Genomic DNA, 56,910 nt, shown 5'->3' with positions numbered 1-56,910 from the left:
TGGACGCGCGGCCTCCGGCGGCGGCTCACCGGCGACAGCTATCATCCGGAAGAGCATTACATGCGCGGCCCCGGGCCAAAAACGCGAGCCAAACACTCGGACCGCAAAAGTAGATCATGACGAACGGACCGCCGCGCGGCGCCAATTCCGCACCGTCGCAACGGCCGCTTGCCGACACGCGCGCGCCCGACGAAGGCGATGGCGTCGACACTTCGCCTGATGTCTCCGACAGCATCGCCAAGACCACTTGCTATATGTGCGCCTGCCGCTGCGGCATCGACGTCCACATCAAGGACGGCAAGGTCCGCTACATCAATGGTAACAAGGACCATCCGGTCAATCGCGGCGTGCTGTGCGGCAAGGGCAGCGCCGGCATCATGCAGCACTACAGTCCGGCCCGGTTGAAGAAACCATTGCTGCGTACAGGTCCGCGCGGCTCGGGAGAATTCCGTGAAATCGAGTGGGAGGAAGCGTTCTCGATCGCGACGGAACGGCTTTCGAAAATCCGCCGGACCGATCCGAAGAAACTCGCCTTCTTCACCGGGCGCGACCAGTCGCAATCCTTGACCGGCTGGTGGGCGAGCCATTTCGGCACGCCGAATTTCGCCGCCCATGGCGGGTTCTGCTCGGTCAATATGGCGGCCGGCGGGCTCTATACGATCGGCGGCTCGTTCTGGGAGTTCGGCGAACCCGACTGGGACAACACCAGATACTTCATGCTGTTCGGCGTTGCCGAAGACCATGATTCCAATCCGATCAAGATCGGCCTCGGCAAGCTCAAAGCGCGCGGTGCCAAGGTGGTCTCGATCAATCCGTGCCGCACCGGCTACAACGCCATCGCCGATGACTGGATCGGCATCCGGCCCGGCACCGATGGCCTGTTCGTGTTTGCCCTCATCCACGAGCTGCTGCGGGCCGGCCGCGTCGATCTCGATTATTTGCTGCGTTACACCAACGCCCATGTCCTCGTCATCCAGGATCCAGGCGCGCCCGATGACGGGCTGTTCGCGCGCGACAGCGACGGCGATCCGCTGGCTTGGGACAGGGTAGCGAAGACGCCCGTCAACGCCACAGATGCCGATGCAAAGCCGGCGCTGACCGGCAACTTCACGATCGACGGCCGCCGCTGCGTGCCGGTCTTCCAGCTCATCGCCGACCGCTATCTGCACGAGAGCTATTCTCCCGATGCGGTTGCCGAACGCTGCGGCGTTTCAGGCGACACCATTCGTCGGATCGCCGCCGAACTGGCGCATGTCGCCTTCGAGCAAGCAATCGAACTGCCGGTGGCGTGGACCGACTGGGCCGGCCGCCGGCACGAGACGATCAAGGGCCGGCCGGTGTCGATGCATGCGATGCGCGGCATCTCGGCCCATTCGAACGGGTTTCATACCTGCCGCGCCATCCACCTGCTCCAAGTGCTTCTCGGCACGGTGGACGTTCCGGGCGGGTTTCGCTTCAAGCCGCCCTATCCCCGGTCGGCGCCGCCGGGGCCGAAGCCGGCGGGCAAGGACGTCAGGCCGATGACGCCGCTTGAAGGCATGCCGCTCGGCTTCGTCTGCGGACCGGACGATCTGCTGGTCGACGACGCAGGCACGCCTGTTCGTATCGACAAGGCCTATTCTTGGGATGCACCGCTTGCCGCGCACGGCCTTATGCACACGGTCATCCGCAACGCCTGGGCCGGCGACCCCTACAAGATCGACACGCTGATGATGTACATGTCCAACATGGCCTGGAACTCGTCGATGAACACCGTCGAGACGATGGCGATGCTGACCGACAGCGACGAGGCCGGAAACTACAAGATCCCCTTCATCATCTATTCCGACGCCTATTATTCCGAGACCGTGCCGTTCGCCGATCTCGTGCTTCCCGACACCACGTATCTCGAAAGGCATGACTGCATCAGCCTGCTCGACCGGCCAATCAGCCATGCCGACGGGCCGGGTGACGCCATCCGCCATCCCGTCGTCGAGCCAGACCGCGACGTCCGCCCGTTCCAGACGGTGCTGATCGAGCTCGGCGCGCGGCTTGGCCTGCCCGGCTTCGTCGATGACGACGGCTCGGCCAAATACCGCGATTACGCCGATTACATCGTCAATCACCAGCGCACGCCGGGCATCGGCCCGCTCGCCGGCTGGCGCGGCAAGGACGGAACCTTGACCGGCAAGGGCGAGGCCAATCCCGACCAGCTGCAGCGCTACATCGACAATGGCGGCTTCTGGCACCATGATTTTGCGGACGACCAGCGCTACTACAAGATGGCCAACCGCTCCTATCTCGACTTCGCCGAGAACATGGGCTTCATCCCGAAAGCCGAGCCGATCGTCTTCCAGCTCTATTCGGAGCCGATCCAGCGGTTTCGCCTCGCCGCGCGCGGCCATGGGCGGGTGCTGCCGCCGGAGACGGAGCGCAGCCGCATCGAGACCTATATGGACCCGCTGCCGTTCTGGTACGCGCCCTTCGAGGAAGCGGCTGTCGACACGCAGATCTATCCGCTGCATGCGCTGACGCAGCGGCCAATGCACATGTATCATTCCTGGGGCTCGCAGAACGCCTGGCTCAGGCAGATCACCAGCCAGAACCGGCTGTTCGTGCACAACCGGACCGCCGCCGGCCTCGGCCTTGTCGACGACGACTGGGTTTGGATCGAGAGCATCAACGGCAAGGTCAAGGGACAGATCAAGCTGGTCGACGGCGTCAACGCGGATACGGTCTGGACCTGGAACGCGATCGGCAAGCGGCGCGGCAGCTGGGGGCTGAAGGACGACGCCGCTGAATCCAATCGTGGCTTCCTGCTCAACCATATCATCGGCGACCAGACTTCTGCCGATGCCAATGGCAGGCGCTATTCGAATTCCGATCCAGTGACCGGCCAGGCGGCCTGGTTCGACCTGCGCGTCCGCATCGTCAAATGCGCGGCCGAGGAAGCCGGCTTCACCGAGCCGCAGTTCGAGCGGTTCCGGCAACCGCCGCATTTCGAACCCTCGCCCGACAAGCTAAGTTTCGGCGCCGAGTTTCGCCGGGAAAGAGAAGCTTCCAGATCATGACCTGCCTTCCCGCCCAAACCGACAAGAAGCTCGGCCTCGTCATCGATCTCGACACCTGTGTCGGCTGTCAGGCCTGCGTCACCGCCTGCAAGGAATGGAACACCGGCGGCCACATGGCGCCGCTGACCGACATCGATCCTTATGGCGGCGACGCCGACGGGGTCTGGTTCAACCGCGTGCACAGCTACGAGCACATGACCGAGATGGGTGGGCGAACGGTCAATTTCCCACGCTCCTGCCTGCATTGCGAGACACCGGCCTGCGTCACCGTCTGCCCGACCGGAGCCTCCTACAAGCGGGCCTCGGACGGCATCGTGCTGGTCGACGAGGACAAGTGCATCGGCTGCAAATTATGCAGCTGGGCCTGCCCTTATGGCGCGCGCGAATTCGACACCGATGTCGGCGTCATGAAGAAATGCACGCTGTGTGTCGACCGCATCTACAACGACAATCTGGCTGAAGAAGACCGAGTGCCGGCCTGCGTAGCCGCCTGCCCAACCAGCGCGCGGCATTTCGGCGATCTCGGCGACCCGGCGTCGGCGATCTCGCTATTGGTGGCCGAACGTGGCGGCGTCGATCTGATGCCCGAACTCGGCTATCACCCGACCAACAAATATTTGCCGCCGCGCGCCCATACCACACGCGCCGCATCGGTGCCGGCACGGGCGCTCGAACCGGTGCGGGCCGAAGGCGGTTTCCTTGGCTGGGTCGACCGCATGCTTTCGCACTGACCAGCAACCGACCTCATGCATCCAGCTTTCTCCGTCGTCTTTTTCACCACCGCCACGGGCGCCGGCTACGGCCTGCTCGCGCTGCTTGGCGCGCTGGCCGGACTGGGGTTCGTCCCGCCCAATTTCTGGCTCGGTTTGGTCAGTATGGGGCTGGCGCTCGGCCTGATCTCGGCCGGCCTGCTGTCATCGGCCGGCCATCTCGGCCGGCCCGAACGCGCCTGGCGCGCCTTCTCGCAATGGCGCAGCTCATGGCTGTCGCGCGAAGGCGTCGCGTCGGTTGCGACCTTCGTACCGGCGGGGTTTTTCGCCATCGGGTGGGTGTTCCTCGGCCGTACGAACGGCTGGGTGGCTGTCGCTGGGCTGCTGGCTGCCATCGGCGCGGTCGTCACCGTCTGCACCACGGGCATGATCTATGCGTCGCTCAAGCCGATCGCTCAATGGCACAGCCGCTTCACCCTGCCTGGTTATTTGATCTTTTCGGCGATGAGCGGCAGCGTGCTGCTCAACGCGCTGCTGCAGGGTTTCGCCATCGGCTCGATCATCGTGCTGGCAGGTTGCGTGCTGCTGACCGTGCTCGGCTGGGGCTGGAAGCTGGCAACCTGGCGATACAATGACAGGCTGGAAATCCCGACCAATGCCAACACCGCGACCGGCCTTGTCGGCGGCACGGTGCGGTCGCTGGAATGGCCGCACACCGAGGAGAATTACCTGCTCAAGGAGATGGGCTTTCGCATCGCACGCAAGCACAAGGCGCGGCTGCGTCAGATCACACAAGTGCTGGCCTTCGCGCTGCCCGCCTTACTGCTGATTGCCGCGTTCGCCTTGCCATGGCCCTATGCGGCGGTGCTGTCGGCGCTCGCCGCAATCGCTCAATTCGCCGGCATGCTGGTCGAACGCTGGCTGTTTTTCGCCGAGGCGAAGCACACCGTCACCTTGTACTACGGCCGGTAGCGGTCTCAGCCGGGCCTCAGCATTGAGCGGGAAATCGCGAAGATGCGCTCCGTGCCGAGCATATAGGCCATCAGCGTTTCGCGGCGGAACAGCCCGGCATAGGCGCGGTCGAGCACATTGAGCGAGCCGGTATAGGCGCCGAAGGCCGGCATGATCATGCGGCCGCCATCGCCGGCAAAGCAGCGCCGCCGCACCGAGCGGCCGCGCTGCACGATGCGGGCGCACGGATGCAGATGGCCGGCGATCTCGCCTTCCACTCTCACTGCCGAAGGTTCATGCCGGAACAGCAGAGAGCCTATGGCCAGCTCGCGCACCGTCTCGCCGGGCAAGTCGGCCGGCGCGTCCGGGTCATGGTTGCCGGCAACCCAGAACCAGTCGCGGCCGGCCATCAGTCCTTCCAGCCGCTCGCGAAAGCTTGAGTGCATGCGCGACGCGCCGCCGCCATCATGAAAGCTGTCGCCGAGGCTGATGACGATCGCCGGCTGGTAGTCTGATATCACCGCCTGCAGCCGCAACAACGTCGCACCGGTATCATAAGGCGGGATCAACGTACCGCGCCGTGCTAGCGACGATCCCTTTTCCAGATGCAGATCCGACACCGCCAGCAATTTCAGCTCGGGAAAGTAGAGCACGCCGCGCCGATCGCAGATCGCGCGCTCGCCGGCGATGCCGATAAAATCGGCATCCGCCAGGGGTGCAGGCATGGCCAGCGCGCGCGTCATTTCGTCCCCATGGCTTCCTCGACCAGCGTTGCCGCATCCATCAGCAGTGTATCATCGGCCTCGCCATGCACCGGCATCTTGCCGATCTCGAGCATGATCGGCACGGCGAGCGGCGAGATCTGTTCGAGGTTCTTATGCACGATTCGTCCCTGGATGCGCGAGAGCATCTCGGCAAGTCTGCTGACATCCAGCAGACCGGTGGCCGCATCGGCACGCGTCGCCTGCAGCAGGATGTGGTCCGGCTCATGGCTGCGCAGAACGTCGTAAATGAGGTCGGTCGACACAGTGACCTGGCGGCCGCTTTTCTCCTGGCCCGGATGGCGTTTTTCGATCAGCCCCGAGATCAGCGCGCAGTTGCGGAAGGTGCGTTTCAAGAGCCAGCTGCCGGCCAGCCAGGCTTCGAGATCGTCGCCCAGCATGTCTTGGTCGAAAAGTTCACTGAGCGAAGGCTTCTTCGCCCGGAACATCCTGCCCATATCGGCCAGCGACCATATGGCAAGTGCATAGTCGGTGGCGACGAAGCCGAGCGGCCTGGCGCCCGCCCTGTCGAGACGGCGGGTGAGCAGCATGCCGAGCGTCTGGTGCGCCAGCCTGCCCTCGAACGGATAGGCCACCAGGTAGTGCCGGTTGCCGCGCGGAAAGGTCTCGATCAGCAGGTCATCGCGTTTCGGCAGTACCGATTTGTCGGCCTGGAAACGTAGCCAGTCGGCCACCTGTTCCGGCAGCTTCTTCCAGCGCTGCGGGTCATCCAGCATGATGCGGACCTGCTCAGCGAGGTAGGTCGAAAGCGGGAATTTGCCGCCGCCATAATATGGCACCTTGGCGTCGCTGCCGGGTGCATTCGATACGAAGCACTCATTCTCGCGGATGCCCTCGAAGCGCAGTACTTTGCCGGCAAACATGAACGTGTCGCCATGCGTCAGCGTTTCAAGGAACGCCTCCTCGATCTTGCCGAGGACGCGACCGCCGCGCGAGGCAGAGCCCTTGCTGCCGGCCTTGATATAACGCACGTTGAGCGCCGGCACCTCGATGATGGTGCCGACATTCAACCGATACTGCTGAGCAACCCGAGGATTGGACACGCGCCACAGCCCGTCCTTGTTCAGGCGGATACGGGCGTAGCGCTCATAGTTCTTCAGCGCATAGCCGCCGGTGGCGACGAAATCGATGACGCGGTCGAATGTCGGCCGATCGAGTTCGGCATAGGGCGCGGCTGCTCTTACCTCCTCAAAAAGCGCATTGGCATGGAATGGCGCACCGCAGGCGCAACCAAGCACATGCTGCGCCAGCACGTCGAGCCCGCCGTTGACCAGCGGCGGCGTGTCCTGGGCGCCGAGATAATTGGCGTCGAGCGCCGCCCGGCATTCCAGCACCTCAAAGCGGTTGGCCGGAATCAGGATCGCCTTGGACGGCTCATCCATGCGGTGATTGGCGCGGCCGATGCGCTGCGCCAGCCGGCTCGCACCCTTCGGTGCGCCGACATGGACGACCAGGTCGACATCGCCCCAGTCGATGCCGAGGTCGAGCGTCGAAGTGGCGACGATGGCGCGCAAGGCATTCTCGCCCATGGCTTTTTCGACGCGCCGGCGCTGGGCGACATCGAGCGAGCCGTGATGCAGGGCGATCGGTAATGTGTCTTCATTGACCCGCCACAACTCCTGGAACAGCAGCTCGGCCTGGCTGCGTGTGTTGACAAACAGCAGGGTCGTCTTGTGTCGCTTGATCTCGCTATAGATCTCCGGCGTTGCGTAGCGGGCCGAATGTCCGGCCCACGGCACACGCTCCTCCGAGTCGAGAATGGAGATCTCGGGCTTGGCGCCGCCCGTCACGACGATCAACTCAGCCATGCCGCCGGGTGGGTTCTGGCTGACCAGCCAGCGCCGCAATTCATCGGGCTCGGCCACCGTCGCGGACAGGCCGATCGTCTGCAAGCCCGGAACAAAGGATCGCAGCCGGGCCAGACCGAGCGACAGGAGATGCCCGCGTTTTGACGTCACCAGCGAATGCAGTTCGTCGAGCACGACATAATGCAGGTCCTCGAAGAAGCGCCTGGCGTCGGGCGCCGCGATCAGCAACGCCAGTTGCTCGGGCGTGGTCAGGAGAATGTCGGGTGGCGCCAGCTTCTGCCGCTGGCGCTTGTGGGCGGGCGTGTCGCCGGTGCGTGTCTCGATCGTGATAGGCAGACCGATTTCTTCGACCGGCTTGCCGAGATTGCGCTCGATGTCGACGGCCAGCGCCTTCAGCGGCGAGATGTAGAGCGTGTGGATGCCGCGACGCGCCTGCCCCGGTTTCTTCCTTGGCCGACCTGCCAACTCGGTCAGCGACGGCAGGAACCCTGCCAGCGTCTTGCCGGCGCCGGTCGGTGCGATCAGCAGCACCGACTGCCCGGCTTGGGCAGTCGCCAGCAATTCGATCTGATGGGCACGCGGCGACCAGCCCTTTTGCGAAAACCATCTGAGGAATGGCTCGGGCAAGTGCACGGCGGCATTCTGTTCGGCAAGGCGCGGCTGCTCTGTCACGCGCCAGAGGTAGCGCGGCGGCGCGCAATCGCCAAGGAGAATCGGAACAAAAGGTGATCGAGCGCCTCTCCACCTTCTCCCCGTGTGGGAGAAGGTGGATTGCCGCGAAGCGGCAAGACGGATGAGGGGTGTTCCAGCTTGGCGCCAACTTACCCCTCACCCGGATTGCCAACCGATTTGTGAAGGACAAATCGGGGCAATCCGACCTCTCCCACAGGGGGAGAGGTAAGGGATGCCCCTAAGGCCGCCGAAACCCCGTCGGGCCGCCATAGAGATAGCCGATGCGGGCGACGGCTTCTCTGAACCCTTCACGCGAGACCAGCATGGTGTGGCCGTTGGCATGGATCATCGTTTCTGGGTCGGTCATAACAGCGACATGGCCTTTCCAAAACACCAGGTCGCCGCGCCGCAACCCGGCAGAATCCCAGGCCGGGTCGAGCGGCTCACCGATGGTCGCCGCCTGCATGTCGGTGTCGCGCAGCACTTGCCTGCCGGCCATGTGCATCGCCAGTTGCACGAGGCCGGAACAATCGATGCCGAAGCCGGAGGCGCCGCCCCACAGATAGGGTGTGCCGAGAAAGGTTTCCGCGACCGCGACATAGTCGGCAGCTGGTTTGTTCAAGGGCCGCAAATGGCCCGATATGACCGCCTCGCCGGATGGCAGCAGCGCATAGTGCGTACCGCGTGTTTCAGCCGCGCCCGTCACCGTTACCGCCGATCCCATCGAGAGCTGTCCGTTCGACGGAAACCGCAAATCCGGTCCGGGATAAAGGAAGGTGCGCGGCACCGAGACGACATGGGTGGGCGTATGGCCTCGCGCCCCCAGCACGGTGTCGGCGACATAGCCGACATAGCCATCGCGCTCGGCCTGGATCCAGGCCCAGCCCTCAACGTCCTCGAAGACGAGGACGTCGTCGCCGAACAGAAGCTGCGTGTCGACTCCGGCATCCGGGCGCGGCGCCTTGCGGATATCGGCCACTGAAGCTGATATACGCGCTGGCCGTCCGGCGACGAAGCGATCGGCGGCGACCTCGCCTTTCAGCCTGACATCAGCGAGATCGGAACGGAAGACGTGGAGGCGGGCATCCCTGGCGGTCAAATCGGCAACTCGTTCAAATCGGCAACTCGGTCAGATGGGCAATTCCTGGGCTCTGGCGATGATAACATCGCCGAAGCGCTCGACAAAGAGAGCACCTTCGACAGTGCGCTTGACCAGCACGTTGCGCTTGTCGAGCTCGTCGCGATGGCGCGAAACCAGCTTCAGCGCGCCCATTGTGTCGAGCGCGCGGGTAATCACCGGCTTAGTGACATTGAGCCGGGCAGCGAGCCCGCGCACCGTGTGCGGCGGCGGGTCGAGATAGATGGTGAACAGGATCGCCGTCTGGCGCATGGTAAGGTCCGGCGTATCGTCGCGCACCTGGGACAGCATCACCTGCTGCCACAGTCGCAAGGCCTGGCTCGGGCGCATGGAAATCGACATCTAGCCAGCATGCCGGCAAATTGTTTCGGTTCCGTTTCAGTTTCGAAAATTTCCGGTTGGACAGCAACCCTCAGGCGTAGCGTTTCGAGATGACCCTTTCCAGCGCGCGGATGCCTTGCGCCTCGCCGCCAGCGAGCCCGTACGGCCGATTGGACGGGTTCCAGGCGAAGATGTCGAAATGCGCCCAGCCGGCGCTCTTCTCGACGAAGCGCTTCAGGAACAGCGCCGCCGTGATCGAGCCGGCGAACCCGTCAGACGTGACGTTGTTGATGTCGGCGATCTTCGAGGACAGCTTTGCGTCATAAGGCCGCCACAGCGGCATGCGCCATAGCGGATCCTCGACCGCGGCGGAAGCCGCCGCCAGTTCGGACGCCAGCGCTTCATCGCCAGTGTAGAAGGGCGGAAGGTCGGGACCGAGCGCGACGCGAGCAGCCCCCGTCAGGGTCGCCATGTCGATCAGCAGTTGCGGCTCGTCGTCGTCGGCCAGCGCCAAGGCATCCGCCAGCACCAGCCGTCCCTCGGCATCGGTGTTGCCGACCTCGACGGTGATGCCCTTGCGGCTCGCCAGCACGTCGCCGGGCCGGAAGGCGTTGCCGGCGATCGAATTCTCGACCGCCGGGATCAGCACACGCAGCCGGATCTTCAGGCCAGCGGCCATGATCATGGAGGCAAGGCCCAATACGTTGGCGGCGCCACCCATGTCCTTCTTCATCAAGAGCATGCCCGAGGAGGGCTTGATGTCGAGACCGCCCGTGTCGAAGCAGACGCCCTTGCCGACCAGCGTCACCTTCGGGGCGTTCTTCGGCCCCCAAATCATGTCGATCAGGCGCGGCGCGCCGACCGATGCGCGGCCGACCGCATGGATCATCGGGAAATTCTTCTTGAGCAGATCGTCGCCCTTGGTCACCGACACTTCGGCCTTGTGCTTTTTGGCCAAGGTCCGGACAGCCGCCTCCAAATCGTCCGGCCCCATATCGCTGGTCGGCGTATTGACCAGATCGCGCGTCAGGAAAACGCCATCGGCGATACGACGAACATAAGCCGCTTCAGCGCCGGACGGCAGCGAAAAACGCAGCGCCTTGCCGGGCTTCTTGCCGTAGCGGGTGAAGACATAACCACTGAGAACCAGCGCTATTGCCGCAAGGTCCGGCTCGGCCAATGTGGAGACGAAATGCCAGTCGCCCTCCGGCAAGGCTCGCGCCAACGCGCCGAGGGCAAGCGCGCTTTCACCATCGCCGAGGCCGAACAGGGCTCCGGCCAGCGCGCCGTTTTCGCTGGGCACGGCCAGTGTCCTGCCTGCCTCACCGGAAAAGCCGTTGGCCCTGGCCCAGGCGATCGTGGATGGCGGAAGACCTGCCGCATCCAGCCTATCCTTCTCCACCAGATGGACCGGCAGCGCGGTCTTCAGTTTTCTCTCGACGAGTTCGACAGGCATTCGATGGTCTCCGGCGTTCGAGTCGGCGCTTCTTAACTGTCCGTTAGGGTTAACAGAATATTTCTGCGGGAGGGAAGATGGCCACGTAATGGCCACGTCTATGAATGGAGGCCTGGTGCAGATGCCGACCAACCGCAAGATGAACGCCACGGGAAAGCGGCTGATCACCACGGCGTTTATGATGGCGCTTGCGGCCAGCGTCGCCGGCTGCGGAACCAGCAAGTTGACGACCGGTTCCATCTCGCGCTCCAGCGGCAAACCACTGGAAACCATGTCGGCCAGCGAGTTGCACAATGCGACAGCAGCGCTCGGTCAGTCCTACGCCAAAAACCCCAACGACAAGCGGATCGCGACGAATTACGCGGCGGCGCTGCAAATGGATGGCGACGCCGACCAGTCGCTCGCCGTGATGCGCAAGCTGGCGATCGCCTTGCCGAAAGACCGCGACGTGCTTGCCGCCTATGGCAAGGCGCTCGCCGCCAACGGCCAGTTCGAGCCGGCGCTCGACGCCGTGCGCCGCGCGCAGACGCCGGAATATCCGGACTGGAAACTGGTGTCGGCGGAAGCCGCGATTCTCGACCAGCTTGGCCAGAGAGACGAGGCGCGCCAGGATTATCGCAAGGCGCTGGACCTCAAGCCGAACGAACCTTCGATCCTTTCAAATCTCGGCATGTCCTATGTGCTGGAAGGTGACCTGCGCACGGCCGAAACCTATATGCGCTCGGCCGCCCAGCAGCCGAACGCCGACAGCCGCGTCCGCCAGAACCTGGCGTTGGTCGTCGGCCTGCAGGGTCGTTTCGACGAAGCCGAGAAAATCGCTTCGCAGGAGCTCTCGGCCGAACAGGCGCAAGCGAACGTGGCTTACCTTCGCCAGATGCTCGCCCAGCAGAACGCCTGGAGCCAGCTCAAGGACCAGGACAAGGCGAAGCCTGCCACCAACTGACCGCGCCGGCTTTGCCGGCCAGTCCCTCAACTCGTCGACATGCCGGAAATTCCAAAGCCGCGGTGCATCAGCACCGCGGATTTTGCGTGTATTGTCGCCTTGGCGAGGCTATTGGCCGCTGGATGTCGACGGGGCGCCGAAGATGCCGCGCTGGCTCACCTGGATGCCTGCAGGACCCAGAATGATGGCGAACAGCACCGGCAGGAAGAACAGGATCATCGGCACGGTGAGCTTCGGTGGCAAGGCCGCGGCCTTCTTCTCGGCGGCGTTCATGCGCATGTCGCGGCTTTCACTGGCAAGCACGCGCAGCGCATGCGCCACCGGCGTGCCGTAGCGCTCAGCCTGGACCAGCGCCTGCGACACCGACTTGACCGATTCCAGGCCGGTGCGACTTGCAAGGTTCTCGTAAGCCTGCTTGCGTTCCTGCAAGTAGGAAAGTTCGGCATTGGTCAGGATGAACTCTTCGGCAAGCGCCACCGATTGCGCGCCGATCTCGTCCGCGACCTTGCGAAACGCCGCCTCAACCGACATGCCTGATTCGACGCAGATCAGCATCAGATCGAGCGCGTCCGGCCACGCCATTTGGATCGACTGCTTGCGCTTAGTGGCGCGGTTGTTGACGTAAAGCACCGGCGCGTAAAAACCCGCATAGGCGACGACGACGCAGACAAACAGTTTGATGAGAGGCGGCTGCTCCGGCAATCCTCCGAGCACGAACAGATACATCGCGGCCAGCGCAAAGCCGATAAAGGGCAGGACCAGACGGAAGAAAAGGAAACGCGTCAGCGGATTCTGCCCGCGAAAGCCAGCCACCTTGAGTTTCTGCAACGTGCCTTCATCGGCAAGGGCGCGTCTCAGGTCCAGCCGGTCGACAATATTTCGCATGCCGATCGACTGTTGCTCGCGCAGGCCCTTACGGCGGCGATCGGCCTCGACGGCAAGCCGCGCACGCTGCTTGGCGCGCAATTCGTCGCGCTCCAGCGCTACGGATTTCATGCGCGCCTTGAGCTGGTTTCCACCAAAAGCAGGCAGCAGCGTGAAGACGGTCGCAAACACCGCGATGCCGACCAGCAAGGCAATCAGGAATGCCGGGTCGGTAAGGGTCTTGACGACAGTTTCGGTCATGCGCTCGAAATCCTAAACTTCGAAGTTCATCATCTTGCGCATCACCAGGATGCCGATAGACATCCAGACCGCCGAGCAACCGAGGATCAGATTGCCGGCGCTGGTGGTAAACAGAGGCATGATATAGTTCGGGCTTGTCAGGTAGACGAGAAAGGCGACGACGAAAGGCAACGCGCCGATGATCACGGCGGACGCCTTCGCTTCCATGGACAGCGCCTGGACCTTGGCCTTCATTTTCTTGCGGTCGCGAAGCACGCGCGAAAGATTGCCAAGCGCCTCCGAAAGATTGCCGCCGGCCTGGGACTGGATCTGGATGACGATGCCGAAGAAGCTCGCTTCCGTGCACGGCATTGTTTCGGCCATACGCAGGCTGGCGTCGGGGATCGACAGGCCCATCTGCTGCGAATCGACGATGCGGCGGAACTCGGTCTTGACCGGTTCGGGAGATTCGTTGGCGATCAGGCGGACGGCGTCGTTCAGCGGCAGGCCGGATTTGACCGCACGCACGATGATGTCGAGCGCATTCGGAAATTCGTTGAGGAACGCCTTGACCCGGCGCGCGCGGCAAAACGAGACGAACCAGCGTGGCAGTCCGAGAGTGCCGACCAGCAGCGCACCCGGCAAGACAAGCAGTGGCGCGCCGATGAAATACGCAAGAAACGTCAGGACGGCGCCGCAAACGGCCGAGTAGAGATAGAAGCGCTCGAGCGAGACCTTCATGCCCGCCTGACGGATCTGGGCCTTCAGTGGCGGCTTCTTGACGATGCTCTGGTTGGTTTTCTGCTTCTGCTCAAGATCCTTCAGCGAATCCTGGACCGATTTGCGACGCTTGGCCGCTTCCGCCACGCGATCGCGCGAGGCCTTGACGACGTCACGATCCGTCTCGGCAGTCTTGATCGTTTCAAGCCGCCTGCCGACTTGCTTCTCGGTGCTAATCCGATTGAACAGAAAAGCATAGGCGACCGCGCCGGCGCTGAAGCCGGCGAGCACGATGAATGCCAATACGGTGCCGTCAATTCCGAACATCGATCCTGGCCCCTACGCCTCCGAATGCTTCAGTCAGCGCGTTTCTCCATCGCCTCGAGCGCATTGGCGAGGCGCTGTTCCTCGCCATAGTAGCGGGCGCGCTCCCAGAAATGCGGACGACCGATGCCTGTCGACACGTGCTCGCCCAGCAGCCTGCCGTTCGCATCCTCGCCTTTGATGTTGTAGAGGACGATGTCCTGCGTGATGATGACATCGCCCTCCATTCCGATCACCTCGGTGATGTGGGTGATACGCCGCGATCCGTCGCGCAGGCGAGCGGCCTGGATGATCACGTCCACGGAACCGACCACGATTTCACGCACGGTCTTCTGCGGCAGCGTGTAGCCGCCCATCGCGATCATCGATTCGATACGGTTCAGGCATTCGCGCGGGCTGTTCGAGTGGATCGTGCCCATCGAGCCGTCATGACCGGTGTTCATCGCCTGCAGAAGATCGAACACTTCGGGTCCGCGCACTTCGCCAACGATGATACGCTCGGGACGCATGCGCAGGCAGTTCTTGACCAGGTCGCGCATGGTCACCTCGCCCTCGCCCTCGAGGTTGGGCGGGCGGGTTTCCAGACGCACGACATGCGGCTGCTGCAATTGCAGCTCGGCCGAGTCCTCGCAGGTGATGACGCGTTCCTCGCGGTCGATATAGTTGGTCAGGCAGTTGAGCAGCGTCGTCTTGCCCGAGCCGGTGCCGCCCGAAATGACGATGTTGCAGCGGACGCGGCCGATGATCTTGAGAATCTCGGCGCCATGCGGCGAAATGGCACCGAACTTGACCAGCTGATCGAGCGTCAGCTTGTCCTTCTTGAACTTGCGGATGGTGAGAGCGGTGCCGTCGATGGCGAGCGGCGGCGCGATGACGTTGACGCGGGAACCATCGGGAAGGCGTGCGTCGCAGATCGGGCTCGATTCATCGACGCGGCGGCCAACCTGGCTGACGATGCGCTGACAGATGTTGAGAAGCTGCTGGTTGTCGCGGAAACGAATTCCGGTCTGCTCGACCTTCCCGTTGACCTCGATGTAGACGTCCTTGGAACCATTGACCATGATATCGGCGATGTCGTCGCGGGCGAGCAATGGCTCCAGCGGCCCGTAACCCAGGACGTCATTGCAGATGTCGTCGAGCAGTTCTTCCTGTTCGGCGATCGACATCGCAAAATTCTTGATCGCGATGATGTCGTTGACGATGTCGCGGATTTCTTCGCGCGCGCTTTCGGGATCGAGCTTGGCGAGCTGCGACAGGTCGATCGTGTCGATGAGCGCGGAGAAGACCTGGCTCTTGGTGTCGTAGTAGGCTTCGCTCTTCTCGCGCTGGATCCTTTTTGGCTCCGGTGCCAGTGGCGGCGCCTCGACAGCGCGGCGCGCGAGCGGGGCCGCGGACGTGCCAAGCAACGGCGGCGCGGGTTTGGCAAGAACCGACGTTTCCGCAGGGTTTGCCGCCGCCGGCGCGGCGGGCGCAGGTGCCGGCTGACGGAATTCCGGGGTGAACCGGCTGCCGTCGTCGCTACCTCTTTTACCAAACATGATCGACTACCAATTCCGCTGCGAAAGCATCACTTCTTGCTGCGCGAGAGCTTGCCAAGGAGATTGCCCAGGCCCGCTTTCTTTCTTGCCTTGATTTCGCTGCGCCCGGTCAGCACATGCGCAATCTCGTTGACCATGCCGACGACCTGGTTCTTGGCATCCATTTCACCGAGCATGCGCCCATTATTGGCGGCATTTCCGAACAGCTGCGGCTCGAAAGGAATCACCGACATCGGCGACAGGCCGAGCGAGTCGGCGAAGTCGGATGACGCAATCTCCGGGCGCTTCGGCACGCCTGCCTGATTGATGATCAGCTTGGGCGGCGGATCGTTCGGGCGAAGCCGCTTTAACATGTCGACGAGATTCTTGGTGTTGCGCAGATTGGCCAGCTCCGGCGTCGCTGTGATCACGATCTCGTCGGCCTTGACCAGCGTGTTCTTGGTCCAGCCTGTCCAGATGTGCGGGATATCGAGCACCAGAAGCGGCACACTGCGCTGGGCCGTGTCGATAAGCTGCATGAAGGCGTCGGGATCGAAATCGTAGACCCGGTCGAGCGTTGAAGGTGCTGCAAGCAGCGACAGGTGCTCGGCGCACTGGGCAAGCAGCCGGTCGAGATAGACCTCGTCGACGCGCTCCGGTGAGAAGACCGCCTCGGCAATGCCTTGCGCCGGATCCTGATCGAAATTGATGTTGGCCGTTCCGAAAGCAAGATCGAGGTCGGCGACGACCACTTCAGATTTGAACAGGGACGACATCGCCCAGGCCACATTGTGGGCAATGGTCGAGGAGCCGACGCCGCCCTTGGCGCCGATGAAGGCGATCGAGCGGCCGATCGGCTCGGCCTCCGGATCAACGAAAATCGACGATATCACGCTGACGATGTCGGCCATCGACACCGGCGCGATGACATATTCGGAAATGCCGGAGCGGATGAGCTCGCGGTAAAGGCCAACATCATTGTAGTGGCCGATGACCACGACCTTGGAGGTCGGATCGCAATATTCGGAGAGCTGCGTGAGCTGCTCGAGCAATTGCGTCGGCTCGCTGCGCGATTCCAGCAGGATCAAGTTCGGTGTCGGCGCCGATTGGTAGAATTCGATGGCGGTGGCGATGCCGCCCATATGGGCCTTCAGATGGGCCTTCGCCATGCGGCGATCCTCGCCGGCGCGCTCGACCGGATTGGCAACGCCTTCGGTCTCGCAAAATGCCTGGATCGAAATGCGCGGAATCGGCCGCAACGCCTGCATGGCGGCGATATCCTGCTGCGAGGTTTCGCCGCCGTCTAGCCCTGCGTCGTAGGCAAGATTGCTCATTGTCATTTCTTTCCGTGACCTGCGCGGCTCAAGCTCAATATTCCACTTCGGAATTGCCGAGGAACTCGTCCGAAATGCCTCTCTGGCGGTAGACGTCGATCACCTCGCCGCGATTTTCCGCGTCGATATCGGATTGCTTGCGCGGCCCGATTAGATCGGCTGGGTTGGCCATCTGGGCGGCAAGATTGTTTTGATAAGAGCAGCCGAAATCGGCGTAGTGCTTGTTTTCCGACGTCTCCAGCAGATCTTCGGGCCAGCGCCCACATTTATCGGTCTGGGCCTTCACCGAGACAAAGGCGACGCGGATCGGCGCGGACGCTTCGGCCGAAACCGACTGGTAGGTAGTCACGGCGATCCGGTTGCGGCTGATGCCGCTGGCAATCGCAAGCCTGGCGAAATCGCGACCGGCTGCGGTCGCGGCGATCTCGTTGGCCGAACCGCTCGGGATCGAGATCGTCAGAGCCGGAGCGGCACTCTTGTCGTAGCCGTCCAGGAAACCCAGAAGCGTGGCGCGTTGAGACCCGGTCATGCCGCGGTCGCCGGCGCCGACCGGAAGGTCGATCTTCTGGACCTTCTCAGCGATCACGATCGGATGCGTGGTGCGATAGTCGTCCGGAACGGCACCAACCGTGATGCTGTCCCGCTTGGCGCAGCCCGCCAGCAATGCCGCGACCGCAATCGCCAGGACCGGAATGGCCGGCCGGTAGGTCCGCGAACGGCCGGGCCGCATCGCTGCGATGATCTTCCTTGGCTTCGACGCTGACTGAGACATGTCCGCTTCCCCGATCACTTGTAGATGAAGCCGACAACGCCGTGGTAACGGCCGTTGGGCTTGTCGGTCTGCATGGTGCCGTAGACGCGATTGACACGGCCAAGGAACATGCCGGCGCCATCGCTGGCCGCGTTGAAATTGTCATCCGGCTTGGCAAGCTCGTTGCGCGCCACCGGCTTCACCAGGTAGGGCGTGATGATGATGACGAGCTCGGTTTCGTTGCGGACGAAGTCCCTGCTGCGGAACAGCGTGCCGAGCACCGGTATCTTGGTCAGCCCGGGCAGCCCCGCGACCGCCTGCCGGATATCGTCTCGAACGAGGCCGGCGATCATCATCGAACCGCCGGAAGGCAATTCGACGGTGGTGTCGGCCAGGCGTTTGCGGATCGACAGCAAAGTGGTGCCGGGCAAGTCACCACCCCCTTCGAGCACTGTGGCGCCTTCCGTCGTAGGCTCCGAAACCGACGTCCTCACTTTAAGGCTGATGCGGCCCGCCGAGAGCACGACAGGCTGGAATTCGAGGCCAATTCCATATTCGAGCTTTTCGTTGGTGTAAGTAACCTGGCCCGTTTGATTGTCGCCTGAAACGTTGTTCGTTCGGCTTGTGATGAGATTGAATTCACCGCCGACTTTGAAAGTCGCTTTCTCACCCGAGACTGCGGTCAATGTCGGCTCGGCCAGCGTCTTCATGACACCGCTTTGCTCCATGGCGTTGATGTACGCTTGAAGCGCCGAGGTGCCGATTGAAAGTCCCGAGTTTTGCGACAGTGGCTTTCCCAATCCGTATGCGGGGCTGGTCAGTGCGCTCCAACTGATGCCGTTGCTGCCGCCGTCGCCAATAAGGTTGACGCCGAGCTGCTTCATCACCGAGCGGCTGACTTCGGCCACCGTCACTTTCAGCGTCACCTGGTCGTCGCCGATGATCTGCAGCAGGTTGACGATCTGGCTGACGCGGCGCTCGGAATCCGGATTGTCGATGTCGACACCGGCTTCGGCCGAGCCGCCGGAGGCGGTCTGCGAATATTGTCCCGTGGTCGCTTCACCGCCGGACACGAAGATGGTTGCCAGATCGACCGCGCGCTTGGCATCCAGGGGAGTGTCCACGGTTCCGGTCAGGACGACGTTGTCGTTCAGCAATTCGACCGCAATGGTCGATGACGGGATGAAGCGCCTGATATAGTCTTCCAGCCCGGCGACGTCGCGTTCGACTGCCAGATCCAGGCTGACGATCTGTTCGCCATTGGGGCCGAAGACGAAGATGTTGGTGTCGCCCACCGCCTTTCCGAACAAATAGATGCGCCTGGCGGTGCGGGTCACCGCATCGGCGACCGCCGGATTGGCGACGAGAATATCATAGGCATCGCTCGGCAGGTCGATGACCACCGATTTGTTGAGACCGAGCTTGACGCGCTGGGTGGCGGTCGAAGCCGACACCTCGGCATTCTTGCCTGCCGCATTCGCCTCGACGACACCATGCGCATTCGTTCCGAGGAGAAACAGGCCGATTGCCGCAGCCAGTGTGACCGGCAGTCCAGCGTGTAGCCTCATTGCCTTGCCCCCACTTCGGAAACTTCGCCCGACTTTATCAATCGCACCGTTCCGCGCCGCCCATTGCCGGAAACGAGATAGTCGGCCTCGCCCAGATTCTTCTCCTGGGTATCGCTGATCGACCGCAGCGCCAATGTCAGGCGATCCGCCATCTGCTGGGCGACGGTGATGATTTCCGCCTGCTGGGGTGTCAGCTCCAGCGTGGCGGTCTGGCCGACTCTGGTCCTCTTGCCTTCCTCGTCCTCCTGGATTGTCTGGTCGATTGCCAGGACGCGAATGTTCTTGAGGATGGTTTCGGTCGTAAAGCCGCTGCCGCCATTCGCGGCATCGGCTCTGCGGGTCATGATGACGTCGACGAAATCGTTGGGAAGAATGAAGCCGCCGGCCGAGGTGTCGGCCGATACGGCCGTGGCGACGGCCCGCATGCCGGAGGGCAGGATGGACGACATGAAGCTCTGTCCCTCGCCGATCAGCTTGGAGCGCCGCAAAGGCTCGCCGGCATACATCGCCACACGGGCGACACCGCCTTTCAGCTTCTCAAGCGCTTCGGGCTCCGCGGCACGGGTTATGAAATTCGCGTTGATGCCGTCGGCCGGCCAGGACTGCCAGCTGATATTGTTCTCGAGCGGGCTGCCCATCGGAACGTCGCCGGACAGGACAAGCACGTCCTGAAGCGCGATTGCCGGCGCCGAGGGGCCGGAATCGACGATTTGAGGCGGCGGAGCCGCCACCATGTTTTTTGCAACATAGCCTGCGCCACCCGCCGCGGCCACCGCCACGCCTAGAATGATCAGTCGGGATGCTGGCATTTGTCCGAACCTCTTGGCAAACCACGTAGCCAAGCCGGACCTTGCAGCGGCAATCGTCAAAACAAGGTTAATATAATGCTTACGATCGTGATTAATTTAAGGTTTACATAAATTTGAGGCATCCGGTTCGGCCCGTAAAAAAGGCGGCCAAGCCGCCTGCTCCAACGCCAAAATCGAAATAGTGGAAGCCTAGTCTCACGAGGGAAAGTTGGCGGCGAGAATTAGGCCGCCAGCCTTACGAGTGCCCACGCCATCAACGGCGAATTCGGAAAGGTGAGCAGCCCGCCAATGCCGAGCGCTATGCCATAGGGTACGCCGGTCGTCTCGTCGGCGAAGTGGCGTAAAAACGGATTGTGACTTGTAACGGCTGCAAGCGGCGATTTGCGATAAGCGAGGATGGCGAGCGTCAGGAGGCCCCCGATGAATGCCGAGGCCACGAGATATTCGACGAGATGAATGTTCAGCCCCATCCAGAGGGCCGTGGCGGCCAGCAGCTTGGCGTCTCCGCCTCCCATGCCGCCGAGCGCGAACAGACCGAACGTCACGGCGAGGACAAGGCCGCCGGAGGCGAAATGCAAGCCATAGGTTGCCCAGTCCATGCCCGTCAGCGGTGCGACCAGAGCGAAAACAGCCACGAGCAGCACCGGCACGCGATTGGCGATCGTCATCGACAGCATGTCGGAGATCGCGGCGAAAAGCATGCAGAACGGAAAGACAACGAAGATCAAGGCTTCAATCATCAGCGCAGCGCCCATGGTACCTGGCCCAGCCTAGACGTGTTCGATTAACGATTGATGAGGCCGGGAATTCAAAATCGCCTGACACAACGAATAAGGGCCGCCAAACGAGGCGGCCCTTGATCCGAAAAAGCGACTAACGTCGCTATTATCAGGCGCCGTTCAGCGTCGAGGAGATATCCTTGAACTTCTGGTTGATGCTATTGCCCAGTTGACCGGCGCCGACCATGATAGCGAGTGCGATGAGGGCGGCGATCAGACCATATTCGATGGCGGTCGCGCCGGATTCGTCCTTCACAAAACGTGCAATGAGATTAGACATTCGAGAGCTCCTACTCCAGATGTTACAGCAATTCCGTCAACTTCTCTTGGTGGCTGATCGGATGCTGCCAATCTATGGAGAAGCTCTTTCGATCGGCTTAATAAACAGCCTTACCGATTCCTTTCCCGCTTCGAAGGCATTGCGTGGTTAACCGTAAACTAAGTGACGCTCGCGAACCCGACAAACACCCCAAAGGCCGAGAAAGCCGCAATTTGGCGATTTGAGAAAGGGGCGGCGCGCTCCAGGCGATCATGATTCCGATCCCGACATCACCACGGCTTCCATCCGCTTAACCGTTGGTTCACCAATCTCGTTCATGTTCCGTTGAGCAGTTCGCCGCCGTGGAGCGCTTCAATGACCGGGCCGAGATCGTCCTTTCCGATTGCCGCGCTTCTTGCCACCACGGCCTTCGTCGTGCCGGCCAATGCGGGCGGCGGCATCGAGGTTACGATGAACCAGGCGAAGATCGTCAAATTGTCGCGCGCCGCCGATACGATCGTCGTCGGCAATCCGGCGATCGCCGATGCCTCCGTGCAGGATGCTTCGACGATCGTGCTGACGGGCAAGGGCTTTGGCGTCACCAACCTCGTCGTCCTCGATCAAGAGGGCAGTCCGATCGTCGACGAGCAGATCACTGTCGTGCGACAGGACGCGTCGTCGGTGCGCATCTATCGACGTGCCGAAATACAGACCATGTCCTGCACGCCGTATTGCGAAAGCTCGTACAAGAGCGATGCGGAGAAAGCCTCGGAAGCCGAGATGAGCGCCGGCCAATAAGCAACTGGGCTATTCTCGTCTCACTGAAATGCCGCTTTGGTTATCGGCCGCTTAAAACCTTTCCGTCGAATTTAACGATCATCCAAACCGCGCCTCAATGGGTTTCCGCTAATGTTTCCTCCGACACCCCCATCAGGATCGGCGAAGACGGGACATGAGCAAAGCAGGACGAGCGAGCTTTTCCGCGCGATTCCTTGGTGACCGGCGCGGCAGCACGGCCATCGAATTCGCGATGCTTGCGGTGCCGTTTGCGCTCCTCGTCTTTGCCATCCTGGAGAGTTGCATTTCATTTGCCGGGCAGGAGGTGATGGCCAACATCACCGACGACGTCGCGCGCCAGTTACGGACAGGGCAGCTAAAGAGGGCCGACGTGACCGAGGCCACGCTGAAGGCCATGATCTGCAGCCGGCTGGAGATCATGGTCGCCAAGGACTGCCCCGGATTGCTGGTGGACCTGCGCGAATTCCCAACCTTCGCCGACGCGGCAACCGCGGGCTTCAAGATCACAACAGCTGGCGACATCGAGCTGACCGGCACGAAAATAACGACCTTTACGGTAGACCCGGGCCTAGCTGCATCGAAGAACATGCTGCGGGTTTTTTACAAATGGCCGGTCATGACCGATTTCATGGCTAAATCGATGGCCAATCTGGACGGCGGCAAGACGCTGCATTTCACATCGGTGACCTGGCAGAACGAGCCGTTCGACGACTGAACCGAGCCATTGCGTGAGTGGGGAAAAGGACGAGGGCATGGGGCGTGCGGGGGCACATATGGGAATCACTGGGATCTGCACGAAAGCCATCCGGTTCTGCTGCGATCGCCGCGGTGTCGCGGCCGTTGAGTTTGCCTTCATCGTGCCTGTCCTGCTGATCATGTACTTCATGACCATGGAAGCCTCGCAAGCCATCGAGACCAGCAAGAAGGTCAGCCGCATAGGCAGCATGGTGGCGGATCTGGTCACCCAGCAGGAGATAATCTCCGCCGCCGATCTCGATGCGATCATGAAGATCGGCAACTCCACCCTTCAGCCCTACAACCGCTCGACCCCGAAGATCGTCATCACCGCGATAAAGGTCACCAACGAAACGCCGCCGAAGGTGCAGGTCGTGTGGTCACGCAAGATGGTTGGCGATGCCTTCAGCGCCGACGCCGCCAAGGACTCCGTCACCACGATTCCAAAAGCGCTTGAGATCAAGGACACCTTCCTCATTCGCGTCGAAAGCGATCTTGCATACGAGCCGATCATCACCTGGTCGGCGGACAGCGAAAAGCGACTTGGATTGAGCTCGGCCTTCAACAAGATATCGATGGGGGAAACATATTATCTCAGGCCCCGCAGGAGCCTGACGATTCCTTGCGCCACCTGCTGAAACAACCGCGGGCAGAGCGGCGGACTCTCAAATCGAGCCGCACCGCCGCTCCATTTTTTGAACTCGGATTGACACAGAACCGGTCTTCTTTTTTTGCTCCGATGCTCCGACGCCGGTTGCTATTGCTGTCGATGGTTGCCTGACACCAGGCGCACGATCGCCGCGGCCATCGCGTAGTCATCCGGACTGGCGACGGCGAAGCCGCCGGAATGTTTCCATTCCAGAAGATCGTAGACATCCGGCGACATCGATCTGAGATTGATGAGGAACACGGTGAGCCGCCGTTTGGCTTCGGGGTCGAGATCGCTGCGGACGGCATGGGGACCATATCGCAGCACGCCGGACGTCCACACGACCCGAAGTGCTGCTTTCGAAATCCCTGCCATTTCCAGCCTAGCCACCGTGCCGCCCGGAAGATCCGGCTGACCATCGGCCATCGCCGGCATCCAGCCGAACAGGGCATCGGCCTCACCATCGACCAGCATCGTTTCAGCCGCCGCAGCCGAACTGGCGTGCGTCAGAAATGGTGCGTCCTCGGCAACCTTGACGCCTTCGGCGGCCAGCCCGGCAAGTGGCAAGAGAGAACCGCCGACGCTGTCCGGGGGCGCCATGGCGACCCGATGTGCTTCCATCGCGGCCAGATCCGGGACCTTGCCGTCCCGCGTCAGCAAGACGGAGCGGATGCCGACCGCGCCGTCGGAATCGACAGGCGCCACAAGAGGCTCGACGCATTCGCAACGTTCGGATGCGGTGGCGTAGGCGGTCGCCGAATAGACCGCATATTCGATCTGGGCATTGGCCTGCGCCTCGATCAGCGCCGCGTAGTCGCGGGCAACGACAAACTCCACCCTCATGCCGAGCGCCTTGGTGTAGGCATCCGTCAACAGCTCAAGACCCGGAACGGTGTTGCCGGCGCCGGGCTCGGCAACGATGCCGACACGAAACGTGCCGATGTCGTCCCGCCAATCGGCGCGCGCCGGGTTTGACCAGGATGCGCCCAGCATCGTCATAATGGCTACGGAGGCCTTCAAGGCATGCCTCATGTGAGTCCCCGCTCGCCTTTCATCGATCCATGCCTATGCCGGCATTTCGCGGCATCTCAACTATCGCGCCAAGCCGTCTGGTTCCGAATTGCCAATGGCGCCGCGGAACCCTATGTCTGGGCGGACGGACAGACAATAATAATGAACCCTGCAATGGCGCGCGCCTTCCTTTTCGTTCTCGATTCCTTCGGCATCGGCGGCGCGGCCGACGCCGAGCGCTATGGCGACGCCGGTTCCAACACGTTCGGACACATCGCCAGAGCCTGCGCAGAAGGCCGGGCGGATCGCGAGGGGCTGCGCAAAGGACCGCTTTTCATACCCAATATGCTCTCGCTCGGTCTGGGCCACGCGGCGAAAACCGCGACAGGATTCAGCATCGACATCGGCGGCAAGGCCCAGCTCGCCTCCGCCTTCCATGGCGCGGCGCAGGAGATTTCAAGCGGCAAGGACACGCCGTCGGGCCATTGGGAAATCGCCGCCTTGCCAGTCCGGTTCGACTGGGGCTATTTCCCGAACACGGTTCCCGCCTTTCCAGCCGAGCTGACCGAAGCAATCATCCGCGAAGGAGAGGTGCCGGGCGTTCTCGGAAATTGCCATGCCCCGGGCACGGAGATCATCGAACGGCTCGGTGAGGAGCATATACGCACCGGCAAGCCGATCTGCTACACTTCGGTCGACTCCGTTCTGCAGATCGCCGCGCATGAAGTTCACTTCGGCCTGGAACGGCTCTACGAATTCTGCAAGGTGGTGCGCAGGCTGGTCGATCCGCTGAACATCGGACGGGTGATCGCGCGACCTTTCATTGGGGAAACCGCCGCGAGCTTCGAACGGACGCACAACCGCCGGGACTATTCGGTGCCGCCACCCGAACCAACCCTGCTCGACCGGCTGACGGCGCGGGGCAGCCGGGTCATCGCGGTCGGCAAGATCGGCGATATCTTCGCCCATCGCGGCATTTCGGAAGTGCGCAAGGCCGCCGGCAACATGGCGATGTTCGACAAGGCGCTCGGCGCGATGGATGACGCGGGCGACGGCGATCTCGTCTTCGCCAATTTCGTCGACTTCGACACCGAGTTCGGCCATCGGCGCGACGTTGCCGGCTATGCCGCCGCGCTCGAGGCCTTCGACCGGCGGCTGCCGGAGGCGCTTGCGCGGCTGAGGCACGGCGATCTTCTCATCCTCACGGCCGACCATGGCAACGATCCGACCTGGCACGGCACCGATCATACGCGCGAACGCATTCCGGTGATCGGCACGGGATCAGGTTTTGGCGGTGACATTGGGCTCAGAACGACGTTCGCCGACATCGGTGAAACGGTCGCCGAGCATCTTGGGCTGGCACGCGGCCGCCACGGCACCTCCTTTTATGCAACGATAGGCGGCCATGCCTGAATTGCCTGAGGTCGAAACGGTCCGGCGTGGCCTGCAGGCGGTCCTGGAAGGCGCCCGCATCGCACGCGTCGAGGCACGCCGGCCCGACCTGCGCTTTCCGTTTCCTGAAAAATTCTCGGAGAGGCTGACCGGCAAGACGATTACGGCACTCGGTCGCCGGGCCAAATACCTGACGATGTATCTGGCAGGCGGCCCGGTGCTGATCTGCCATCTCGGCATGTCTGGTTCGTTCCGCATCGAAATGTCCGATGACAGCGAAATGCCCGATAACAGCGAAATGTTGGGCGCGTTTTATCACGAGCGCTCGAAAAACGCGGTGCACGACCATGTCGTCTTCCATGTCGTCTCGCCCAAAGGCGTCCGGTCGCGCGTGACCTTCAACGACCCGCGTCGTTTCGGCTTCATGCTGTTTTCGGAAGGGGCGCCCGACACGCATCCGATGCTGGCGGGGCTGGGCGTCGAGCCGACAGGCAATGCGTTGGACGGCGGGCTTCTCGCCTCGCTGCTGAAAGGCCGGAAGTCGCCGCTGAAGGCGGCACTTCTCGATCAGCGGCTGATCGCCGGGCTCGGCAATATCTATGTGTCGGAAGCCCTGTGGCGCGCCAGCCTGTCGCCGTTGCGCGAGTCGGGCACCATCGCAAAGCCTGGAAAGAAGGCCAGACAGCAGAGCGACGCCTTGGCCGAAGCAATCCGCGCGGTGATCGCCGATGCAATCGCCGCCGGCGGATCGTCGCTGCGCGACTATGTGCAGACCGACGGGTCCCTGGGCTATTTCCAGCATTCCTTCGCGGTCTACGATCGCGAGGGCGAACCCTGCTCAAAGCACGGCTGCGGCGGCCACATAGAGCGCGTCGTGCAAAGCGGGCGTTCCACCTTCTATTGCCGGACCTGTCAGATGTGAGCCAGCCTGGACGCCATGTGTGAGTTGGACGCCAGATGTAGATAGATGACCGAGCGAGGAGATACAGTCATGACCTATGAAACGATTATCGTGGAAACCCGCGGCAAGGTCGGGCTGATCACGCTGAACCGGCCGAAGGCGCTCAATGCGCTGAACTCCCAAATCCTGGCGGAAGTGGTCGCGGCCGTGAACGGCTTCTGCGCGAATGCCGACATCGGCGCGATGGTCATCACCGGTTCCGAAAAGGCCTTCGCGGCAGGTGCGGACATCAAGGAAATGCAGGCGATCTCCTTTGCCGACGCCTATGTGCAGGATTTCTTTGTCGGCTGGGAAGAGTTCACCCGGGCGCGCAAGCCTGTTATCGCGGCAGTGGCCGGCTATGCGCTCGGGGGCGGCTGCGAACTGGCGATGATGTGCGACTTCATCATCGCCGCCGACAACGCCAAGTTCGGCCAGCCCGAGATCACGCTCGGCGTCATGCCGGGAATGGGCGGATCACAGCGCCTAACCCGCTTCGTCGGCAAGTCGAAGGCGATGGACATGTGCCTGACCGGACGGATGATGGATGCCGCGGAGGCCGAGCGTTGCGGCCTGGTGTCGCGCGTCGTGCCTGCCGACGAGCTGATCGAGGAGGCGTTGAAGGCGGCGGCCAAGATAGCCGATTTTTCGCTGCCCTCGGTGATGATGGCGAAAGAGGCCGTCAACCGCGCCTATGAAACGACACTGGCCGAAGGGCTGCGGTTCGAGCGCCGGCTTTTTCACTCCCTGTTTGCGCTCGACGACCAGAAGGAAGGCATGGCCGCCTTTACCGAGAAGCGGAAGCCGAATTTCACGAACCGGTAGATCGTGACGACGGCGGCGGGATGCGAGCGACAACAGTGGCCAAAAAGAAGGCGAAGCAGCGTTGACGCGCCGGAAAAGCTGAACTATAAGCCGCACCAACCGAGGCGGCCCTGTGGCTGCCCGTTTGTTTTTTGCGCCCTGCGGCATCCCGCATGCGCCCACCAGATCAGAAGAGAGGCATCATGGCCAATACCTCCTCGGCCAAAAAGGCAACGCGCAAGATCGCCCGTCGCACGGCGATGAACAAGAACCGCCGCTCGCGCGTGCGGACCTATATCCGCCAGGTCGAGGAGGCGCTCGCCTCGGGCGACAAGGCCGCCGCGCAGGCTGCTTTCAAAGTGGCGGAGCCGGAATTGATGCGCGCCGCGACCAAGGGCGTGGTGCACAAGAACACGGCATCCCGTAAGGTGTCGCGCCTGGCCCAGCGGCTCAAGGTGCTGTCGGCCTGATATACCTTTCCAGAACTGATCTTCTTTAAACCCGGCCGCTCGCGCCGGGTTTTTTCGTTTGCCGGCAAGTACTTAAAAAGAATGCTCGCAAACCACACCTCCGCGCGAACTTCAATGTTCGAAATGCTTTGCCGGCATATACATGCCTGCTGATATTCAAGGCCGCTGAAAGCGTCCGCGACGAAAATATCGGCTGTCAAAAACTACCCTTACTTTTCAATAACTTACGGACGGTCCATCCACAGCTTGTTCACATCGCGTGCGGGGGATGGGGGACAATTGCCTGTCAAGAAAATTATTTCAGAAAATTTCGCGCGGCGTGGCCTTTTTCATATTCGCCGGAAAAGGGTTTGAATCACAATGGCTTTGTCAAAATACGCCCGTGCAACACAGGGTTCGAACCCGTCTGCGGTAACCACATTCCTTAAAAATCCGTTAGTCGTGGCCTTGCCCTATCCACAACGATTTCGTTAATGTCGGTCTATCGAGAGGGACGGGCCTGTTGGCCCTTAACCCAGCCTGAATCGGCCAGCAAAAAAATGGCGGAATTCATGACGTGGATCATTTCCGCGTCGGGTTTGGTTTGTCTTTTCGATACGGTAGGGGATTGGCGTAACTGTATATGGCAGGTCAATGCGCGCCGGCGTTTTCGCCGGACGGCATTGTATTGCCCTGACATGACCAAACGGGCTGGCTCTGAGGAGCCGGCGCCGGTCCCCTGACAACGAGGCGACATCATCTGCCGGCGGCGGCGGTAGTGTCGCAGCGAAGACACGGTCGCCGGAAACATGGATGCAGGAGGCGTATCCCCGGCGAAAAAAGGTACAAAAGGACAAGGAACTCGATCATGCAGAGCGGCATCGAAAGGGAGCTTACGGGCGACCTCCCATTCCCTGGAACCTTAACCGGAGGGGACACTATGTCGGCTTCCAACGACGCGGAACAGAAGTTCGACCGGGTCAAGGCCCAGTTGAAGGCGCGTCTGGGAACCGAAGTCTATTCGAGCTGGTTCGGGCGCATGAAGGTCGCCGAAGCATCCCGGGGCATTGTCCGCATCTCCGTGCCGACTGCCTTCCTGCGCTCATGGATCAACGGCCACTACCTCGACCTCATCGCCGAGCTGTGGAAACACGAGGATCCCGAAATCCTCAAGATCGAGATCGTCGTGCGCACCGCTACCCGCCCGGGGCGCAATGGCGTCGAGCCCGAACTGGCCCCAGCGCGCAAGATGACAAGGCAAGCGCAAACGGCGCTGGCCGCTGGAACAGCGGGCCCCGGCAGGGTGGAGCGGGTGCCGGCACCTCGCTCGGGAATGCCTGCAGAGACCGAGTTCAGGCACAATGTGCTCGGTTCGCCGCTTGACCCGCGCTATACGTTCGGCTCCTTCATCGAGGGACCGTCGAACCGGGTGGCCTTCGCCGCCGCCAAGGCGGTGGCGGAATCGCAGTCGAGCGCGGTGCGCTTCAATCCGCTCTTTCTTCACGCGACGGTGGGGCTGGGCAAGACGCACCTGTTGCAGGCGATCGCAGCGGAATCGCTGAAGCAGAATCCAAAGTCGCGCGTCGTCTATCTCACGGCCGAATATTTCATGTGGCGGTTCGCCACCGCGATCCGCGACAACAATGCGCTGACGCTGAAGGAGCAGCTCCGCGACATCGACCTCCTCATCATCGACGACATGCAGTTCCTGCAAGGCAAGTCGATCCAGCATGAATTCTGCCATCTGATCAACATGCTGCTCGACAGCGCCAAGCAGGTGGTGGTTGCCGCCGACCGGCCGCCGTCGGAACTGGAATCGCTGGAGCCCCGCGTCCGCTCGCGCCTCAACGGCGGCGTCGCGCTCGAAATGTCGGCGCCGGATTTCGCCATGCGCATCGGCATGCTCAAGCTGCGCCTTGCCACCGCAAAGGCTGACGATGCATCGCTCGACATCTCGGAGGAGATCCTCAACCATGTCGCCCGCACGGTGACCGGCAGCGGACGCGAACTCGAAGGCGCGTTCAACCAGCTTCTGTTCCGCCAGTCGTTCGAACCGCAGATCACCATCGACCGCATCGACGAGATCCTCGGCCACATCTATCGTTCGGGCGAGCCGAAGCGGGTGCGCATCGAGGACATCCAGCGCATCGTCGCGCGCCATTACAATGTTTCGAAGACAGAACTTCTGTCCAACCGGCGCACGCGTACGATCGTCAAGCCGCGGCAGGTCGCCATGTACCTGTCGAAGGTGATGACACCGCGCTCCTTGCCGGAGATCGGACGGCGTTTCGGTGGCCGCGACCACACGACGGTGCTGCATGCCGTGCGCAAGATCGAGGATCTTTCAGGCGTCGACAACACGCTGGCGCAGGAACTCGAACTGCTGAGAAGACTGATCAACGATCAAGCCTGACCGGCCCGAAAAACAAAGCGTGTCGCGTGGCTGCGACGCGCTTGAAATCTACGTTTTTATGCATGTCGTTGCCTCAAAACCGCTGCGCACTTTTGGGCGACAAGCATTGGCTTGCGGGCTTCGCCAGCTTTATCCCCAGAAAGCCTGCGTAACCGGCTCGAACCGGTGGCGTGGGCTTGCGCTTGCGGGGTTTTTCCTATCAGTTTATGCAGATTCTGAGCCTGTTCAGACCTTTCGCGGGGCACCGCTTGCCGGAGACCCGCTCATTCATTCAAGCGAGCCTGTTTCGTCATGCGTGTTATCTTGGAACGGTCAAATCTCCTGAAGTCGCTCAATCACGTTCATCGCGTGGTCGAGCGGCGCAACACCATACCGATTCTGTCGAATGTGCTGCTGAGCGCCGAAGGCGCCACCCTCGAGATGAAGGCGACCGACCTCGATCTGGAGGTGACCGAAGCCACGCCTGCCAAGGTCGAGCGCGGCGGGGCGACGACGGTTCCGGCGCATCTGCTCTACGACATCGTGCGCAAGCTCGCCGACGGCGCTGAGGTCATGCTGAAGACCGACGAGGACGGCAACGCCATGACGGTGACCTCGGGCCGCTCGAGCTTCCGTCTCCAATGCCTGCCGCAATCCGATTTCCCGGAGCTTTCGGCCGGATCGTTCTCGCATATCTTCCGGCTCGATTCGGTTGCGCTCAGGGGCCTGATCGAGAAGACCCAATTCGCCATCTCCACCGAAGAGACGCGTTACTACCTGAACGGCATCTATCTGCACACGCATGATGCCGACGGCAAGCTGAAGCTGCGCTCGGTAGCGACCGACGGACATCGACTGGCGCGCGCCGAGATCGACGCGCCGGCAGGGTCCGAGGGCATGCCGGGCATCATCATTCCGCGCAAGACGGTCAGCGAGTTGCAAAAGCTTGTCGATGACCCTGATATCGCCGTGACCACCGAATTGTCCGACACCAAGATCCGCTTCACCATCGGCAGTGTGGTTTTGACATCGAAGCTGATCGACGGCACCTTCCCGGACTATCAGCGGGTCATCCCCACCGGCAACGACAAGAAGCTGATCATCGACCGTCAGAGTTTCGCCGCCGCCGTCGACCGCGTCTCGACCATCTCCTCCGAGCGCGGCCGCGCGGTGAAGCTTTCGATTGGAGAAGGCCAGGTCACGCTTGCGGTCAACAATCCGGATTCAGGCAGCGCCACCGAAGAACTGGCTGCGGATTATTCGTCCGACGCGATCGAAATCGGCTTCAATGCCAAATATCTGCTCGACGTCGCAGCCCAGTTGACCGGCACTGAGGCAAAATTCATGCTGGCGGACGCCGGTTCGCCAACGCTGATCCACGACATGGCCGACGAAACCACGCTCTACGTGCTGATGCCGATGCGGGTGTAGGCCTGAACGAGGCCATCTTGCTGTCATGACCGGAGTTGCGAAGCAGTCTGCGCACGACCAGCAGACTCATATAAGTAAGCTATCGCTTACGAATTTCCGCAACTACGCAACGCTGTCGATCGACATCGACCCCGGCGCCGTGATTTTTTCCGGTGACAATGGCGCCGGCAAAACCAATCTGCTGGAAGCGATTTCCCTGCTGACGCCGGGTCGCGGCCTGCGCCGCGCACCTTATGCCGACGTGGCGCGCGAAGGCGGCGACGGCGGCTTTGCCATCCATGCCCGGCTCGATGGGCCGGACGGCCCGGTCGAGATCGGCACCGGCATTGCAGGGGGCGGCGCCGCCGGCGAGGGCGGCCGGCGGGTGCGGATCAATGGCGCGGCAGCGCGCTCGGCGGAGGACATGCTGGAATGGCTGCGCGTCGTCTGGCTGACACCGGCGATGGATGCGTTGTTCACCGGGCCGGCCGCAGACCGCCGGCGCTTTCTCGACCGTCAGGTGCTGGCGATCGATCCCGGCCACGGCCAGCGCGCGCTCGACTACGAAAAAGCGATGCGCGGCCGCAATCGGCTGCTCGCCGAAGGCTCGCGTGACGGCGCCTGGTTCGACGCGATCGAGACGCAAATGGCCGAAACCGGTGTGGCGATTGCCGCCGCGCGTGCCGAACTGATGCGCCTGCTTGCCGCGATGATCGACAGGCTGCCAAGCGCGGGTCCGTTTCCGCAAGCCGATATCGGCCTGTCGGGCGCGTTGGAAAGCGAAGTCGGAACCACCGCGGCTGTCGATGTCGAGGAGCGGTTCCGCCGCGCCCTTGCCGAAGGCCGCGATCGCGACCGCGCCGCCGGGCGCACGCTAGACGGCCCGCACCGTTCGGATCTCGTGGTGAGGCACCGGCCCAAGGCGATGCCGGCCGAACTCTGTTCGACCGGCGAGCAGAAGGCGCTGCTGGTCGGCATGGTCCTGTCGCATGCCCGGCTGACCGGCGAGATGTCGGGCATGACGCCGATCCTGCTGCTCGATGAGATCGCCGCCCATCTCGACGCAGGCCGGCGCGCCGCGCTGTTCTCGATCCTCGAAGAGCTGAACTGCCAGGCCTTCATGACCGGGACCGATGCGGCGCTGTTTTCCAGTCTCAAGGGACGCGCGCAGTTCCTGACCGTCGATCACGGCACGGTTGGGCCAACCAAAGACGCCTGACAAGATTTCTCGGCAGCTATATTGTCTTGCAATGAACATCACCGCGCTCACCGACGAAGAGCTTGAACGCTACGCCCGCCACATCGTGCTGCCCGAGATCGGTGGCGCCGGCCAGCAGCGTCTGAAGCGTGCGCGGGTCCTGGTCATCGGCGCCGGCGGGTTGGGGGCGCCGGTGCTCGAATATCTTGCCGCCGCCGGCGTCGGCACGCTCGGGATCGTCGACGACGACAGCGTCTCGCTGTCAAACCTGCAAAGACAGGTGATTCACGGCACCGAGACTGTCGGCATGGCGAAAACCGACAGTGCCAAAGCGGCGATCGCCCGCATCAATCCCAACGTCGCCGTGGAACTGCACAATCTCAGGCTGACGGCGGACAACGCCCCTGCTCTCGTCGCCCGCTATGACATCGTCGTCGACGGCTCCGACAATTTCGAAACACGCTATGCGATGGCCGACGCCTGCGCCGCGGAAAAGCGGCCGCTGGTACATGCCGCCGTCGGCCGCTTCGACGGCTCGGTGACCGTGCTGAAACCGTTCGAGACCGGCGCGGACGGCAAGCCATATCCAAGCTATCGCGATCTTTTTCCGGAACCGCCGCCGCCCGGCCTGGTGCCGTCCTGCGCTGTGGCCGGCGTGCTCGGCGTGCTGACCGGCGTCGTCGGCACGCTGCAGGCCATGGAGGCGATCAAGCTGATCGCCGGCATAGGCGAGCCGCTGGTCGGTCGGCTGCTGCTTTACGATGCGTTGACCGCGCGCTTCGATACGATCCGCTACAAGAGAAACTAGATCTTGGGCAGCCTGGTTTCCATCGCGCAGCTTCCCGCCGATTTCGACCGATGGGACGAGGTGCTGGCGCTGATCATGCGCGCCTTCGCCTCGATGGACGGCGTCATCGATCCGCCATCCTCAGCACATCGGCTCACGGTCGAAAATCTCCGGGACAAGGCTCGGCGGGAGATGGGCTTTTCGGCGCTGAAGGACGGCAGGATCGTCGGCTGTATTTTTGTTCTGGAGCGGGCCAACGATTTCTACGTCGGAAAGCTCGCCGTCGAACCGGGCTTTCAAGGACAGGGGATTGGCAGCCAACTGATGCAAGCTGTCGAGGATCTTGCCCGCAACCGCGGCAAGCCGGCGATCGAGCTTCAGACGCGGGTCGAGCTGACCGGAAATCATGCAGCCTTTGCCCGCCTCGGCTTTCGCGAAACCGAACGGACGGCGCACAACGGCTACGACCGTCCGACCTCGATCACGATGCGCAAATGTCTTTCGTGATACCCCACCCGGGGTCAGATGGCGTTGATGGCGACAACGAAGCCTGCCTCGGCAGCCCCTCTTGGCAAGCGCCCTGCCGATGCCGCGGCTGACGCCCGTGACAAGAGCCGCTCTGCGCGGCCCACAGGCATCAATGATGCCCGCAGCGCAGATGCCCGGCCAGATGGTGGATGTGGTCGGCGCCAATCCCGCAGCAGCCGCCGATGATGGAGGCACCCTTCGCGACCCAGCCGTCGGCCCAGCGGCAATAGGATTTCGGATCGAGATCGGCCCGGATATCCGAGATCACCTCGTTGGCCGCGCCGTCCTCGTCCTGGGAGCCGAAGGCGTTGGCATAGACCCCGAGCGGCAGACCGGGGGCGGCAATGCGCGCAGCTTGGAGCGCTGCTCCCATGACCTCGGGCATAGAGCAATTGAAGAGCAGCGCCTCCGCCCCCGTGCGCTGTGCGAGACGGGCAGCGTCGGCTACGCTCTGCCCGGACCGCAGCTGCGGCTCGGGCACGTCCTGCGGCGCGACATCGTCCCGCAGGGTGAAGGACAGCCAGAGCGGCTTGCCGCTGCCGCGCACCGCCGCGGCGGCGGTGTGGGCCTCCTCGAGGCTGCTCTGGGTCTCGGCGAGCCAGCAATCGACGTGGGGCGCGAGGCCCTCAACCAGAACCGAGAGATAGTCCTGCGCCAGGTCGGCCTTGAAAAGTTCCGGCTGATAGGAGCCGAAGACTGGCGGCAACGATCCAGCTACCTTCACGCCGGGCGTGCCGTCGGCCGCCTCGCGCGCCAGCCTTCCGGCCAGCGACGCCAGCTCGGCGCCGCGCGCACGGAACCGCCCCTCGCCGATGTGGAAGGGCACCAGCGCATAGGAATTGGTGGTGATGACCTTCGCGCCCGCGCGAATATAATCCTCGTGCACCCGGCGGACCATCTCGGGCGCTTCCATCAGCGCCAGCGCGGACCATTCCGGCTGGCGGAAGGGCGCGCCGATGCGCTCGAGTTCGCGGCCCATGCCGCCGTCGAGAATGGTGATGTCGTTCATGCCTGCTCCTGTTGCGGCGTCGTCGCGCCGCGTCCTTGAAGTTCGTAGAAGCCTGCGACGTCCAGCTCGATCGACTCGGCGATATGGTCGCGGACGGCCTGTTCGGCCGCTTCGGGGCTTCCCCTCATCAGCGCGTCGAACAGGCGCTGGTGATCGCTGACCAGCGGCTGGCGGCAGGGCCAGTGTGCTTCGGACCAGCGATAGAGCCACTCCATCTTGTCGGCCAGAAGCCCGTGGCGACGGATCAGATGCTGGTGCCCGGTCTGCTCGACGAAACTGGCATGGAAGCCGAGATCGGCTGCCACCCGCACATCCGTGCCGCCGTCATTCGCCGCCGGTAGGGCGGCAAAAGCCGCCTCGACCAGATCGGTACCGAGAGCGGCGCGGCGTTGGGCGAGAATGCGGGCGGCCAAGCCTTCGAACGCCGCCCGCAATGTGTAGATCTCCCAGATCGCCTGGGCATCGAGCACGGCCACGCGCCAGCTCGAATAGGGCGTGCGCGTCACCAGTTCCTGCGCTTCCATCGCGAAGAGCGCGGAACGCACCGTGCCACGGCCGAGACCGATGCGTTCGGTCAAGGTCAGCTCGGTCAGCACCGCGCCCGGCGCAAAATCGCCACGCACGATCGCCTCGCGCAGCCACTCGGTGGCCTGGTCCTGAAGGCTCTTGCGCTGGATTGGCTGACGCATGTCCGGGGTCCTTAGCGATTGCGGTCGAAATGGCCGCTGAGAAAGGCGCGGCAGCGCTCCGATGCAGGATTGCCAAAGACCTGCCCCGGTGTGCCGGCCTCTTCTATCAGGCCCTGATGCAGGAAGACTACCTGCGAGGAGACCTCGCGCGCAAAGCCCATCTCGTGGGTAACGATCAGCATGGTGCGCCCTTCCGCGGCAAGGGCGCGGATCACCTTCAGGACCTCGCCCACCAGTTCCGGGTCGAGCGCCGAGGTGGGCTCGTCGAACAGGATGGCGCGAGGCCGCTGGGCAAGAGCGCGCGCGATCGCGACCCGTTGCTGCTGCCCGCCCGAAAGATGCGCGGGCCACGCATCGCGCTTTTCGGCGAGACCTACCTTTTCCAGGAGCGCCGTGGCCTCCTCCACTGCCTCGGCGCGGGGACGGCTCTGGACGAACAGTGGCGCCTCGATGACGTTCTGCAGCACGGTGCGGTGCGGCCACAGATTGAAGTTCTGGAAGACGAAGCCGAGATGTCCGCGCATCTGCCGCGCCACGGCCAGTTGGGCGCGCGACAGACGTCCGCCCGTCGGGGAGAGGCTGTCCTCGCCCACCGACACCGTTCCGACGTCGGGGATCTCCAGCATGGGGATGCAGCGCAGCAGCGTGCTCTTGCCAGAGCCGCTCGCGCCTATCAACGAGATCACGTCGCCGTCCTTGGCGACAAGGTCGATGCCGCGCAGCACCTCGTTGCTGCCGAAGCTCTTGCGCAGGCCGGCGATGGAAAGCGCGGTCGATGGGAGGCTCATGGCGTCTCTCCGAATTGCCAGGGCGAAAGGCGCCGCTCGGCCCAGGCCGAGAGCCGCGTAACCAGAAGCGACAGGGCGAGATAGATCGCCGCCGCGCAGAGGAATATCTCGACCGCCCGCCAGGTTTCCGAGGCGGCGGCGCGGGCTATGCCGGTGACTTCCATCAGCGTGATGGTCGAGACCAGCGCCGTGGATTTGAGGATCGAGATCACCTCGTTGGAATAGGCGGGCAGCGCCTGACGGACGGCTATGGGCAGCGTGATGCGGCGCATGACCGTCAGCCGCGTCATGCCCGAGACGCGCGCTGCTTCGACCGCGCCCCTTGGCACGGCGCGCAACCCCCCGCGCAGAATCTCGGACGTATAGGCGGCATCGTTCAGGATCAGCGCCAGCAGCCCGCACCAATAGGGCTCGCGCAGGAAGGGCCAGAGGAAGCCGTGGCGGATGAAGCCGAAGCCCGCCAGCCCGTAATAGATCATGAATATCTGGATGAGCAGCGGCGTGCCGCGGAAGGCGAAGACATAGGCCGAGGCCAGTGCGTTGCCGACCCTCGTCGTGCGCATGAGGTTGAGGATCAGCGAAAGGCAGAACCCGCCCGCAAGCGCCAGGATGCCGAGGTTGAGCGTCAGCGGCAATCCCTTGAGGAGCTGCGTGAGCATGCCCGAGAGAAAGGCGAAATCCATCTCAGAGCCCGCCTTGCTCGTGGCCGCGCAGGCTGCGTCTTTCGGCGAGGCGGAAGACATGATCCGACAGCGTGGTGATGATGAGATAGACGATCGCACCAGCGGCGTAGAACAGGAAATGCTCCTGGGTGGTGCCCGCTGCGACCGCGACCTGGCGCATGGTCTCGACCAAGCCCGTCACCGAGACGAGGGCGGATTCCTTGATGACCGACTGCCACTGGTTGCCCATGCCGGGAATTGCGGTGACCAGCGCCTGCGGCGCGATGACCCGCCGAAACAGGATCAGCCGCGTCATGCCGACCACGCGCCCCGCCTCGATCGTGCCCCGGGGCACGGCCTGATAGGCGCCGCGCAGCACCTCGGACTGGTTGGCGGCCGAGATCAGCCCGATCGCCAGCACTCCGGCCAGAAAGCCGCTGATGTCGAACGGCCCCGACAGTCCGAGCGCCGTGCCAATGGCCGTGACGACCTGCCGGCCGCCGAAATAGAACAGGTAGATCACCAGGATATCGGGCACGCCCCGGAAGACCGTGGCGTAGGCCTCGGCCAGCTTGCGCAGCGGCCAGTTGCCCGCCACCCGGGCCCAGGCGATGAGCGTGCCGAAGGCCAACCCGCTCAGGAATGCCGCGACGGAGACATAGAGCGTCATGAGGCCGGCGCGCGCGAGCGCCAGCCCCCATCCGTCGGGCCCGAAGCCGAGAAGTGTCAGATCGGCCTGCACGCTGGCCTCAGAGCGTGGGCGTCACGACCATGCCGAACCATTTCTTCGACAGCTCGACGAGCGTGCCGTCGTCCGACATCGACTTCAACGCTTTGCTGAGAAGCCCGGCCAACTCAGCGTCGCCCTTCTGGACGACGAAGGCAGAGCCGCGACCCATGACGCCGCCCGTGAAGGACGGGCCGGTGGCCTTGGCGGTTTCTGTGTTCTTCTCGAGGAAAGCCGAGATGTTGGTGACCGAGGCGATCCCGGCGTCGAGCCGCCCGTTCAGCAGATCCTGATAGACTTCCGGGCCGGTCTGATAGGTGCGGATCGTCACGCCCTTGTCGGCCAGATACTTGTTCAGGAAGTCTGCCTGGATGGTCGAGACATGGACGCCCACGGTCTTGCCGTCCAGCACCCCGGCGATCGCCGCGATGGCGGCATCGGTGGCCTTCGTATCGTCGAGGTCGACGAAAGCGCCCGTGCCCGACAGTTCGACGCCGCTTTCCTTCAGCACGACGAAGGTCGAGCCGCCGGTGGTGTAGGGGAGCGAGAAATCGACCACTTCGAGGCGTTTTTCGGTGACGGAGACCGAGTCGACCACCGCATTGTACTTGCCGTCGATGAGGCCTTGGATCATGCCGTCCCAGGCCTGCGAGATCACCTCATAGTCGAAGTCGGCGCGCTTGGCGATCTCGGCCAGCATGTCCAGCTCGAAGCCGTAGAGCTCGCCATTCGGTCGGGTCATATTGAAGGGCGGGAAGGCTCCTTCGGTGGCGAAAACATATTTTTTACGTCCCTGGGCAAGAGCTGTGGCGGGGGCAACGGCGAGCCCGGCAATGGCGGCAAGGCCCATGCGCAGGAAGGTGCTGCGGGTGATTTTCATGCTTGGATCATCCTTGGGAGGAGGGTTGAGGGGTCAGGAAAGAAGATCGACCGCCATGCGCGTGAGCGCGATGGCGCTTTGCCCGATGCAGGCTTCATCGGGCTGATAGTCGGAGTTGTGGACGCGGTCGTCACGGCCGGGCTGGCCCGAACCGATGAATATCTGGACCGAAGGCATGAGTTCGGAGAAATAGGAAAAGTCCTCGGCTCCGAAGCTCGTTCCCGGCTCGACCTGGGGCGTCGCGCCGAACTGATGGCCGAGCACGGAAACCGCACGATCAACCAGCGCATCGTCGTTCATCAGGGGCGGCGCGCCGCGCGCATAGTCGATCTCGACGGCGGCATTGAGCGCCTGCGCGGTGCCTTCGCAGATGCGCCGGAACGCGGCCTCGGCGAGATCGCGCGACCGAGGCGAGCGGCAACGCACCGTGCCCTCGAACATGCAGCTGTCGGGAATGATGTTTTGGGTCGCGCCGCCCTCGATATGGCCGATGGTCAGGACGGCGGACTGCGCGGGGTCCATCTCGCGCGATATCACGGTCTGGAGTTGGGTGATGATATGGGCGCTGGCGACGATCGGGTCGATGGCGGCATGGGGTCGCGCGGCATGGCCCGACTTGCCGCGCACCACCACCTTGAACTCGTCGCTCGATGCGGTGCTTGCGCCGCGGTTCAACAGACCCTGCCCCGCCGGCAGTTCCGGACGGTTGTGGAAGGCGATGGCCATGTCAGCACCTTTGGCGGCACCGTCCGCCACCATGGCCGCCGCGCCGCTCTCCTGCGTCTCCTCGGCGGGCTGAAAAATCAGCCGGACCGAGCCGCGCAGACGCGGCGCCAGCGAGACCAGCGCATGCGCGGCGCCGAGAAGCGAGGCGGTGTGAAGATCGTGCCCGCAGGCATGCATCCTGCCTGGAATGGTCGAAGCATAAGGCAGACCGATCTGCTCCCCGATCGGCAAGGCATCCATATCGGCCCGCAGGATCAGGCAGGGACCGGGAAAGGCTCCGGATATCTCGGCCACGACGCCGGTGCGGCCGACGCCGGTGCGCGCCTCGATCCCGAGCGCGCCAAGCTCGGCGGCGACCAGGCCGGCCGTGCGGACCGTGTCGAAGCCGGTTTCTGGATGGGCATGGATGTCGCGACGCAGTTCAATGAGGCGAGCCTCGATGGTGCGGATAAGTCCCTCGATCTCGGGGCCGGGGTCGTTGCGGCGGTCAGGCATCAGCTTTTTACACTCTTGCGATGGAAGCCCTTTGCTTGATGCTACTGTCAACTATTGTCAAGGATCGACAATCGACGAGACCGATCGGGAGTAGAATGATTTTCTAAAGCCACATGGGAGCTGCTCCGGGGCAGCATCCGGGAACCTTGCTTCCCGCGCGACTGCACCGCGTGCAACCGGTGCCGCAAACTTTTGCGTGAGATGGTTGCTCATGCCGAGCCATCCCAGCCGCCTCAAGGCGGGGTCCCTGATCCCCTATCGGGGACCCTAAAGTCTTTGCTGAAGAATTGGACGGCGCCCGGTCACGTCCGCAGCGGCAGTACGCGGTCAGGCGGGCGATGGCCATCGAAGAAGGCGCGGATGTTGATGATCACCTTCTCGCCCATATCGATGCGGCCTTCGAGCGTCGCCGATCCCATATGCGGCAACAGCACGACCTTGCCCTTGGCGGCGAGCTTCAGCAATTTGCTGTTCAGCGCCGGCTCATGCTCGTAGACGTCGAGGCCGGCGCCGGCGATCTTGCCGTCCTGGATCAGCTTGACCAGAGAGTCCTCGTCGATGATATCGCCGCGCGCCGTGTTGACGATGTAAGCGGACGGTTGCAGAAGCGCCAGCCGCCGCGCCGAGAGCAGATGGAAGGTTGCCGGCGTCGACGGACAGTTGACCGAGATGATGTCCATGCGGGCAAGCATCTGGTCGAGGCTTTCCCAGTAGGTTGCCTCCAGCTCATCCTCGACCGCCGGCAGCACGCGATGGCGGTTGTGGTAGTGGATCGACAGCCCAAAAGCCTTGGCCCGCCGGGCGACAGCGGTGCCGATGCGGCCCATGCCGACAATGCCGAGGCGTTTGCCCCAGATCCGCCGGCCGAGCATCCAGGTTGGCGACCAGCCCGCCCACTTCTTGTCGCCGGTCAGCACATTGGCGCCTTCCGTCAGCCGCCGAGGCACCGCCAGCATTAGCGCCATGGTCATGTCGGCCGTATCTTCGGTCAGCACGTTCGGCGTGTTGGTGACGGTAATGCCCTTCTTCGCTGCTGCCGCCACGTCGATCTTGTCGACGCCGTTGCCGAAATTGGCGATCAGCTTGAGGTTGTCGCCAGCCTGAGCGATTAGCGCTGCGTCGATATGATCGGTTATGGTCGGCACCAGCACGTCGGCTTCCTTGACCGCCGCGACCAATTCCGGCTGCGTCATCGGCCTGTCTTCGACATTCAGCCGGGCGTCGAACAGCTCACGCATGCGGGTCTCGACCGGATCGGGCAGCTTGCGCGTGATGACGACGAGGGGCCTTTTTCTGCCTGCCATTGTTTCCTCAAACCCACCCCTCGTTGAGACCTCTTTAACCAAGACAGGCGAAACTGGAGGCCGGTCGCGGTGCCAGTTCTCCATGTAACAAGAGGTTCCGCCGAAGACAAAGAAAAAGGGGCGCCAAGGCCGATGAGCCGGCGCTGAAAGGAACGAAAGTGTCTGGTTTTGCGTCGCTCCGCCTGACCCTCAGCGCAGCATTTATCGGCGCTCTCCTTTATTCCCCGCTTGTGGCGGCACAGAGTGCGGCAGCACCGGCCCAGAGCGCAACGCTTGGGCCGAGCGGCCTGCCGCTGCCGCGTTTCGTCAGCCTGAAAGCGGGCCGCGTCAACTCCCGCGTCGGACCAGGCGTCAACTATTCCGTCGACTGGATGTACATGAAGCCTGGCCTGCCGATGGAAATCATCCAGGAATTCGACACCTGGCGTCGGGTGCGCGATGCCGACGGCTCGGAAGGCTGGATCAACCAGTCGCTGCTTTCAGGCCGCCGCACGGCGATCGTGGCACCCTGGCAGCGCGGCAAGGATGCCCGAATCAACCTTCTCAACGACCCGGAAAAGGATGCCAGCATCATCGCGATCATCGAGCCGGGCGCCATGGGCACGATCAGGTCCTGTGACGGCCAGTGGTGCGAAATGACCTTCGACGGCCACACCGGCTGGCTCGCCCAGTCGCTTGTCTGGGGCGCCTATCCGGGCGAACGGGTCAAAAACTGACCTCTCCTTGTCGGTTCGGGATCATGGACTAGCGGGCGAGACGGTATCTCGCGGACCCAATGACGCGCCGATCAATCGCAGCGTTTGGGACGCAGCCTTACCACGATGTCGACATTGGCGATCTCCATGCCTTCCGGCGGCTCCGGCAGGTTGGAAACCGTGACAGGACCGCTGGCGATATCGAAGATCCTGTTTTCGCCTTCAATGTAGAAATGATGGTGATCGGAGGTGTTGGTGTCGAAGTAGGTCTTTGACCCCTCGACGGCCAGGATGCGCAGAAGGCCCGCCTGGGTGAATTGATGAAGGGCGTTGTAGACGGTGGCGAGCGACACCGGCACGCCGGCGGCGATCGCCTCCTCGTGCAGTTCCTCGGCCGACAGATGGCGGTCGCCCTTGGCGAAAAGCAGATCGGCCAGCGCAATGCGCTGACGCGTCGGCCTCAGCCCAGCTTCGCGAACCCGCTTGTCCACAGCGACATTTTCCTTCCGGCAGCCCAGATCCATCTATCCGTCCAAGCTCATAGTTTCGCCCCAAGATATGCCCAGAATGGCAAAAAACGAACATCGCCCGAAACTGAACACCTCCCGACATATATTCTGTCGGCCGAATACGATCAATAGCGCGCATTGACCCAGGCAGACGGGCAGGTTAAGCGCAAACGCCGGTTTCCGGCCTGAAATAGATTGTGTTAGGAAACCAACGACAAGGGCGCTCTACCGCCCGGGACGATTACGGGGAAGAGATTGATGGCGGTTTCGAAATCCAGCTACGATTACGAAGAACTGCTTGCCTGCGCCCGCGGCGAGCTGTTCGGACCTGGAAACGCCCAACTCCCCTATCCGCCGATGCTGATGTTCGACCGCATCACCGAAATCAGCGAGACGGGCGGTGCCTTCGACAAGGGCTTCATCCGCGCAGAGTTCGACATTAAGCCGGACCTGTGGTTTTTCGCCTGCCACTTCATCGGCAATCCAATCATGCCGGGGTGCCTGGGCCTCGACGCCATGTGGCAATTGACGGGATTCTACCTTGGCTGGCTCGGCGAGCCGGGCAAAGGAATGGCGCTCTCGACCGGCGAGGTGAAGTTCAAGGGCATGGTGACACCGTCGGTCAAGAAGGTGGAGTATGGCGTGGACTTCAAGCGCGTGATGCGCGGCCGGCTGGTGCTTGGTATCGCCGATGGCTGGCTGAAGGCGGATGGCGAACCCATATACGCAGCAACGGACCTCAAGGTGGGTCTGTCCAAGCAATCGGCCGCCGCCTGACCGGCGCCCCCACAGCGCCGCGCGTCCCTGGGACGCGCAAACGAAGCTGTAGAACTTTAATTTGCGCATGATCCGTGTCCAACAGGTTTCGGGTTCAAGCGCTGGAAGGAGTTGCGAATGAGACGGGTCGTAGTGACAGGCCTCGGCATCGTGTCGTCGATCGGCAACAATGCCAACGAGGTGCAGGCCTCGCTCCACGATGCCAAGTCCGGCATCAGCTTCTCTGATTCCTTCGCCGAACACGGCTTCCGCTGTCAGGTCTGGGGAGCGCCGACGCTCGACCCCTCCGCCCTGATCGATCGTCGCGCTATGCGCTTCCTGTCGCAAGGTGCGGCCTGGAACCATGTCGCCATGGACCAGGCTATTGTGGACGCTGGACTTGGTGAGAACGACATCACCAATGAGCGCACCGGCATCGTCATGGGATCGGGCGGACCGTCGACCCGAGCCATCGTCGAAGCGGCCGAAACCACGCTCAAGAATGGCAGCCCCAAGCGCATCGGCCCGTTCGCCGTGCCGAAGGCGATGTCGTCGACCGCTTCAGCGACGCTCGCCACCTGGTTCAAGATCCATGGCGTCAACTATTCGATCTCGTCGGCCTGCTCGACCTCGGCGCATTGCATCGGCAATGGCTACGAACTGATCCAGTGGGGCAAGCAGGACATGGTCTTCGCCGGCGGCCATGAGGATCTCGACTGGACGATGTCGGACCTGTTCGACGCGATGGGCGCCATGTCGTCCAAGTTCAACGACAGGGCGTCGGCCGCCTCGCGCGCCTATGACGTCGATCGCGACGGCTTCGTCATTGCCGGCGGTGCCGGCGTGCTGGTCCTGGAAGAGCTCGAGCACGCCAAGGCACGCGGCGCCAAGATCTACGCCGAGATCGTCGGCTATGGCGCGACCTCAGACGGCTACGACATGGTGGCGCCATCGGGCGAAGGTGCGGTGCGCTGCATGCGGCAGGCGCTGGCGACCACCTCTTCGCCAGTCGACTACATCAACACGCACGGCACCTCGACACCGGTCGGCGACTCCAGGGAAATGGGCGCGATCCGCGAGGTGTTCGGCGATAAGATGCCTTTCATCACCTCGACCAAATCGCTGACTGGCCATTCGCTGGGTGCGGCCGGCGTGCAGGAATCGATCTACTCTATCCTGATGATGCAAGGCGGCTTCATCGGCGAGAGCGCTCATATCGAGCAACTCGATCCGGAATTCGAAGGCATGCCGATCGTGCGCACACGCATCGACGACGCCAGGATCGACACTGTTTTGTCCAATTCGTTTGGTTTCGGCGGCACCAACGCAACGCTGATTTTCCAGCGCTATTCCGCATAAGGATTTGCCGACCATGGACGGATTGATGAAGGGCAAGCGCGGGCTTGTCATGGGTGTCGCCAACGATCACTCGATCGCCTGGGGCATCGCCCGGAAACTCTCCGAACATGGGGCGGAACTCGCCTTCACCTATCAAGGCGAGGCCTTCGGGCGCCGGGTCAAGCCGCTCGCCGACAAGCTCGGCGCCTCGCTGGTCGTGCCTTGCGATGTCGAGGACAGCGCATCGGTTGCCGCCACCTTCGAGACCTTGGGCAAGGCCTGGGGCGGGCTGGACTTCGTCGTCCATGCCATTGGCTTTTCCGACAAGAACGAGCTGAAGGGCCTTTACGCCGACACCAGCCGCGACAATTTCGTCCGCACCATGGTCATCTCCTGCTACTCCTTCACAGAGGTCGCCCGTCACGCCGCCGCGCTGATGAAGGACAGTGGCTCGATGATCACGCTGACCTATGCGGGTTCTGTTCGTGTCATGCCGAACTATAACGTCATGGGCGTGGCCAAGGCCGGGCTGGAAGCCAGCGTCCGCTATCTCGCCAACGACTACGGACCGCGCGGCATCAGGGTGAACGGCATATCGGCGGGACCGGTGCGGACACTGGCCGGCGCCGGGATTTCCGACGCACGCCATATGTTTTCCTACCAGCAGCGCAACTCGCCGCTGCGCCGTACAGTGACCATCGACGAGGTCGGTGGCTCCGCGCTCTACCTCCTGTCCGACCTGTCGTCCGGCGTCACCGGCGAAATCCACTATGTCGATTCCGGCTACCACATCGTCTCGATGCCGGCGCTCGACGAGTTGAAGCAGGCCGACACCGGCCGGGAATAATTCGGCCCATAGAAAATGCCTTGGTCCGGTGAACTCCGCTCAGCGGCGCGCCGCCAAAACCTTGAACATCCCGTCGCGGGCGATCTCGGCGTGGCTGGAGAAGGCGGCCGCCAGCACCGGCTCGTAGGGAAGCTGACGGTTCGCCACCATGAACAGCCGCCCACCTGGCTTCAGCGCCTTCGCCGCGGCGCGGATCATGCCGGCACCGATCTCCGGCTCGGTCGCGCGGCTGCGATGGAAGGGCGGGTTCATGACGATGGCGTCATAACGGCGCTCGACCGGCTCGCTCAAAAGATCGATCCAGAAGAAATTGGGTTCCGCCGCTGTATTGCCGATATTGCGTTTCGCCGCCTCCAGCGCCTCGAACTCGGCCTCGTAGAGATCGAGCGCCGAGATGCCGGGTGAGCGGGCGGCGACCTCGGCCGCCACATAGCCCCAGCCGGCGCAGAAATCGGCAATGTTGCCACGCAGGTCGCCGGGCAAATTGTCCACCAGCAATCTCGAACCTGCATCGATCTTATCAAAAGAGAACATGCCTGGCGCGGTGCGGAACCGGGCCTCGAGCAGAAGGGTTGGATTGGCGGCGCGAAGCGTTGCCGCGACCGCAGCGTCGGCCGGTCGACGGAACCAGAAGGCGATGCCGTGATGTTTCGGCATATGGCCGTCGAGCGTCACAAGCTCGCCGATGCGCTTGCGCAGGCTCGCAATGCCATCGTCCTTGCCACCGGCGACGGCGATCAGTCCGCCCGGCCTCACACGCTCAATCGCCTCAGCGATGCGCAATTCGTTTTGCCCGCGATGACGGCCGGCAAGCACCAGTGCCGCATCGAAACCTTCGCCCTCCAGATGCGGCGTGACCGTGAAGCCGGCGCCCTGCAGCGCGCGAAAATGCGGGCGGAAGCCTTGCACCAGATGCAGTGTTGCATCGAAGCCTTCGGGCAGGCGGAAACCCGGCTCGGCGCCCAGAAAGAGGACGCGCTCGCCTTTACGCGGCATGGCGACAGCCTCGGCCTCGAACGGGTGGAACAGTGTCTTCAGCGGCTCGGCGGACATTCTTCGATCTCTTGAAAATGAAAACGGGCGCGACCTGTCGGCGCGCCCGCTTCGATTATACCGTCAGATCGCTCAGGCGGCGTCTTCTTCGCCTTCGGCCTTCTTGTCGCGGGCGATTTCCTTGCCCGTGGCCTGGTCGACGACCTTCATCGACAGGCGGACCTTGCCGCGCTCGTCGAAGCCCATCAGCTTGACCCAGACCTTGTCGCCTTCCTTGACGACGTCGGAGGTCTTGGCGACGCGATCGTTAGCGAGCTGCGAGATATGGACGAGGCCGTCACGCGGACCGAAGAAGTTGACGAAAGCGCCGAAGTCGGCGGTCTTGACGACCGTGCCCTCGTAGATTTCGCCGACTTCCGGCTCGGCGACGATGGTGTGGATCCACTTCTTCGCCGCCTCGATCTCCTTGGCGTTGGACGAAGCGATCTTGACCGTGCCGTCGTCCTCGATGTTGATCTTGGCGCCGGTCTTTTCGACGATCTCGCGGATGACCTTGCCGCCCGAGCCGATCACGTCGCGGATCTTGTCGGTCGGGATATGCATGACCTCGATGCGCGGCGCGAACTCACCGAGTTCTGAACGCGCGCCGGACAGCGCATTGCCCATTTCGCCGAGAATGTGCTGGCGGCCGTCCTTGGCCTGGCCGAGCGCGATCTTCATGATCTCCTCGGTGATGCCTTCGATCTTGATGTCCATCTGCAGCGAGGTGATGCCGTTGGCGGTGCCGGCAACCTTGAAGTCCATATCGCCGAGGTGATCCTCGTCGCCGAGGATGTCGGAGAGCACCGCGAAGCGCTCGCCTTCCTTGATGAGACCCATGGCAATGCCGGCAACCGGCTTGGCCAGCGGCACGCCGGCATCCATCAGCGCCAGCGAGGTGCCACAGACGGTGGCCATCGACGACGAGCCGTTGGACTCGGTGATCTCCGAGACGACGCGCAGCGTGTAGGGGAACTGGTCGGCGGTCGGCAGCATCGGGCGGATCGCACGCCAGGCGAGCTTGCCGTGGCCGATTTCGCGGCGGCCCGGCGAACCCATGCGGCCGGTTTCACCGACCGAATAGGGAGGGAAGTTGTAATGAAGGAGGAATTTCTCCTTGTACATGCCGGTCAGCGAATCGACATACTGCTCGTCCTCGCCGGTGCCGAGCGTGGCGACGACCAGCGCCTGGGTCTCACCGCGGGTGAACAGCGCCGAGCCGTGGGTGCGCGGCAGGACGCCGACTTCGGAGACGATCTTGCGGACCGTCTTCAGGTCGCGGCCGTCGATGCGCGAGCCGGTGTCGAGGATGTTCCAGCGCACGACCTTGGCCTGGAGCTCCTTGAACACGGTGCCGATCTGCTCGGACGTGTATTTTGCTTCCTCGCCTTCGGCGGGGGCGAACGCAGCCTTGACCTTCGCCTTGACGGCGTCGACGGCGGCATAGCGCTTCTGCTTGTCGGTGATCTTGTAGGCATCGCGAAGCTCGCCTTCGACGATCTTCAGCATCTCTGCTTCAAGCGCCGAATAGTCCGGCGCGGTGAAATCGCGCGGGTCCTTGGCGGCAACCTCGGCCAACTTGATGATCGCATCGATCACCGGCTGGAAGCCGCGATGGCCGAACATGACAGCGCCGAGCATCAGGTCCTCGCCGAGCTCCTTGGCTTCGGACTCAACCATAAGCACGGCGTCGGAGGTGCCGGCGACAATCAGGTCAAGCTTGGATTCCTGCATCTCGTCGACATGCGGATTGAGCACATATTCGCCGTTGATGTAGCCGACGCGAGCGCCGCCGATCGGGCCCATGAAAGGGACGCCGGACAGCGTCAAGGCCGCCGAGGTCGCGACGATCGACAGGATATCCGGATCGTTTTCGAGATCGTGCTGGACGACGGTGACGACGATCTGCGTGTCGTTCTTGTAGCCGTCAGCGAAGAGTGGGCGGATCGGACGGTCGATGAGGCGGGAAACCAGCGTTTCCTTCTCGCTCGGACGTCCCTCGCGCTTGAAATAGCCGCCCGGGATCTTGCCGGCGGCATAGGTCTTTTCCTGATAGTTGACGGTCAGCGGGAAGAAATCGAGGCCGGGCTTCGGCTCCTTCATCGAAACGACGGTGGCGAGAACTTTGGTTTCGCCGTAGGTGGCGAGCACCGCGCCGTCAGCCTGGCGCGCGATCTTGCCGGTTTCGAGGATGAGCGGGCGGCCGCCCCATTCGATTTCCACTTTATGGTGATTGAACATATCTTGTCCTTCATATGCGGAAAGGGCCGCGCCGTTTCACCGTGCGCGAATGCCCCTTCCCCTTGGCTTCGTTTCTCGGGCAGCCACGGGCAAGACAACGGGAAGCTCGGGTAAATCCGGCGCGATTGCCGCGCGAGCGTCCTGCAATCCTGCCCCATGACCGTCCATGGGCGGTTTCGAAAGGCCCTGTGCTATTTCGAAACCGGGTCTGGCCAATCGATCCGACTGGCCTTGCGCATGATCCCGAAAACCGCGGCCTTCGGAAGGCACCATGCGCAAATTCAAACTTTCAGAGCGTCCCTTTGTGCGTCCAGGTGACACACGGCGCCCTACTTTCTGATTGGAGTACCGGATAAATCCGATGCTCCAATGCGCGACCGGCGGGCTCTCGAAAGAACCCGCCGGTCAATTCGTCAACGGCGCAGACCGAGCTTCTCGATCAGCGTCTGATAACGCGCGTCATCCTTGCGCTTGAGATAATCAAGCAGGCTGCGGCGCTGGGAGACGAGAGCAAGCAGACCACGGCGGGAATGGTTATCCTTCTTGTGGTCCTTGAAATGGTCGGTCAGGTTCTTGATGCGCTCGGAAAGGATGGCCACCTGGACTTCCGGAGACCCGGTATCGCCCTTGGCGGTTGCGAATTCACCCATCAATTCTTTTTTGCGCTCGGCAGTAATCGACATCGTGTTTTTCCTTATCTGTTTGAGGAAACGGGACGCCCTCGGCCGGGATGTCGTCCAGCAGGGGCCGGTACAAGCAACATGTCATTGCACGATGCTGCGGCGCATATAGTGCAATTCCCTAGAAAACACCAGCCCAATTCACAAGCCGGCTTTTTGCTGCACAAACGAAGATTTCCCCTTCCGCTAAAGCCATTTCTTCCATCTGAAGAAGGCGACAAGCCCAATCGCGACAACGGCCATGAACACGAGCGCCGCCGGATAACCGTATTGGGCCTTTAGCTCCGGCATGTTCCATGGCGAGGTTTCGGGGTCGAAGTTCATGCCCCACACGCCAGCGAGAAAGGTTAGCGGGATGAAGATCACCGAGACGATCGTCAGATAGCTGATGACGTCGCTGGTGCGCGCCTGGCTCAGCGACAGATGCATCTCGATCAGGCCGGTCAGCATGTCGCGCTGGGTTTCGACCAGTTCGATGAGCCGAAGCGAGTGATCGAGCGTGTCGTTCAGGAAAACCTTGGTCTCGGCCTTCACATAGGGCACGTCGTTGCGGATCAACGTGGCCAGCGCATCGCGCATCGGCCAAAGCACCCCCTTCAGCACGTTGGCGTCGCGCCGCAACTCGTGAAGCTGCCGCATCTGGTGCTTGTCCGGCGCGCGCAGCATCTGGTCCTCGATGCTGTCGACCAATTCGCCGGCAGCCTCGATCGGTGGGAAATAGCTGTCGACGATGGCGTCGATCAGCGCATAGGCGAGATAGTCTGCGCCGCGTGCGCGCAACCGGTTGGGCATCGAGCTTTCGATGCGCTTGCGCACGGGATCGAACGGATCGCCTTCCCGCTCCTGGAAGGTGACGACGAAGTTCTTGCCGAAGAAGACGGCGATCTGCTCGTAACGATGTGCGGTGACGTCGTCGATCATCCTGACGACGACGAAGGCATGGTCCTCGAAGAAGTCCACCTTCGGCCGCTGGCCGGTGTTGACGACATCTTCCAGCGCCAGCGGATGCAGGCTGAAAATCCGGCCGATCTCCTCGATCAGCGGGATGTTGGCGAGACCGGTACAGTCGAGCCAGATGACCGGCCATGTGTCGCAATTGGCTTTGACGTCGTCGATGCTGGCATCTTCGATCGTCTCAAATTTGTCGGGCGACATCAGTGTCAGTCGCAGTTCGCTGCGCCGCGCCGCCGGGTCGGCGATCAGCGTGCCCGGCGATGCGCCAACCGGCGGTCGCCGTGCGGTCGCCGGCGCCCGCTTCTTGATCGTCTCGGCCTTTGCCATGTGCCCCTCGGATGTTTAAGTCTCATCGAGATTAGACGACGGGACTCACCCGGCAAAGACCCGCTTCGGCTTGAACATGCCTTGTTCGATTGCGCCAATGGCGACCAGCTTGCCGCGCGCCGTAGCGCAGGCTTCCTCGGCTTCCACCGGCGCGTCGCGGCCACGGATGATGACCGGATTGCCGAGGCGGATTTTTGTTGCCGCGTCGTCGCTGATCGCGACCTGCGGCAGGCAGTCGAGCGCGGCTGATGTGTCGACCAGAAGCGCATCGACGGCATCGAAATCGACCGGCACATCGGGAGCGCCGGATGCATCATCGGCCGTATCCAGATCCTTATTACCGCGTTCGCCGAAACGTGCTGCTTCCAGCTCGGCGATGGTGACGAAGTCTTCCTGCGTGAACGGCTCGACCTCGATCCGGCGCAGTTCGGCGATGTGACCGAAACAGCCGAGGTCGCGGCCCATGTCGCGGGCCAGCGAGCGCACATAAGTGCCCTTGCCGCATTCGACCTCGAAAATGGTGCGATCAGCATTGTGCTCAACCAGGTCGAGACGGCCGATCTCGACTTCCCGCGCCGGGATGTCGACCGTCGCGCCGTCGCGGGCAAGGTCATAGGCGCGCTCGCCTGCGATCTTGATGGCTGAAAATTGCGGCGGCGTCTGCATGATGACGCCAGTGTATTTCGGCATCAGCAAAAGCACATCGGCTTCAGCCGGACGCTGGTCGGAGCTTTTCGTCACCGGCCCTTCGAGGTCATCGGTCGAACGCTCCTCACCCCAGGCAACAGTGAAGCGGTAGACCTTGGCGCCATCCTGGACATAAGGCACGGTCTTGGTCGCTTCGCCGAGCGCAATCGGCAGCATGCCGGAAGCGAGCGGGTCAAGCGTGCCGGCATGGCCGGCCTTTTCCGCCTGGAACAACCATTTGATCTTGGAGACGGCTTCGGTCGAACCCATGCCGACGGGCTTGTCCAGCACCAGCCAGCCGGAGATCGGCCGGCCCTTCTTCTTGCCGCGACGCGCCACTATTTTTCGTCCTTGTCATTGTCTTTACTCTGGGCATCTGTGCCGAGATCGCGCGCCACTTCGGGCGAGTGCAGCAATTCGTTGATCTTCTGGAAATTGTCGTAGCTGGTGTCGAGCCGGAAGCGGAATTCCGGCATATACTTCATCTGCCGGAGCGCGCCGGAAACGCGGCCGCGCACAAATTTCGCATGCTTGTTGAGCGCCTCGACCACCGCATCGGTATCACTTGCGCCGAGCGGCGAGACGAAGGCGGTGGCGATCTTCAGATCGGGCGACATGCGCACTTCCGAGACCGACACCACGGCATTCTCGATCAACGGATCGAGGATCTCGCCACGCTGCAAGGTTTCCGACAGCGCATGGCGCACCTGCTCGCCGACGCGAAGCATGCGCTGGGATGGGCCTGATGTGGTTGAACGGGGCATTTTTCTCTATCCTGAAATCGTGAAGCGCGGGATGGGACCGCGCCGCATGTCTCATATGCTTTGGGCGGCGGTCTTTCGACCACCGCCCGGTCTCAGTAGATGCTCGAACTCAAGCTGTTCGAACTCAGAGCGTCCTGGTCACCATCTCGACGCGGAAGCACTCGATGACGTCGCCGACGCGCATGTCTTCGTAGTTCTGGAAGGCCATGCCGCATTCCTGGCCACCCGGGACTTCCGCCACTTCGTCCTTGAAGCGCTTCAGGGTCTTCAGCGTGCCTTCGTGGATGACGACGTTGTCGCGGATCAGGCGAACGCCCGCACCGCGCTCGACCTTGCCTTCGGTGACACGGCAGCCGGCGATCTTGCCGACCTTGGTGATGTCGAAGATCTCGAGGATCTCCGCATTGCCGATGAAGGTCTCGCGACGCTCCGGCGAAAGCAGGCCGGAGAGCGCCGCCTTCACGTCATCCACGAGATTGTAGATGATCGAGTAGTAGCGGATCTCGATGCCTGCCGCCGCGGCAGCCGCGCGCGCCTGCACATTGGCGCGGACGTTGAAGCCGATGATTGCGGCGCCCGACGTTTCCGCCAGCGACACATCGCTTTCGGTAATGCCGCCAGCACCTGCATGGACGATGCGCGCACGCACCTCGTCGGTGCCGAGCTTGTCCAGCGCCGCGTTGATCGCCTCGATCGAGCCCTGCACGTCACCTTTGATGACCAGCGGGAATTCCTTCAGCCCGCTCGTCTGCAGCTGCGACATCATCTGTTCGAGCGAGCCACGCTGGCCGGCATGCTTGGCCACTGCTTTCTCGCGCGCCAGACGCTGGCGATATTCGGTGATCTCGCGGGCGCGGGCCTCATTGTTGACCACGGCGAAACGGTCGCCGGCCTGCGGGGTTCCCTGCAGACCGAGCACCTCCACCGGCATCGCCGGCGGCGCTTCCTTGATCTGCCCGCCGCGGTCATTGACCAGCGCGCGCACCCGGCCCCACTCGTTGCCGGCAACGAGGATGTCGCCGGGCATCAGTGTGCCGGTCTGCACCAGCACCGTGGCGACGGGACCACGGCCCTTGTCGAGTTGGGCTTCGATGACGACGCCCTCGGCGGTGCGGTCCGGATTGGCCTTCAGGTCGAGGATTTCGGCCTGCAGCAGGATCGCTTCGAGCAGCTTGTCGAGATTGGTGCCCTTGGTCGCCGACACTTCGACATCCAGCACCTCGCCGCCCATCGACTCCACGAAGACTTCGTGGCGCAGCAGCTCGGAGCGCACCTTCTGCGGGTCGGCGTCATGCTTGTCGATCTTGTTGATCGCCACGATGATCGGGACGCCGGCCGCCTTGGCATGGCTGATCGATTCGATCGTCTGCGGCATCACGCTGTCATCGGCCGCCACCACGAGGATGGCGATGTCAGTCGCCTGGGCGCCGCGGGCGCGCATCGCCGTGAAGGCGGCGTGGCCGGGCGTGTCGATGAAGGTGATCTTGTGACCGTTCTTCTCGACCTGATAGGCGCCAATATGCTGGGTGATGCCGCCAGCCTCGCCGGACACGACATTTGCGTTGCGGATAGCATCGAGCAGCGACGTCTTGCCGTGATCGACATGGCCCATGATCGTTACCACCGGCGGCCGCGATTCCAGATCTTCTGGGCGATCGGCGATGTTGAACAGGCCTTCTTCGATGTCGGACTCGGCGACGCGGCGAACCGTGTGGCCAAATTCGGTGGCGACCAGCTCGGCCGTATCGGCGTCGATGACGTCGCCAGGCTTCAGGATCTGGCCCTGTTTCATGAAGAACTTGACCACGTCGACGGCGCGCTCGGACATGCGCTGCGCCAGTTCTTGGATGGTGATGGTTTCGGGCAGTATCACTTCGCGCATGACTTTCTCGCGCGGTTCGTTATGCAGCGCGCGCTTGAATTTCTCCTGGCGCCGACGCATCGACGACAGCGAACGCGCACGCGCATCCTCATCGGAAAGTGCGGCGTTCAGCGTCAGCTTGCCGCGGCGGCGATCTTCCTCGCCCTTGGTCGGCTTGGCCGGACGCGCCACTTCGGGCGTGACCGGACGGCGCACCGGGGCACCGGCGCCGGTCCGCTTCGGCTTGACGTCCTCGTCGTCGACTGTCGCCAGTTCGGCGGCCAGCGGCGCGCGGCGACGCGCCTCTTCCTCGGCACGCCGGCGGGACTCGGCCTCAGCCTGCAGCCGAGCCTCTTCCTCGGCCTGGCGGCGCGCGGATTCCTCGCGCTCGCGACGGCGGCGCTCTTCATCCTCGGCGCGGCGCTTGGCCTCGTCGATGGCGCGCTGGCGATCCTCGACGTCGCGCACCTTCGAGCCCTCAAGGGCCCGGCGGCGCGCCTCCATCTCATTGCGCGACAATTCGTTCAGCACCATGCCGCCGCGTTCGACAGGCGGCGGAGGCGGCGGCGCCTTGGGCGCTTCCTGCACAACGGGCGCTGCCGCGACCGGCGGCTTCGGCGTGAAGACTGACACAGGGGCAGCAGCCGGCTCCGGCTTGTCGCCGGGCAGCGAGAACTTGCGCTTCTTGGTCTCGACCACGACCGCCTTGGTGCGGCCATGCGAGAAGCTTTGGCGCACGGTGCCCTGTTCAGTACCGGGGCGCTTCAGCGTCAAGGTCTTCTTCGGCGTCACACTCAACGTCTTGTCGTCGCCCGATTTCGTATCGCTCATTCCATATCCTCTGCGGCATCATCTTCGTCAGCAACGGCCGCAAGCATTGCCAGATCGTCCGGGGAACCGCCCCGATACCGGTCGAGCGCAACCATGCGCTTCTGCACCGCCCTGCCCGCGTCTCCCGCGAGAACGGCAGCATGTATCACATTTGTACCCCCCAATGCCAAGCTCAACTCGGCCTCGGAGAAAAGTTTGTAGGCAAGGATGGCGGGGCCACCAAGATGGACGGTTGCCCGTCGCGCCTGGCTAATCTTGCGGACGCCATCATCTGACGCCTCGGTCGCATGCAACACGAAAAGCGCCAGCCCACCACGCACCGCGCTCTCAACCTTGGTGGCGCCGAGCGCGATCGCGCCTGCCTTGCGGGCAAGACCGAGCATGCCCAGAGCGTATCTGGAAAGCAGCCCGTCGACCATGCCGCCGAGATCGGTCGGCACGATCACCTGCGCCTTAAAGGCGCGAGCGAACAGGTTTTTCGCTGCCGCCTTGTCGATATGTAGGCGGTCGGCCGTCACCCAGCAACCGCGGCCGGGCAGGTTTTTCTTGATATCCGGAACGACGGCCGAATCCGGGCCGACGACGAAACGGATCAGTTCATCCGGTTCGGCCTGTCTGCGCGTGACGATGCAAGTGCGATCGTTCATCTCGTCCAAGGGCGGGTTGTGTGCGATGCGGTTTCACCTCACGCACCAACGGCTTCGTCAGCCGGCACGTCTTCGGCTGCAAGCTCGTCTTCGGTGATCCAGCCGGCCTTGAGGCGGGCAGCCAGAACCATCTGCTCGGCATCGGCGCGCGACACGCCGTGACTGGCGAGCACACCGGGGAACACCTTCGTCTCGCCGTCCTTGCGTTCCTTCCAGCCGGTCAGGTCGTCGGCCGCATAGCCGGCGAAATCCTCGATCGTCTTCACGCCGTCCTCGCCGAGCGTCACCATCATGGCGGTGGTCACGCCGGGAATCTCGCGCAGCTCGTCCTTGACGCCCAGCGCCTTGCGCTTCTCGTCATGCTCGGCTTCGATCTTCTCCAGATACTCGCGGGCGCGGGCTTGGATTTCGGAGGCGGTGTCCTCGTCGAAGCCGTCGATCGATGCGATCTCGTCGGCGTCGACATAGGCGACTTCCTCGACGCTGGTGAAGCCCTCGGAGGCAAGCACCTGGCCGACCATCTCGTCGACGTTGAGCGCATCCATGAATAGCGCCGAGCGTTCGACGAACTCCTTCTGGCGGCGCTCGCTCTCTTCCTGCTCGGTCAGGATGTCGATATCCCAGCCGGTGAGCTGCGAGGCAAGCCGGACGTTCTGGCCGCGGCGGCCGATAGCCAGCGACAGCTGGTCGTCCGGCACCACGACCTCGATGCGTTCGGCGTCCTCGTCGAGCACGACCTTGGCGACTTCCGCCGGCTGCAGCGCATTGACGATGAAGGAAGCGGCCGAAGGCGACCACGGAATGATGTCGATCTTCTCGCCCTGCAATTCGCCGACCACCGCCTGAACGCGGCTGCCGCGCATGCCGACGCAGGCGCCGACCGGATCGATGGAACTGTCACGCGAGATGACGGCGATCTTGGCGCGCGAGCCCGGATCGCGGGCGACCGACTTGATCTCGATGATGCCGTCGTAGATTTCCGGCACTTCCATGGTGAACAGCTTCGCCATGAACTGCGGATGGGTGCGCGACAGGAATATCTGCGGACCGCGCTGCTCGCGGCGCACATCGTAGACATAGGCGCGGACGCGATCGCCATATTTGTAGTTTTCGCGCGGGATCAGCTCGTCGCGGCGGATGATCGCCTCGCCACGGCCGAGATCGACGATGACATTGCCGTATTCGACGCGCTTGACGGTGCCGTTGACGATCTCGCCGATGCGGTCCTTGTACTCGTCATATTGGCGGTCACGCTCGGCCTCGCGCACCTTCTGGACGATGACCTGTTTGGCCGACTGGGCGGCGATGCGGCCGAAATCCATCGGCGGCAGCTGCTCGGCAATAAAGTCGCCGAGCTGGGCGTCGGGATTGC

At 62.9% G+C, this 56,910-nt stretch carries 53 protein-coding genes (1 of these 53 only partly in view); 20 read left to right on the top strand and 33 right to left on the bottom strand.

The genetic code is table 11. From position 1 onward, the window contains the following. The first annotated feature begins 116 nt into the window (after positions 1–116). The 3 genes from EOC94_RS10690 to EOC94_RS10680 are packed head-to-tail and all read left to right on the top strand — an operon-like array spanning position 117 to position 4,732. Positions 117–3,050, top strand: a complete 2,934-nt coding sequence (locus tag EOC94_RS10690; protein ID WP_127290291.1) for a molybdopterin oxidoreductase family protein — start codon at positions 117–119, stop codon at positions 3,048–3,050. Next, positions 3,047–3,781 (top strand): 4Fe-4S dicluster domain-containing protein, encoded by a 735-nt coding sequence (locus tag EOC94_RS10685; protein ID WP_127203558.1) that lies wholly within the window; start codon positions 3,047–3,049, stop codon positions 3,779–3,781. Before EOC94_RS10690 ends, EOC94_RS10685 begins: the two co-directional genes overlap by 4 nt. A 15-nt stretch (positions 3,782–3,796) precedes the next feature. Continuing rightward, positions 3,797–4,732, top strand: coding sequence for a DmsC/YnfH family molybdoenzyme membrane anchor subunit (locus EOC94_RS10680; RefSeq protein WP_127290289.1), 936 nt, complete (start codon positions 3,797–3,799; stop codon positions 4,730–4,732). A gap of 5 nt (positions 4,733–4,737) precedes the next feature. On the opposite strand, the gene pdeM is transcribed toward EOC94_RS10680, so the two are convergent. The 5 genes from pdeM to EOC94_RS10655 all read right to left on the bottom strand — a co-directional run bounded on the left by pdeM (position 4,738) and on the right by EOC94_RS10655 (position 10,888). Next, on the bottom strand, positions 4,738–5,454 hold the full coding sequence (gene pdeM, locus EOC94_RS10675; RefSeq protein ID WP_126103722.1) for a ligase-associated DNA damage response endonuclease PdeM: 717 nt from the start codon (positions 5,452–5,454) through the stop codon (positions 4,738–4,740). After that, complete coding sequence (locus EOC94_RS10670) at positions 5,451–7,973, bottom strand: ligase-associated DNA damage response DEXH box helicase (protein WP_126103723.1); 2,523 nt, start codon at positions 7,971–7,973, stop codon at positions 5,451–5,453. Before EOC94_RS10670 ends, pdeM begins: the two co-directional genes overlap by 4 nt. A gap of 238 nt (positions 7,974–8,211) precedes the next feature. After that, positions 8,212–9,072 carry an NlpC/P60 family protein gene (locus tag EOC94_RS10665; protein WP_127290287.1) on the bottom strand — a complete coding sequence of 287 codons (861 nt, stop codon included), beginning with the start codon at positions 9,070–9,072 and terminating at the stop codon, positions 8,212–8,214. 30 nt (positions 9,073–9,102) lie between these two features. Continuing rightward, positions 9,103–9,453: a MarR family winged helix-turn-helix transcriptional regulator gene (locus EOC94_RS10660; RefSeq protein WP_095487941.1), complete on the bottom strand. Its 351-nt coding sequence runs from the start codon at positions 9,451–9,453 to the stop codon at positions 9,103–9,105. A 70-nt stretch (positions 9,454–9,523) separates the two neighbouring features. Then, positions 9,524–10,888, bottom strand: a complete 1,365-nt coding sequence (locus EOC94_RS10655) for a leucyl aminopeptidase family protein (RefSeq protein WP_127290285.1) — start codon at positions 10,886–10,888, stop codon at positions 9,524–9,526. Between the two features lie 121 nt (positions 10,889–11,009). Between EOC94_RS10655 and EOC94_RS10650 the strand changes: the two genes are divergently transcribed. Further along, on the top strand, positions 11,010–11,831 hold the full coding sequence (locus EOC94_RS10650; protein WP_127290445.1) for a tetratricopeptide repeat protein: 822 nt from the start codon (positions 11,010–11,012) through the stop codon (positions 11,829–11,831). A gap of 108 nt (positions 11,832–11,939) precedes the next feature. On the opposite strand, the gene EOC94_RS10645 is transcribed toward EOC94_RS10650, so the two are convergent. From EOC94_RS10645 to EOC94_RS10605, 9 genes are all read right to left on the bottom strand, one after another. After that, on the bottom strand, positions 11,940–12,956 hold the full coding sequence (locus tag EOC94_RS10645; protein ID WP_126103726.1) for a type II secretion system F family protein: 1,017 nt from the start codon (positions 12,954–12,956) through the stop codon (positions 11,940–11,942). 12 nt (positions 12,957–12,968) lie between these two features. Beyond that, a complete protein-coding gene (locus tag EOC94_RS10640) occupies positions 12,969–13,982 on the bottom strand; it encodes a type II secretion system F family protein (RefSeq protein ID WP_126103727.1) in 1,014 nt (337 codons plus the stop codon). 29 nt (positions 13,983–14,011) lie between these two features. Beyond that, positions 14,012–15,517 carry a CpaF family protein gene (locus EOC94_RS10635; protein ID WP_126103728.1) on the bottom strand — a complete coding sequence of 502 codons (1,506 nt, stop codon included), beginning with the start codon at positions 15,515–15,517 and terminating at the stop codon, positions 14,012–14,014. A gap of 29 nt (positions 15,518–15,546) precedes the next feature. Further along, on the bottom strand, positions 15,547–16,836 hold the full coding sequence (locus EOC94_RS10630) for a CpaE family protein (protein WP_127290283.1): 1,290 nt from the start codon (positions 16,834–16,836) through the stop codon (positions 15,547–15,549). A 28-nt stretch (positions 16,837–16,864) separates the two neighbouring features. Then, positions 16,865–17,602 (bottom strand): CpaD family pilus assembly protein, encoded by a 738-nt coding sequence (locus tag EOC94_RS10625; protein ID WP_126103730.1) that lies wholly within the window; start codon positions 17,600–17,602, stop codon positions 16,865–16,867. 14 nt (positions 17,603–17,616) lie between these two features. Continuing rightward, the gene (locus EOC94_RS10620; protein ID WP_127290281.1) at positions 17,617–19,149 is read right to left on the bottom strand and encodes a type II and III secretion system protein family protein; all 1,533 of its coding nucleotides are present in this window, start codon (positions 19,147–19,149) and stop codon (positions 17,617–17,619) included. Next, positions 19,146–19,958: a Flp pilus assembly protein CpaB gene (cpaB, locus tag EOC94_RS10615; RefSeq protein WP_127290279.1), complete on the bottom strand. Its 813-nt coding sequence runs from the start codon at positions 19,956–19,958 to the stop codon at positions 19,146–19,148. Before cpaB ends, EOC94_RS10620 begins: the two co-directional genes overlap by 4 nt. A gap of 221 nt (positions 19,959–20,179) precedes the next feature. Next, positions 20,180–20,698, bottom strand: a complete 519-nt coding sequence (locus EOC94_RS10610; protein WP_127203553.1) for a prepilin peptidase — start codon at positions 20,696–20,698, stop codon at positions 20,180–20,182. A 148-nt stretch (positions 20,699–20,846) separates the two neighbouring features. Next, positions 20,847–21,017 (bottom strand): Flp family type IVb pilin, encoded by a 171-nt coding sequence (locus tag EOC94_RS10605; RefSeq protein ID WP_126103734.1) that lies wholly within the window; start codon positions 21,015–21,017, stop codon positions 20,847–20,849. Between the two features lie 354 nt (positions 21,018–21,371). On the opposite strand from EOC94_RS10605, the gene EOC94_RS10600 reads away from it, so the two are divergent. From EOC94_RS10600 to EOC94_RS10590, 3 genes are all read left to right on the top strand, one after another. Next, positions 21,372–21,794, top strand: coding sequence for a pilus assembly protein N-terminal domain-containing protein (locus EOC94_RS10600; RefSeq protein ID WP_126103735.1), 423 nt, complete (start codon positions 21,372–21,374; stop codon positions 21,792–21,794). Between the two features lie 154 nt (positions 21,795–21,948). Further along, positions 21,949–22,509 (top strand): TadE/TadG family type IV pilus assembly protein, encoded by a 561-nt coding sequence (locus tag EOC94_RS10595; protein WP_126103736.1) that lies wholly within the window; start codon positions 21,949–21,951, stop codon positions 22,507–22,509. A gap of 37 nt (positions 22,510–22,546) precedes the next feature. Beyond that, complete coding sequence (locus tag EOC94_RS10590) at positions 22,547–23,167, top strand: TadE/TadG family type IV pilus assembly protein (protein WP_127290443.1); 621 nt, start codon at positions 22,547–22,549, stop codon at positions 23,165–23,167. 119 nt (positions 23,168–23,286) lie between these two features. Here EOC94_RS10590 and EOC94_RS10585 read toward each other — a convergent pair whose 3' ends face one another. After that, entirely contained in the window at positions 23,287–24,210 is a 924-nt protein-coding gene (locus tag EOC94_RS10585; protein WP_127290277.1) for a PhnD/SsuA/transferrin family substrate-binding protein, read from the bottom strand. Between the two features lie 153 nt (positions 24,211–24,363). Between EOC94_RS10585 and EOC94_RS10580 the strand changes: the two genes are divergently transcribed. From EOC94_RS10580 to EOC94_RS10540, 9 genes are all read left to right on the top strand, one after another. Further along, positions 24,364–25,602, top strand: a complete 1,239-nt coding sequence (locus EOC94_RS10580; protein WP_127290441.1) for a phosphopentomutase — start codon at positions 24,364–24,366, stop codon at positions 25,600–25,602. After that, entirely contained in the window at positions 25,595–26,503 is a 909-nt protein-coding gene (mutM, locus tag EOC94_RS10575; protein ID WP_095487910.1) for a bifunctional DNA-formamidopyrimidine glycosylase/DNA-(apurinic or apyrimidinic site) lyase, read from the top strand. The genes EOC94_RS10580 and mutM overlap by 8 nt, the downstream gene beginning before the upstream one ends. 69 nt (positions 26,504–26,572) lie before the next feature. Then, entirely contained in the window at positions 26,573–27,346 is a 774-nt protein-coding gene (locus EOC94_RS10570; RefSeq protein ID WP_095487908.1) for an enoyl-CoA hydratase, read from the top strand. A gap of 182 nt (positions 27,347–27,528) precedes the next feature. Beyond that, positions 27,529–27,795, top strand: a complete 267-nt coding sequence (gene rpsT / locus EOC94_RS10565; protein WP_095487906.1) for a 30S ribosomal protein S20 — start codon at positions 27,529–27,531, stop codon at positions 27,793–27,795. 919 nt (positions 27,796–28,714) lie between these two features. Then, positions 28,715–30,187 (top strand): chromosomal replication initiator protein DnaA, encoded by a 1,473-nt coding sequence (gene dnaA, locus EOC94_RS10560; RefSeq protein WP_245329992.1) that lies wholly within the window; start codon positions 28,715–28,717, stop codon positions 30,185–30,187. 291 nt (positions 30,188–30,478) lie between these two features. Continuing rightward, positions 30,479–31,597, top strand: coding sequence for a DNA polymerase III subunit beta (gene dnaN, locus EOC94_RS10555; protein ID WP_095487902.1), 1,119 nt, complete (start codon positions 30,479–30,481; stop codon positions 31,595–31,597). 25 nt (positions 31,598–31,622) lie between these two features. After that, positions 31,623–32,795, top strand: a complete 1,173-nt coding sequence (recF, locus tag EOC94_RS10550) for a DNA replication/repair protein RecF (protein WP_127290275.1) — start codon at positions 31,623–31,625, stop codon at positions 32,793–32,795. A gap of 31 nt (positions 32,796–32,826) precedes the next feature. Continuing rightward, positions 32,827–33,582: a molybdopterin-synthase adenylyltransferase MoeB gene (locus EOC94_RS10545; RefSeq protein ID WP_127290273.1), complete on the top strand. Its 756-nt coding sequence runs from the start codon at positions 32,827–32,829 to the stop codon at positions 33,580–33,582. 3 nt (positions 33,583–33,585) lie between these two features. Next, a complete protein-coding gene (locus EOC94_RS10540; RefSeq protein ID WP_127290271.1) occupies positions 33,586–34,068 on the top strand; it encodes a GNAT family N-acetyltransferase in 483 nt (160 codons plus the stop codon). Between the two features lie 130 nt (positions 34,069–34,198). Here EOC94_RS10540 and EOC94_RS10535 read toward each other — a convergent pair whose 3' ends face one another. The 8 genes from EOC94_RS10535 to EOC94_RS10500 all read right to left on the bottom strand — a co-directional run bounded on the left by EOC94_RS10535 (position 34,199) and on the right by EOC94_RS10500 (position 41,369). Beyond that, positions 34,199–35,098 carry a homocysteine S-methyltransferase family protein gene (locus EOC94_RS10535; RefSeq protein ID WP_095487894.1) on the bottom strand — a complete coding sequence of 300 codons (900 nt, stop codon included), beginning with the start codon at positions 35,096–35,098 and terminating at the stop codon, positions 34,199–34,201. Further along, complete coding sequence (locus tag EOC94_RS10530; protein ID WP_095487892.1) at positions 35,095–35,787, bottom strand: GntR family transcriptional regulator; 693 nt, start codon at positions 35,785–35,787, stop codon at positions 35,095–35,097. The genes EOC94_RS10535 and EOC94_RS10530 overlap by 4 nt, the downstream gene beginning before the upstream one ends. 11 nt (positions 35,788–35,798) lie before the next feature. Continuing rightward, entirely contained in the window at positions 35,799–36,575 is a 777-nt protein-coding gene (locus EOC94_RS10525; protein ID WP_126103743.1) for an ATP-binding cassette domain-containing protein, read from the bottom strand. Then, positions 36,572–37,258 (bottom strand): ABC transporter permease subunit, encoded by a 687-nt coding sequence (locus tag EOC94_RS10520; protein WP_127290269.1) that lies wholly within the window; start codon positions 37,256–37,258, stop codon positions 36,572–36,574. Before EOC94_RS10520 ends, EOC94_RS10525 begins: the two co-directional genes overlap by 4 nt. A 1-nt stretch (position 37,259) precedes the next feature. Further along, the gene (locus EOC94_RS10515; RefSeq protein WP_245465537.1) at positions 37,260–37,979 is read right to left on the bottom strand and encodes an ABC transporter permease subunit; all 720 of its coding nucleotides are present in this window, start codon (positions 37,977–37,979) and stop codon (positions 37,260–37,262) included. A 7-nt stretch (positions 37,980–37,986) separates the two neighbouring features. Then, positions 37,987–38,844 (bottom strand): transporter substrate-binding domain-containing protein, encoded by an 858-nt coding sequence (locus EOC94_RS10510; RefSeq protein ID WP_127290267.1) that lies wholly within the window; start codon positions 38,842–38,844, stop codon positions 37,987–37,989. A gap of 33 nt (positions 38,845–38,877) precedes the next feature. Continuing rightward, on the bottom strand, positions 38,878–40,065 hold the full coding sequence (locus EOC94_RS10505; RefSeq protein ID WP_127290265.1) for a M20 family metallopeptidase: 1,188 nt from the start codon (positions 40,063–40,065) through the stop codon (positions 38,878–38,880). Between the two features lie 302 nt (positions 40,066–40,367). After that, positions 40,368–41,369 carry a D-glycerate dehydrogenase gene (locus EOC94_RS10500; protein WP_127290263.1) on the bottom strand — a complete coding sequence of 334 codons (1,002 nt, stop codon included), beginning with the start codon at positions 41,367–41,369 and terminating at the stop codon, positions 40,368–40,370. Positions 41,370–41,527: 158 nt separating this feature from the next. Here EOC94_RS10500 and EOC94_RS10495 point away from each other — a divergent pair, with 158 nt between their 5' ends. Next, positions 41,528–42,085: an SH3 domain-containing protein gene (locus EOC94_RS10495; RefSeq protein WP_126103748.1), complete on the top strand. Its 558-nt coding sequence runs from the start codon at positions 41,528–41,530 to the stop codon at positions 42,083–42,085. A 71-nt stretch (positions 42,086–42,156) separates the two neighbouring features. On the opposite strand, the gene irrA is transcribed toward EOC94_RS10495, so the two are convergent. After that, positions 42,157–42,588, bottom strand: a complete 432-nt coding sequence (gene irrA / locus EOC94_RS10490) for an iron response transcriptional regulator IrrA (protein ID WP_006337949.1) — start codon at positions 42,586–42,588, stop codon at positions 42,157–42,159. Positions 42,589–42,831: 243 nt separating this feature from the next. On the opposite strand from irrA, the gene fabA reads away from it, so the two are divergent. From fabA to fabI, 3 genes are all read left to right on the top strand, one after another. Beyond that, positions 42,832–43,350, top strand: coding sequence for a 3-hydroxyacyl-[acyl-carrier-protein] dehydratase FabA (gene fabA, locus EOC94_RS10485; protein WP_023802127.1), 519 nt, complete (start codon positions 42,832–42,834; stop codon positions 43,348–43,350). A 117-nt stretch (positions 43,351–43,467) separates the two neighbouring features. Next, complete coding sequence (fabB, locus tag EOC94_RS10480; RefSeq protein ID WP_127290261.1) at positions 43,468–44,688, top strand: beta-ketoacyl-ACP synthase I; 1,221 nt, start codon at positions 43,468–43,470, stop codon at positions 44,686–44,688. A gap of 13 nt (positions 44,689–44,701) precedes the next feature. Further along, positions 44,702–45,514 (top strand): enoyl-ACP reductase FabI, encoded by an 813-nt coding sequence (gene fabI / locus EOC94_RS10475; protein WP_095487879.1) that lies wholly within the window; start codon positions 44,702–44,704, stop codon positions 45,512–45,514. A gap of 39 nt (positions 45,515–45,553) precedes the next feature. Here the strand turns inward: fabI and EOC94_RS10470 are convergent, their stop codons facing one another. From EOC94_RS10470 to nusA, 9 genes are all read right to left on the bottom strand, one after another. Further along, positions 45,554–46,567, bottom strand: a complete 1,014-nt coding sequence (locus tag EOC94_RS10470; RefSeq protein ID WP_127290259.1) for a class I SAM-dependent methyltransferase — start codon at positions 46,565–46,567, stop codon at positions 45,554–45,556. A gap of 72 nt (positions 46,568–46,639) precedes the next feature. Further along, on the bottom strand, positions 46,640–48,787 hold the full coding sequence (pnp, locus tag EOC94_RS10465; protein ID WP_127290257.1) for a polyribonucleotide nucleotidyltransferase: 2,148 nt from the start codon (positions 48,785–48,787) through the stop codon (positions 46,640–46,642). A 413-nt stretch (positions 48,788–49,200) separates the two neighbouring features. Next, positions 49,201–49,470 carry a 30S ribosomal protein S15 gene (gene rpsO / locus EOC94_RS10460; protein WP_006337962.1) on the bottom strand — a complete coding sequence of 90 codons (270 nt, stop codon included), beginning with the start codon at positions 49,468–49,470 and terminating at the stop codon, positions 49,201–49,203. A 183-nt stretch (positions 49,471–49,653) separates the two neighbouring features. Beyond that, entirely contained in the window at positions 49,654–50,748 is a 1,095-nt protein-coding gene (gene corA, locus EOC94_RS10455) for a magnesium/cobalt transporter CorA (protein WP_127290255.1), read from the bottom strand. 45 nt (positions 50,749–50,793) lie between these two features. Next, positions 50,794–51,774 carry a tRNA pseudouridine(55) synthase TruB gene (gene truB / locus EOC94_RS10450; protein WP_127290253.1) on the bottom strand — a complete coding sequence of 327 codons (981 nt, stop codon included), beginning with the start codon at positions 51,772–51,774 and terminating at the stop codon, positions 50,794–50,796. Continuing rightward, on the bottom strand, positions 51,774–52,199 hold the full coding sequence (gene rbfA, locus EOC94_RS10445) for a 30S ribosome-binding factor RbfA (protein WP_127290251.1): 426 nt from the start codon (positions 52,197–52,199) through the stop codon (positions 51,774–51,776). Before rbfA ends, truB begins: the two co-directional genes overlap by 1 nt. 124 nt (positions 52,200–52,323) lie before the next feature. Further along, complete coding sequence (gene infB, locus EOC94_RS10440) at positions 52,324–54,891, bottom strand: translation initiation factor IF-2 (RefSeq protein WP_127290249.1); 2,568 nt, start codon at positions 54,889–54,891, stop codon at positions 52,324–52,326. Continuing rightward, the gene (locus tag EOC94_RS10435; protein WP_095487865.1) at positions 54,888–55,538 is read right to left on the bottom strand and encodes an RNA-binding protein; all 651 of its coding nucleotides are present in this window, start codon (positions 55,536–55,538) and stop codon (positions 54,888–54,890) included. Before EOC94_RS10435 ends, infB begins: the two co-directional genes overlap by 4 nt. 38 nt (positions 55,539–55,576) lie before the next feature. Beyond that, positions 55,577–56,910, bottom strand: partial view of a transcription termination factor NusA gene (nusA, locus tag EOC94_RS10430; protein ID WP_029356954.1) — the 3' portion only. 262 nt of this gene lie beyond the right edge of the window; the window shows 1,334 of its 1,596 coding nt (coding positions 263–1,596); the start codon falls outside the window, past its right edge; it ends in the stop codon at positions 55,577–55,579.

It is taken from the genome of Mesorhizobium sp. M6A.T.Ce.TU.016.01.1.1, from assembly GCF_003997065.1.
Lineage (GTDB): Bacteria > Pseudomonadota > Alphaproteobacteria > Rhizobiales > Rhizobiaceae > Mesorhizobium > Mesorhizobium mediterraneum.
Note: the sequence above shows the minus strand (reverse complement) of the source record. Positions and strands in the feature narration are given on the sequence as shown.

What these genes read in the sequence shown, in the direction of transcription:
- dnaN (WP_095487902.1), top strand. Translation starts at nt 30,479, where the DNA reads ATGCGTGTTATCTTGGAACGGTCAAATCTCCTGAAGTCGCTCAATCAC.
- EOC94_RS10525 (WP_126103743.1), bottom strand. Translation starts at nt 36,575, where the DNA reads ATGAGCCTCCCATCGACCGCGCTTTCCATCGCCGGCCTGCGCAAGAGC.
- EOC94_RS10505 (WP_127290265.1), bottom strand. Translation starts at nt 40,065, where the DNA reads ATGCCTGACCGCCGCAACGACCCCGGCCCCGAGATCGAGGGACTTATC.
- EOC94_RS10610 (WP_127203553.1), bottom strand. Translation starts at nt 20,698, where the DNA reads ATGATTGAAGCCTTGATCTTCGTTGTCTTTCCGTTCTGCATGCTTTTC.
- EOC94_RS10660 (WP_095487941.1), bottom strand. Translation starts at nt 9,453, where the DNA reads ATGTCGATTTCCATGCGCCCGAGCCAGGCCTTGCGACTGTGGCAGCAG.
- EOC94_RS10650 (WP_127290445.1), top strand. Translation starts at nt 11,010, where the DNA reads ATGCCGACCAACCGCAAGATGAACGCCACGGGAAAGCGGCTGATCACC.
- EOC94_RS10585 (WP_127290277.1), bottom strand. Translation starts at nt 24,210, where the DNA reads ATGAGGCATGCCTTGAAGGCCTCCGTAGCCATTATGACGATGCTGGGC.
- EOC94_RS10580 (WP_127290441.1), top strand. Translation starts at nt 24,364, where the DNA reads ATGGCGCGCGCCTTCCTTTTCGTTCTCGATTCCTTCGGCATCGGCGGC.
- EOC94_RS10600 (WP_126103735.1), top strand. Translation starts at nt 21,372, where the DNA reads ATGACCGGGCCGAGATCGTCCTTTCCGATTGCCGCGCTTCTTGCCACC.
- pdeM (WP_126103722.1), bottom strand. Translation starts at nt 5,454, where the DNA reads ATGACGCGCGCGCTGGCCATGCCTGCACCCCTGGCGGATGCCGATTTT.
- EOC94_RS10595 (WP_126103736.1), top strand. Translation starts at nt 21,949, where the DNA reads ATGAGCAAAGCAGGACGAGCGAGCTTTTCCGCGCGATTCCTTGGTGAC.
- pnp (WP_127290257.1), bottom strand. Translation starts at nt 48,787, where the DNA reads ATGTTCAATCACCATAAAGTGGAAATCGAATGGGGCGGCCGCCCGCTC.
- EOC94_RS10680 (WP_127290289.1), top strand. Translation starts at nt 3,797, where the DNA reads ATGCATCCAGCTTTCTCCGTCGTCTTTTTCACCACCGCCACGGGCGCC.
- rpsO (WP_006337962.1), bottom strand. Translation starts at nt 49,470, where the DNA reads ATGTCGATTACTGCCGAGCGCAAAAAAGAATTGATGGGTGAATTCGCA.
- EOC94_RS10655 (WP_127290285.1), bottom strand. Translation starts at nt 10,888, where the DNA reads ATGCCTGTCGAACTCGTCGAGAGAAAACTGAAGACCGCGCTGCCGGTC.
- EOC94_RS10635 (WP_126103728.1), bottom strand. Translation starts at nt 15,517, where the DNA reads ATGTTTGGTAAAAGAGGTAGCGACGACGGCAGCCGGTTCACCCCGGAA.
- rpsT (WP_095487906.1), top strand. Translation starts at nt 27,529, where the DNA reads ATGGCCAATACCTCCTCGGCCAAAAAGGCAACGCGCAAGATCGCCCGT.
- mutM (WP_095487910.1), top strand. Translation starts at nt 25,595, where the DNA reads ATGCCTGAATTGCCTGAGGTCGAAACGGTCCGGCGTGGCCTGCAGGCG.
- EOC94_RS10530 (WP_095487892.1), bottom strand. Translation starts at nt 35,787, where the DNA reads ATGCGTCAGCCAATCCAGCGCAAGAGCCTTCAGGACCAGGCCACCGAG.
- EOC94_RS10435 (WP_095487865.1), bottom strand. Translation starts at nt 55,538, where the DNA reads ATGAACGATCGCACTTGCATCGTCACGCGCAGACAGGCCGAACCGGAT.
- EOC94_RS10520 (WP_127290269.1), bottom strand. Translation starts at nt 37,258, where the DNA reads ATGGATTTCGCCTTTCTCTCGGGCATGCTCACGCAGCTCCTCAAGGGA.
- EOC94_RS10620 (WP_127290281.1), bottom strand. Translation starts at nt 19,149, where the DNA reads ATGAGGCTACACGCTGGACTGCCGGTCACACTGGCTGCGGCAATCGGC.
- cpaB (WP_127290279.1), bottom strand. Translation starts at nt 19,958, where the DNA reads ATGCCAGCATCCCGACTGATCATTCTAGGCGTGGCGGTGGCCGCGGCG.
- fabB (WP_127290261.1), top strand. Translation starts at nt 43,468, where the DNA reads ATGAGACGGGTCGTAGTGACAGGCCTCGGCATCGTGTCGTCGATCGGC.
- EOC94_RS10545 (WP_127290273.1), top strand. Translation starts at nt 32,827, where the DNA reads ATGAACATCACCGCGCTCACCGACGAAGAGCTTGAACGCTACGCCCGC.
- EOC94_RS10690 (WP_127290291.1), top strand. Translation starts at nt 117, where the DNA reads ATGACGAACGGACCGCCGCGCGGCGCCAATTCCGCACCGTCGCAACGG.
- irrA (WP_006337949.1), bottom strand. Translation starts at nt 42,588, where the DNA reads ATGGATCTGGGCTGCCGGAAGGAAAATGTCGCTGTGGACAAGCGGGTT.
- EOC94_RS10570 (WP_095487908.1), top strand. Translation starts at nt 26,573, where the DNA reads ATGACCTATGAAACGATTATCGTGGAAACCCGCGGCAAGGTCGGGCTG.
- EOC94_RS10605 (WP_126103734.1), bottom strand. Translation starts at nt 21,017, where the DNA reads ATGTCTAATCTCATTGCACGTTTTGTGAAGGACGAATCCGGCGCGACC.
- EOC94_RS10640 (WP_126103727.1), bottom strand. Translation starts at nt 13,982, where the DNA reads ATGTTCGGAATTGACGGCACCGTATTGGCATTCATCGTGCTCGCCGGC.
- EOC94_RS10500 (WP_127290263.1), bottom strand. Translation starts at nt 41,369, where the DNA reads ATGGCAGGCAGAAAAAGGCCCCTCGTCGTCATCACGCGCAAGCTGCCC.
- EOC94_RS10535 (WP_095487894.1), bottom strand. Translation starts at nt 35,098, where the DNA reads ATGAACGACATCACCATTCTCGACGGCGGCATGGGCCGCGAACTCGAG.
- fabA (WP_023802127.1), top strand. Translation starts at nt 42,832, where the DNA reads ATGGCGGTTTCGAAATCCAGCTACGATTACGAAGAACTGCTTGCCTGC.
- EOC94_RS10630 (WP_127290283.1), bottom strand. Translation starts at nt 16,836, where the DNA reads ATGACAATGAGCAATCTTGCCTACGACGCAGGGCTAGACGGCGGCGAA.
- fabI (WP_095487879.1), top strand. Translation starts at nt 44,702, where the DNA reads ATGGACGGATTGATGAAGGGCAAGCGCGGGCTTGTCATGGGTGTCGCC.
- recF (WP_127290275.1), top strand. Translation starts at nt 31,623, where the DNA reads ATGACCGGAGTTGCGAAGCAGTCTGCGCACGACCAGCAGACTCATATA.
- rbfA (WP_127290251.1), bottom strand. Translation starts at nt 52,199, where the DNA reads ATGCCCCGTTCAACCACATCAGGCCCATCCCAGCGCATGCTTCGCGTC.
- infB (WP_127290249.1), bottom strand. Translation starts at nt 54,891, where the DNA reads ATGAGCGATACGAAATCGGGCGACGACAAGACGTTGAGTGTGACGCCG.
- corA (WP_127290255.1), bottom strand. Translation starts at nt 50,748, where the DNA reads ATGGCAAAGGCCGAGACGATCAAGAAGCGGGCGCCGGCGACCGCACGG.
- EOC94_RS10625 (WP_126103730.1), bottom strand. Translation starts at nt 17,602, where the DNA reads ATGTCTCAGTCAGCGTCGAAGCCAAGGAAGATCATCGCAGCGATGCGG.
- EOC94_RS10470 (WP_127290259.1), bottom strand. Translation starts at nt 46,567, where the DNA reads ATGTCCGCCGAGCCGCTGAAGACACTGTTCCACCCGTTCGAGGCCGAG.
- EOC94_RS10590 (WP_127290443.1), top strand. Translation starts at nt 22,547, where the DNA reads ATGGGGCGTGCGGGGGCACATATGGGAATCACTGGGATCTGCACGAAA.
- EOC94_RS10645 (WP_126103726.1), bottom strand. Translation starts at nt 12,956, where the DNA reads ATGACCGAAACTGTCGTCAAGACCCTTACCGACCCGGCATTCCTGATT.
- EOC94_RS10685 (WP_127203558.1), top strand. Translation starts at nt 3,047, where the DNA reads ATGACCTGCCTTCCCGCCCAAACCGACAAGAAGCTCGGCCTCGTCATC.
- dnaA (WP_245329992.1), top strand. Translation starts at nt 28,715, where the DNA reads ATGTCGGCTTCCAACGACGCGGAACAGAAGTTCGACCGGGTCAAGGCC.
- EOC94_RS10510 (WP_127290267.1), bottom strand. Translation starts at nt 38,844, where the DNA reads ATGAAAATCACCCGCAGCACCTTCCTGCGCATGGGCCTTGCCGCCATT.